Genomic DNA, 57,082 nt, shown 5'->3' with positions numbered 1-57,082 from the left:
GATCGCGGGCCAGCCAATTCCGAAGGGAAGCGAGGCGGCTGTCACCCGCTTCCGGCGCGACCGGATCGGCTTCGTCTTCCAGCAGTTCAATCTGCTGCCCACGCTGACCGCCCTAGAGAACGTCACACTACCGCTACGCCTGGCCGGCCGAAAGATCGACAAGAAGCACTGCGCAAGGCTGCTCACCCAGGTTGGCCTCGGCGACCGTATGCAGCACCGGCCGGCGCAGCTTTCCGGCGGGCAGCAGCAGCGAGTCGCGATCGCTCGAGCACTAGCCAGCTCGCCAGCGCTGATCTTCGCCGACGAGCCGACCGGCGCCCTCGACACCCGCGCCGCCCGAGACGTGCTGACGCTGCTCGCCACCGCGGTCCGCGACCAAGGCCAGACAGTCGTCATGGTCACCCACGACCCGGCCGCGGCCGCCTACGCCCACTCGGTGGTCTTCCTCGCCGACGGCCGCATCGTCGGCGAACTGACCCAGCCCACCGCAGACGCCTTCCACGGCGCGCACGGCTCCTCCGGCGCCCTGCCCCGGCCGTGACTCAACGCCGTTCACACAAACCGATGTCGGACCGGACATGATCGCCACATGCCGTGGCGGGCTCATAGACGCCGAACGCCGCCCCTGACCGGCGAAGCTGAGCCCACCTGATGCGTCCGGCGAACGGGGTCAAGCTCAAATACCGGTGGATGAGGTCCTCAATGCGACGGCTCGTTCTGTTGATAGGTCCACATCTCGGCCATGAGACCGTCGACGAGGCGGACCAGCCAGATGATGTGGCCGGGCGAGTCGGTGCGCTTTTGGGGCTGGCCGACGGAGCCCACGACGGCGACGAGGTCGTTGTCGCCGAGGATGGTGTGGACAGTGAAACGCAGGTCCGGACGGGCAGCTCGGATAGCCTGCACGGCCTGCTTGACGGCGGCGGGTCCGGTGACCTCGGGGTGGGCGTGGTCGATCCAGTCGGAGTGCAGGATCTGGTCGGCGATCGTGGTGTCGCCGGTGTTCCACATCTCGAAGTAGCGCATGACGCTGGCGCCGGCCGGTCCGTGAGTCATCGACGTGCCCCCGTATCGGATGCTGATGGCATGGAGTGCGTCGATCATGCCGCGTCGACGTGGGCCACGCCTACCGCCTCGACCCCAGCAAGATCACTGACACGAGCCACCCCGTCATCGACAACCATCATGCTAAGGCCTCGGTGGCGTGGCTCGTGAGCCCCGAACGCACGCTCGGCTTCTGGGCGATACGGCTAGTCGACGAGTCCGGCTAGGAGGGCGACGATAGCCAGCTGGACACGGTTGGTCGTGGAGAGCTTGTCGAACAGGCGCGTCACGGGGGCCTTCGCCGTCCCTTCGCTCATGTGCAGGGTGGACGCGATCTCCGCGTTGGAGTGGCCACCACCGACCTCGACGAGCACGTCCCGTTCCCGCTGGGTCAGCAGCTCGAGGCGGGTCAGCGCCTGTCGGCGGCGTCGGCCGCCGTCGTCCCCGCGCGGGAGCCGCGCGATGACCTGACGGTCACGGTCGGCACGAGCGTGGAGTCGCCAGCGGCGGCCAGCCGGACGGCGTACAGCAGGTCGGTCGGCGGCGTGTCCTGCGCAGGAAGCTGGTTGCGCCCAATCGCAGCGGCAGCCGGCGCCGAGGTGCGAGGGGAGCCAGGAGGCCCAAACCCGGCAGCCCGTCATCCGCCGCTGCATAAGAGTCCTTACGGTGTTGCCGGCGGCATAGCTCTTAGCGGGGGATGCTCCGTCCGTGATTTCGTTGGCGATCGGGCGCCATGAACGACGAGGAAGGGCTGAACCTCGCAGAAGAAGGCGTTCTGCAGACTCTGGAGGATTCGCCGCTACCGCTGTGGGAGCTGCGCTGGGCGGAGGCACCGTCATGGCAGGTCGTGGCTGACGTCTTGGGGCCGGGCCTAGCTTCGTGTGCGCCGTTTCGGCGACGGCCTGATCTTCCGGGCCGACGGCCGCGCCGGAGCCTTTTGGTAGCGGCCGTGTTCGAGGTAGAAGCGGCCGGCGTCGGTGATCTCCGCCGTCCACACGCCACCGGACCGCTGAGTCGTCACCAGCCGGCGAGACCGCACCGCATACACACTGATCGCCAGCGCCGACTCTCGCGAGGTTACCGGGTCCCCACCGACGGATATTCGCCGCAATAACTCCATACGAGGTGAACACCTCGGGCGTCGACATCGAGACCGCGAGCAGCCGAACACAGATCGACTGGTCCGGCATCACCCGGATTCGGCGGCGACGCCACACCTGGCTGCTGAAGTACAGCATGAGCCAAATTCCGGTGCCGCGGGCGGCGTTCTCGCCCGAGGATCAACAAACCGTGGACGACTTCCTCGTTAGGCGCCTCGAGTTCGCTGGGTGACCGTCCCCGACGCGACCAGCCCGAGCAGCGCGACCGCCGTGCAGCACATCAGGACCGGCTGCCTGTGCTGTCGTGCAGGTGGGCCGTGGTGGGCGCGGCGGCGTCGTGGAGTTTGACGAGAGCGTGGGCTTTGGCGGGCTGCGAGCACTCCTTCACGACGGCGACGATGGCCTCCTTCGTCTTGCCGACGCCGTCACACGCGTTAGCTGGCTAGATTTTCGCAAAGTGTCCAGATGGCGTCGCGGTTGCGTTGATCGAGGACTGCGGTGGGCCATGGGCTGCGCTGGCATTTGCTGTTGACGTAGGTGCCGTGTAGGTCGGCGGCGTGAGGGCTCGATGCCAGGTAGATGCTGGAGCGGGAGGCTTTGATTAGGGCGCGTTGTCCGTAGAGGACCGGCATCAGCAGCCGTAGCACCGGCACGATCGGGCGTGCTGCGGGTGGGTACGCGTCGACGGTGAGGCCCTGGTTCATCGGCGTGTATGCGTGTCCGGGATACGCCACGTTGAGGTTTACTCCGCTGCCGCGCAGGCGCTCGGCGAATGTGTAGCTCATCGCCATCAGCGCCAGCTTCGTCTGGTTGTAGAACGACAGCCCGACGTACGATCGCTCGCCTTGCAGGTTGTCCAGGTCGATCCGGCCGCGTGGGACGCCGCCGGTGATGTTGATGACCCGGGCCGGCGTCACGCGGGACAATGCCGGCAGCAACCGGTGGATCAAGATATACGGCGCCAGCACGTTCGCGGCGAAGGCGGTCTCGACGCCGTCCTCGGTCAGTTCCCGCCTCGCCATGGTCACGCCCGCGTTGTTGATCAGTACGTCGAGGGTCCCGTGACGGTCCTGCACCTGGTCGGCCAAGTGGCGCAGGTCCCGCTGACGCGTCACGTCCGCGGTCAGCGAGTCCACCTGGTCGTTGCCGGTGTCGCGGCGCAGCTCCTTGACGGCGTTCCGCGCCCGATCGGGGTCGCGTCCGACCACCAGGACTCGTGCGCCGAGGCGGGCCAGCCCTCGCGCGGTCTGCTTGCCGATTCCGCCGGTGCCGCCGGTCACCAGGACCGTCTTGCCACGCAGAGGCTCTGTCATGGCGGCCACTATACGACACCGGGTGACATGTTCGTCATCTGATGTTGTGAAGTAGACTTCGGTGCGTGACTGGGTTGCGGGAGCGTACGCGGCGGGCGGTGCGGGCCGAGCTCGCTGACGTAGCGCTGCGGCTGTTCGCCGAGCAGGGCTTCGACCAGACCACCGTCGAGGAGATTGCCCAAGCGGCTGGGCTGACCAAGCGGAGCTTCTTTCGCTACTTCCCGGCCAAGGAGGACGCGGTCTTCGGCGGTGTCGACGTCACCGGCGAGCAGGTCGTCGACGACATCCGCGCCCGTCCGGGCGACGAGGACCCGTGGCACTCGCTGCACCAGGTGCTGCGCCGGTGGCAGCAGCAAATCCACGCGTCCGAGCAGGCGCTGGCGAGCCTCCGGCTGATCGAATCGACACCGTCACTGCGCGCACGCCTGCACGAGAAACGCGCGCACTGGCGGCAGCAGGTCAGCGACGCGCTGCGCGACCGGCCCGACGCGGGACTCGAAGCGTTCACCGCGGACCTGCTGACCAACGCCGCCACCGCTGCCCTGGACACCGTCTCGCATGAGTGGCTGCGCTCCGGCGGCACCGCCGACCAAGCAGCGTTGCTGGACCGCGCCTTCACCCTCATACGACCGGCGCTGCCGGCCCGTTGACGCGTGGATCATTGAGAGGCTCATGATCCGCCGAGGGTCTCCTGGCTCATGGGGGAATGCAGGATCCGTACGCACACCAGCGCGAGCGTGGCGCAGGCGACCCTGGCGGCGGTGCGTGAACCGGAGATCGCCGACAAATGCCGTCGCCGCGCCGAGGGTAAGCGCGCCGCTGAACATCACGCGCACGGTCCGTTGACGCGTCCCAGCAGCCGCAGCGACGTGACGCGCTGGCGGAACGACATTGGAATCAGTCAAGATCGAATATCCGCTCATCGGCCATGAGCGGGCGTCACGCCGCGCCCTCGACGGCAGGTTCCCGCCAGCGTGGTCGGACGCCTGCGGTCGGCGCCAAGTGGTATGAGGGCGAGAGCTCAACTCGACTTGCACGGGGACGCGGCCGGACTCGTACGGACCAGGGTTGACCAGGCAATACGTCGACAGAACACGAACACCCGACACCTTCAGGAGCGTATCAGGTCCACGATGGATGATCCCGTGTGCCGTTTTGGCTGGTAAACGCGATGCGCTCGTGGACGCCCTGTGGGTTAAAGGTCCACTGCTCTGCCAGTTGAGCTAGCAGCCCTCAGTCGTTGGGCACCTGACCTGCGGGAAAACGTGGAGCCGATTCTTCGGTTCGCTCGAACTGGGCGTCTGGTGTGCACTTGAGCGCCTCTCGATGAGCCAGCTAGGTCGTTACATCGCAGATCACGGCCGGCGTGACCGCTCGCACCGACAAGCGAGCGAGGCACTAACCCGGGATGTGGGTCAAGCCATGTCCGCCCCCGTCGCCGTCATGGACGCGCTGTGTCAGCGGCCAGCCCACGCGTGGTACTCGTCGACGATCTCCCGCGGGGATCCGGCCCCGGTCGGAGAGGTCCTGTCCTTCCTTCTTGGCCCAGGCGCGAAAGACCTTGTTCTGCTCACGGTCGGCGGCAGCACCACCACCACCACGACCAGGAGCCGCGCGCCCGCCAGCCGTCGGCCATGGCAGCCGCGGCGGGCGCCCGCCCGGCTTCGACCCACAGGTGAAGGTGCACGGTCAGGCCTGTGCTGAGTTCGAGCTGCCAGCCAAGCCGCCCGACGTCAGGGCGGCCATGCCTGTCATTCCTGCGCTTTGCCCCCGGCGATCCGGGACAGCACCAGCGCCACAAGGATGATCGCGCCGTTCAGTGCTCCGATCCATTGGGCCGGAACTCCAGCCAAGGTCAGCACGTTCTGGATCAGGAACAGCGTCAGGATGCCGGTGAAGGCGCCGAACACCGTTCCTTTACCACCGTTGAGACTGACACCGCCGATGACCGCGGCGGCGAAGACGGTGAAGATCGCCCCGTTCCCCTGCGCCGCGGCCACCGAGGCGAGCCGGCCGGAGAGCATGATGCCGCCGAGCGCGGCGAGCAGGCTGGCGCTGGCCAGGACGATCCACAGCACCCGGTTGACCGGGATGCCCGCCGCCTTCGCCGCGTCGGCGTTGCCGCCGATCGCGTACAGGGAGCGGCCGAATCGGGTGTAGCCGAGCACGACGATGCCGGCGGCGAACAGGCCCAGGCAGATCCAGATGGACGCGGGCAGGCCGAGCCAGGAGGTGGTGCCGAGGTAGAGCATCGACTTCGGGAGGTTGAAGAACGTCTGGCCGCCGGAGATGCCGGTGAGCAGCCCACGCAACACGATCAACATGCCGAGGGTGACGATGAAGCCGTTGAGGCCGAAACGCACGATCAGCAGGGCGTTGGCCAAGCCGATGGCCACCCCGACGGCGAGGGTGATCGGTATCGCCCAGGCGCCGGACACCAGCCCGAGCCCATGCCCCGCACCAGCGGCCACGGTCATCCAAGCCGCGATGCCCGGAGCGAGGCCGAACGTGGACTCCAACGACAGGTCCATCTTGCCGACCACGAGCACGAGCGTCTGGGCCAGCACGAGCAGTGCGATCTCGGACATCGTCTGGAAGATGTTGATGAGGTTGTCGGTGGTCAGGAAGACCGGGCTCACGATCTGTCCGACCGCGGCGATGACGATGACCGCCGGTATGAGCGCGAGGTCACGGAGCCGGGCGAGGGCGATCCGCCCGGCCGTCCTCCGCTCGGTGGCCTCGGGCTCCTGCGCAGCGGCGGCGACCTCCGCGGCGCTTGTTGTCGTGGTGTCAGGCATCGGGGGTGAGTCCTTCCATGGCGGCGACCAGGTCTCGGTCCTGCCATCCGCTGGGCATTTCGGCGACGACGCGGCCCTGGAACATCACCATGACCCGGTCGCAGATTCGCAGGTCGTCGAGCTCGTCGGAGGCGATGACGACGCCCGCTCCGGCGCCGGCGATCTCCTCGACCTTGTCGAGGAGAAACTCCTTGGACCGCACGTCGACGCCCGCTGTGGGCGTGATCAGCACCAGCAGGCGGGGGTCGTTGGCCAGGGCTCGCGCCATGACGACCTTCTGTTGGTTGCCACCTGAGAGGTCGGACACCGGTTGCTCGGGACCGGAGCTCTTGATGGCCAGGTGGCCGATCAACCGACGGGCGATGGCGGTACGGCGGCCGGTGTTGATGAAGCCGGCCGGGCCGAGGCGGCGCGGGATGGTGAGGGTGGCGTTGTCGGCGATCGACATGTCGCCGACCAGCCCTTCGTGATGGCGGTCCTGCGGCACGAAGCCGACGCCGGCGGCCAGAGCGGCACCGACGTCACCCGGCCTGGGTGATCGACCACAGACGGCGATACTCCCGGCGCTGGCACGGCGCAGGCCCGCGACCGTCTCCGCGAGCTCCGCCTTGCCGCTGGCGGCGGCGCCCGCCAGACCGAGGACCTCTCCCCCGCGGACCTGTGCGGTGACGTTCTCGAACGCGCCGGACAGGCTCAGCTCACGCAGCTCCAAGGCCAGTGGGGCGTCGGGTGCCGCCGCGGGGCGCGCCCCGCTCTCGCGTTGGCCCGCCGCGTCTCCCGTCATGGCCGCGACGAGGTCAGCGCGGGTCAGGTCCACGACCGCCTCTGTCAGCACGTGCCGGGCGTCGCGAAAGACCGTCACGGTGTCGCAGATCTCGTAGACCTCCTGCAGGTGGTGGCTGATGAACAGGAACGTCACACCCTGCGATTGCAGGTCACGGATCCGGCCGAACAGGCGCTCGATGGCAGCGCCGTCCAGCTGAGCGGTCGGCTCGTCGAGGATGATGAACCTGGCTCCGAACGAGAGCGCGCGGGCGATCTCCACGAACTGTCGTCGTTCGATGTCGAGGTCGGCCGCCGCTCGGCGTGGGTCCACGTCGACGCCCCACGTGCGCAGGACGCGCTCCGCGTCGGCGTAGAGCGTCGACCAACGCAGGAGTCGGCCCCGCCGCGGTTGCCGATTGAGGAAGAGGTTCTCGGCCACCGAGAGCTCGGGGATGATGGTCGAGCGCTGGTAGACGCAGGCGACCTGGCGCCGCCACGCGTCACGATCGGTGAGCCGGGGGGCGGGCTCTCCGGCGAAGGTGATCGTGCCGCTGTCCGCCGGCTGCAAGCCGGTGAGGATCGACACCATCGTCGACTTGCCCGCGCCATTGCGCCCGACCAGCGCGTGCGTCTGGCCTGGGTGGACGGTGATGGACGCGTCGTGCAACGCGACGGTGGACCCGTAGCGCTTGAAAACGTGTGCCGCCTGGGCGGCGGCCGGACCCTGGTGGGTCCGACCGCTGCCAGTGCTGGCGGTCGGGGTGGGGGATCCCGGCCTGTCGGTCATCGTTGGCTGCCCTCGTTCACAGTGGCGTGGCTAGCTGATGTTGTTGCCCCACAGCGAGGTGTCGTCGGGCTTGATACTGGGCACCTCGCCGTACGTGCCGCCGTCCGAGGTGACCAACGGTGCGGACAGCTGGTCCTCGAGCACGCCCGGACGTACCTCGATGATCGTGCTGTCGTGGTCGGTCGGGCCGGGCTTGAAGGTCTTTCCGTCGATCGCGGCCTTGACGTACTGGAGCGCGTACTTGGCGTAGAGGTCGGCCGGCTGTGAGACGGTGGCGTCGATGTTCCCGGCCGCGATCTCCTTGAGCTCCTGCGGGATGCCGTCGTTCGAGACGACGAAGACGTGCTTGGGGTCGCTCGGCGGCACCAGCAGGTTGCGTTGTTTCAGCAGCTGGAGCGTCCCGGCCAACGCGAAGCTGGACTGCATGTAGACGCCCTTGATGTCCGGGTGCTCGGTGAGGCGGGTCTGCAGCTTCTGAGAGGCGATGGCCCCGTCCCAGTTGGTCGCCTCGCCGAACACCGTGATGTTCGGGTACTTCGCCTTCATGCACTCGTTAAACGCCTCGGTCCGGTCGCGCCCGTTGACCGAGGCGAGATCGCCCTGGAGCATGACAACCTTGCCGGCGCCGTTGAGCTTGGCGCCGAGAAAGTGGCAGGCCTTCTCACCGTAGGCGCGGTTGTCTGCCCGCACGACCATGAAGACGTTGCCCTGGTCCGGGCGGGTGTCGATGGTGACCACCGGGATCTTCTTGCTTTCCAGCGTGGTCAGTGTCGGCGCGATGGCCGCGGTGTCCTGCGGTGCCATGGCGATGCCCTTGACGCCTTGACTCACCAGCGTCTGCACATTGGACGCGAGCTTGGCCACATCGTTCTGTGAGTTCGTCGTCTTGATCTCGACGCCGACCTCGGCGGCCATCTTCGGGGTGTACTCGATGTAGGAGTTCCAGAAGTCGGTGTCCGACCGCGGGTAGTCCACTCCGATGACCGGCGCGCCGGCAGCGCCGGCGCCGTCACCTGAGTCGGAAGCCCGGTTGCATGCGGCGGCCAGGACGGCACACAGAGCGAGAGCCGTACCGGCCGCGATGGTTTGTGCCTTCATCGCGGTCCAATCTGGTTCGAGGGGTCGAGAGGGTCGGCTGGGTCCGTCGCCGCCCACCGTGGTCCGTCGGGGAAGCGGTACGCCTCGACGGAAGCGGGCCTCAGCTGCGCGCTCAGGCCCGGCAATCGCGGCGCGATGTATCGGCCATGGACGATGGTGGCCGGATCGACGAAGTGCTCGTGCAGATGGTCGACGTACTCGACCACCCGGTCTTGCGTGCTGGCACTGACCGCGACGTAGTCGAACATCGCGAGGTGCTGCACCATCTCGCACAACCCGACGCCGCCGGCGTGCGGGCAGACAGGGATGCCGAACTTGGCGGCCAGCAAGAGGATCGCGACGTTCTCCGTCACCCCGGCGACGCGCGTCGCGTCAAGCTGGAGAATGTCGATCGCGCCGGCCTGCAGCAGCTGCTTGAACATGACGGCGTTGTGGGTGTGCTCGCCGGTCGCCACCCGCACAGGTGCGACCGCCCGACGGATGGCGGCATGGCCAAGCACGTCGTCGGGCGAGGTCGGCTCCTCGATCCAGTAGGGGTCGTAGGGTGCGAGCACCCGCATCCAGTCGATCGCGTCCTGCACACCCCAGGCCTGGTTGGCGTCGACGGCGATGCGCACGTCGGGACCCACGGCCTCGCGAGCGATCCGCATGCGTCGCACGTCAGCGTCCCGGTCGGCGCCGACCTTGAGTTTGATGTGGCGAAAGCCGTCGGCGACCGCCTCGCGCGCCAGCGCCACGAGCTTGTCGTCGCTGTAGCCCAGCCAGCCCGGTGTGGTGGTGTAGGCCGGGTAGCCGTCGCGCAGCAGCTCGTCCCGGCGGGCCGAGCTGCCTTCCCGCGCCCGCTCCAGGATCTCCAACGCCTCGGCGGGCGTCAGCGCGTCGGAAAGATATCGGAAGTCGACGAGGTTCACGATCTGCTGTGGGGTCAGGTCGGCCAGCAGTTGCCAGACGGGCTTGCCGACGCGACGGCCGTAGAGGTCCCATGCGGCGTTGACGACCGCGCCGGCGGCCATGTGAATGACACCCTTGTGCGGCCCGAGCCAGCGCAGCTGACTGTCGCCGGTCAGCCGGCGGGAGAAGCCGCCAAGATCGTCGAGGACGTCGGCGACCGGCAGGCCGACCACCAGCGGCGCGAGGGCCTCGATCGCGGCTACCTGGACGTCGTTGCCGCGCCCGACGGTGAAAGCGAGGCCGTATCCCACGCCGCCACCGCTGGTCCGCAACATGACATAGGCAGCCGAGTAGTCCGGCTCGGGGTTCATCGCATCGGAGCCGTCGAGGTGTGCGGACGTCGGAAACCGCACGTCCGCGGTCTCCAGCGCGGAGATCACCTCCGTGTCCAGAGCAGGACCGTCGCCGGCCACGTCTGTCGATCCTGCCGGGCCCGTCGATGTTAGCGCTGACATGGGATCACTTTATAGACGTCGAAGTTACAAGTGTCTACCCCTCGTCGCGCGCAGCGCTCTGACCTGCGACTATCTTCGTCGTCGCCTGAGGAACGTTTCTCGGGGGTTACTGGACATGGGATGTACTTGTTAGTGTGGCGCCGCTACCGAAGGGACTGGCCGGTGTCATTGACCGATAGAGCGATCGCGCAGATCCGCGAGTTGATCCAGACCGGGGAGCTGGCGCCGGGCGCCAAGCTTCCGCCGGAGGCGCAGCTCGCCGCAGAGCTGGGACTGGGCCGCAATCTCCTACGCGAGGCGGTCAAGGCGCTGGAGGCCGCGCGGGTGCTCGAAGTGCGTCACGGCAGCGGCACGTATGTCACCTCGCTCGAACCGCGGCTGCTGCTGGAAGGGGTAAGCGATGCCGTGGCGCTGCTGCGCGGCGACGACATCATCGAGGTGACCGAGGTGCGGCGGGTCTTCGAGCCCGCCGCGACCGCGTTCGCGGCCACCCGCGTGACCCCGGCCGACCTGGCCGTGCTGCGCGAGCACCTCGACGCCATGCGCGCCTCGCTCGACGACGTCGAGAAGCTCAACTTCCACGACGCGGCGTTCCACCGCGCCGTGGTGGCCGCGACCGGCAACGAGACGATGACGATCCTGCTGGAGGGGATCGCCAACCTCACCGTCCGAGCTCGGGTGTGGCGAGGTCTGGTCGACGCCAACGTCGCCGAACGGACCGTGGCCGAGCACGAGGCCATCTTGCGCGCGCTCGTCGCCCGCGACGCGGTGCTCGCCCACGCCGCCGCACTGATGCATGTCACCACGACCGAGACCTGGTTGCGCGAGCACCTCCCCACCGAACCCCCCGAGCCGTCCTGACACACGAGGTGCCGAGCATGGTCGTCATCGACGCTCATCTACACATGTGGGATCCCCGCCTGCTGGCTTATCCCTGGCTCGACGCGGTGCCCGCCCTGCGGCGTCCTTTCCTACCGTCGGATCTGGTCGCCGATCAGACTCGACCGCACGGCGCCGTGTTCGTGGAGGCCGGCGCCGCGCCCCAAGCGGCGCTTAATGAAGTCGCCTGGGTCGAATCCCTCCGATCGCCGGTCGCCTTGCTCGCGATCGTGGCGCAGGCAGCCGTCGAACACGGTCAGGCGGCAGCCGCGACGCTGGCGGACCTGGCGGCTCGGCCACGGGTCACCGGCGTGCGCCGCAACATCCAGGACGAGAGCCCGGGATTCGCCTCGACGGACAGTTTCCGCACGGGCGTACGCCTGCTGGCCGCCCATGACCTGACCTTCGATCTGTGCGTGCGAAGCGAGCAACTGCCCGAGGTCACGGACCTGGCGAGACGAACGCCCGACGTGACGTTCGTGCTCGACCATCTCGGCAAGCCGCCGGTGCGGGATCGCCGCAGCGACCCGTGGCGCACTCACCTACGAGAGCTCGCGTCGTTGACGAACGTGAGATGCAAGCTGTCCGGTCTGACCACGGAGGCTCTTCCCCGCCGCTGGCAACCCGCGGACGTATTGCCCTACCTGGACCACGCGCTGCAGGTCTTCGGGCCAGCGCGATGCATGTTCGGCAGCGACTGGCCGGTGGCCACTCTCGCCACCGAATACGACCGCTGGTTCACCGTGGTGGACCGTGCGCTTGGCGGCTACACCGCCGAAGAACGCCATCGGGTCATGGCCGGTACGGCAATCGAGACGTACCGCCTCACTCTCTAGACAGGGGGATCGACCATGCGCGCCGCGCGATACATCGCAGCGGGTCAGATCGACGTCGTCGACGTCGACCCGATCGAACCCGGCCCGGCTGAGGTCAGGATCGAGGTCGCCTACAGCGGCATCTGCGGAACCGACCTGCACATCCTGCACGGCGCGATGGACCACCGGGTGCATGCCCCACAGGTGATCGGTCACGAGATGTCGGGCCGCGTCGCGGCCCTCGGCCCGGACGTCACCGGCTGGTCGGTCGGCCAGCCGGTCACCGCGGTCTTCCTCGCGAGCTTTGCTTCTGACTACGTCAACGGCAGCACCGTGACCGTCGACGGCGGGTGGCTGGAACGGTGAGGCTGAACCTGCCGACACTCGGGCTAGGCTGCGCGCCGCTGGGCAACCTGTTCCGCCAGCGCACCGACGACGAGGCCGCCGAGACGCTCGAGGCCGCATGGCAGGCCGGAGTCCGCTACTTCGACACGGCGCCGCACTACGGGCTGGGCCTGTCCGAGCGGCGACTTGGTCGGTTCCTGGCGACCAAGCCCCGCGCCGAGTTCATCGTGTCCACAAAGGTCGGCCGACTGATCCGAGACAACCCGCGATGGGACGGCGTCAGCGACGACGACGAGGGCTTCGCCGTGCCGGCCCGCCTACACCGCGTCCTCGACTACACCGAACGGGGAATCCGCGACAGCGTCGAGGAGTCGCTCACCCGGCTCGGCCTTGACCGAGTCGACATCCTGCTCGTTCACGACCCGGACCGCTCGGGCGTGGAGGACTCGACCGACAGCGGATTGCACGCGCTCGCCAGCCTGCGCGACGAAGGCCTCGTGACCGCGATCGGCACCGGTTCGCTCGGCGTGGACGTACTGCTGCGCACGGTCCTCAGCGGTCTCGCCGACCTCGTCATGGTCGCCAACCGGTTCACCCTCCTCGATCAGCGCGCGCGTCCCGAGCTGATCGCCGCCTGCGACACCCACGATGTCGAGATCGTGGCCGCCGCGGTCTTCAACAGCGGGCTGCTGGCCCAGACGCCACACCCCGACGCCCGCTACGACTACGGCAGCGTCCCGGACAGCGTCCTCGCGCGCGCCCGCGCCATCGCGGATGTCTGCACCGCCTTCGACGTCGAGCTGCCTACGGCCGCGATGCGGTATCCCCTGCTCGATCCGCGCGTCGCATCGATCGTGATCGGCGCCGACACGGCAGATCAGCTTCGGCAGAACATCGACCGTCTCAAAGAGCCTGTCCCTGCGGCGCTCTGGGACGAGCTCGACGTTCGCGGCCTCGTGCCCCGACCTCGGTCAGGTCGCGGTCGAACGCGGGACGCTTCCATTGGCGCCAATGATTGGCCCTCAGGGGTGACCACGGCGCGCGACTGAGTCGCTTCGCTCCCGCCCTCACTTCGAGACCTAGGGCGGGGGCAGCAGGCAATGGCTCACGATGGACACGTACGCCGCCGTCGGCGGCTCGGTGTAGGCGGTCGAGTCGACGGTGACGTGGAGGCCGATGCTGCGTGCGCTGTCGCCGATCCGATCGCGCGTGACCGCGGGCAGGCGATAGGCGTACACCTTGCGTTTCGGGTCATAGACCATCCGTGCCTCGCCGACATAGCTGGAACCGCCGACACCCCACGTGAGACGGACGGCGAACACATCCCGGCCTAGCGAGCCGGTCAACCAACCTGCGCGAGAGGCGAGAGCCGCAGGCATCGCAGGATTGTAGCCGGCCGGAGTCGCCTCCGGCCGGCCGTCACTCACCGTCCGGCGATGCCCTCGACCAGGGTGCCGCAGCGCACGTCGGAGCCGTTGACTCCGTTGCGCTCGCAGACCTGCATCACGACCCAGCGATCCTTCGGCACGTAGACGTTGACCGACGGCGAGCAGGTGCCGCTGCCGCCGGCGGCGTGCCGCTCGATGTAGCCCGGCCCACCCTGCCACCAGATGTAGCCGACGGCCCGGTGACCGTCCGCCTTGCCGTTGTCGCAGACGATGAAGGTCGAGTACTGCCCGCTGTTGCTCCAGTAGGCCGATCCGTAACCCTGGTCGTAGCCGTCGGCCGAGTAGGCCTGCAACTCGTTGGCCGCCATCGCGGCTCCCGGCACCCCCACCAGCCCGGTGACCGTGAGCACGGTCGCCAGCAGCACACCACCGAACCAACGCGACTTCTTCATCCACACACCTCCGTCGAGGACGACCGCAGTGGCCGTCGCCCACAATGGTCGGCCAGAGTTCATCGACGACCCAAGATGTTCGAACAACCTCGAACGATCCCGGACACCGCCGAAGGCCCGCGACGGGGCCGTGCAGTGAGAGATTCGTTCCAACCGGTTCGGGGGCCGTCGCGTGTTTACGGGTGTGACCGGCTTCGACGGCTTCCGTGAGTTCGTAGAGACCCATAACGGCGCGTGGTCGCGGCTGGCCTTCGTGCTCGCCGGCAACCACGCGGCGGCTGAGGACCTGCTGCAGACCGCCCTGTTCAAGGCCGCGAAGAGATGGCACCGGATCCGGCGGTACGAGCAACCGCAGGCCTGGGTCCGCCGGGCGATCTACCACGCCGCCATCTCGCTGTGGCGCAAGCGCGGTGAGTGGTCGCTCGGCGACGTGCCGGACCGTCCCGCGCCCGACGACCCGATCGACGACGCCACCCGCCGGCTGGCCGTCGACGCGGCCCTCGCCCGGCTCAGCCCGCGCCAGCGGGCGGTGCTGGTGCTGCGTTTCTACGACGACCGGTCGGTGGCCGACGCCGCCGAGATCCTCGGTGTCACCGAGGGCACCGTGAAGAGCCAGACCGCGTATGCCCTCGGCCGCTTGCGGGTCATCGCCCCACATCTGGCCGAGCTGACCGTTGAGGAGGCCGGCCGATGACCGGGTTGAGGGAGCACTTCACCGAGACGGCCGAGCGGGCCAAGCACTACGACGTGACCGCGGTTGCGATCCGCCGCGCCCGGCGGCACAACCTGGTCACACGGGGCGTCGCGGCCGCGGTGGCCGTGCTCGCCGCGGGAACGGGGGCGGTGGCGGTGACGAGCGACCGCGGCACGCCGGCACCGGGCTACGAGACGGTCGACGCCACCCGGCCGGCCACGGCGGGTCGGCTCGACTGGCTGCCGCCGACGCTGGTCCCGTCGGATCCCGCCCAGCAACCCGCGCTGCCGACCGGCCGGGGTGTCGGCCCGGGTGCGCTGGTCTACCGCACGTCGAGCAGCCAGGCCCAGAGTCTGCTGACCAGCGACGGCAAGAGCTACTGGATTCCGGGCGACGCCCGCGGGATGTCACCGGACGGACGTTGGCTGGCCTACGAGTCCAGCGGCGACCTGGTGCTCCACTGCCTGGTCGACGGCCGGACCCGCAAGGTGGTGGACAGCGATGTCGCCGGGTGGTCGGTCGACGGCACGCTGGCCGTGCTAGCGCGGCGTCAGCCCGACGTTCGGCCGCCGGAGGTCGCGACCGTCTACCGGCCCGAAGACGCCAGGAGCCAAACGGTGCCGGTGCCCGACCCGGCGTGGTGGTCGCCACGCGGGATGTCCGCCGACGGCGAGTTGGTGCTGATGCCCCGGCGGCTGGACACCGTCCGGCAGGACGTGCCGTTGAGCGCCATCCCCGGGCTGACGTCGGACGCGTCGGCGACCCCGCAGCCGGACCTGCCCGCGACCACCGAGTCGCCCGCTCCGCCGCCTGGGACGCTTCCACTCACGCTCAGCCATCTCGGCTTCGGCGTCGGCTTCGTCGACCCTGTCGACCGGACGAGCCGCTCGATCTCGGTGCTCGCGAACACGCTCGGCCTGACCGACCCGGTCGGCTGGCACGGTGGGGTCGACGAGGCGATCAGCGTCCGTCCGGACACCGGCGGACTGGTCTTCCAGCCAAAGGTGCCCGTCTCGGGGGGCGAGTTCACGTACTCGTACGGCGACGTCTACGAGGTCGACCCCGGCACCGGCCTGCCGCTGCGGCGATTCCAGCTGCCTACCCCGGCGACCGGGACGACAGACAACGTCCAGCACGTCTTCCAACTGATCGCGGTCGGCGCGGACGGCTTCATCCTGAGCGCCAACGACGACCGTTCACAATGGATGACCACCCGGCTGGAGACGCTGGACCCGGTGACCGGCGACCGGCGCACCGTGCTGCGGGCGACCGGCGAGGTCCAGGTCGTATTCACCCGAGGTGGCGCGTTCAAGGTCTGACGGCCACGGGCCGGTCCCGCCAGGACCGGCCCGTGGTAGTGGTGTGGTGCGCAGCGTCCAGCGGCGACCGCCTGGTGGCCGAGTTCCGCGCCCTGAGCCGCACGCTGTCGGCTTGACGCGTACGTCCGCACTGAAAGATCCGGAGGATTATTCTCAAAGGGGCCTAACCGCTAGCGGGTCCCAGGGAGATGTCCGGATGAATCCGGGACATGGGCTTTACGGACGTGCCGCCGAGTGTGCGGCGCTCGATCAGCTCCTCGACGAGGTACGCGCCGGCCGGCACGCGGTGCTGGTGTTGCGCGGAGAGGCGGGCGAGGGCAAAACGGCGCTTCTCGACTATCTGGGCGATCGGGCAACCGAGGCGCGGATCATCCGGGTTACGGGTGTGCAGTCCGAGATGGAACTCGCCTACGCGGGGCTGCACCAGTTCTGTGTGTCGATGCTCGATCGGCTGGACGCCCTGCCGGCCCCGCAGCGGGAGGCGCTGGGTGTGGCGTTCGGGCTCCAGCAAGGGACCGCCCCGGAACGGTTCCTCGTCGGTCTGGCGGTCCTGACGCTGCTCTCGGAGACGACCGGCGCCCAGCCGGTCGTCTGCGTGGTCGACGACGTCCAGTGGCTCGACCGCGCCTCGGTCCAGGCGCTGGCGTTCGTCGCGCGACGCCTGCGCGAGGACCCGATCGCGCTGGTCTTCGCCGAGCTGGAGCCGAGCGGCGAGCACGAGCTGCTCGGGTTGCCGGAGCTGGCGGTGACCGGACTAGCGGACCACGACGCACGCGCGTTGCTGGCCTCGGCGGCGCCGACGCTGCTCGACGAACGCGTGCGGGAGCGGATCCTCGCCGAGGCCCGTGGCAATCCCCTCGCCCTGCTCGAGCTGCCGGCCGAGCTCACCTCGACGGAGCTGGGCGTGTGGTTCGGCCCGCGGCGGCTGGAGAGCCGGACCGCGCGGATCGAGGACACCTACGTGCGGCGGGTGCGCGCCCTGCCGCGCCAGACCCAGCAGTTCCTGGTGCTGGCGGCGGTTGAGTCCGTCGGTGACCCGACCGTGCTGTGGCGGGCCGCGGTGGTGTGCGGCCTCGACACGGACGCCGCGACGCCCGCCGAGGCCGCCGGACTGATCATGCTGGACACCCGGGTCCGGTTCGCCCACCCGCTGGTGCGTTCGGCCGTACGCCGGGCCGTCGGGCGTCCCGAGCTCCAACTGGCGCACCACGCGCTGGCGGAGGTGTTGGACCCGCGGACCGACCCGGACCGGCGCGCGTGGCACCTGGCGGCCGCGGCGGCCGCGCCGGACGAGTCGTTGGCCGCCGAGCTGGAGCGCTCCGCCGCACGGGCCCAGGCCCGCGGCGGTGCCGCGGCCGCCGCGGCGTTCCTGCGCCGGGCCACCGAGCTGACCCCGGACGCGTCCGCGCGCGGGCGGCGCGCCGTCGCCGCGGCGCAGGCCGCACTGGCCTCCGGCGCCCCCGGCGCGGCCGACGAGCTGCTCGCCACCGCGGAGATGGCCGAGTTGGACAACCTGCAACTGGCGCGCGTCGTGCGCCTGCGCGCGCAGCTGGTGTTCGCCCGCAGCCGCGGCACCGAGGCGCCGGTGCTGCTGCTCGACGCGGCGCGTCAACTGACTCCGCTCGACGGTCCCCTGGCCCGGGAGACCTACCTGGAGGCGTTGCTGGCGGCGGTGTTCGCCGGCGCCGGGCAGCTGGAGCCCGAGCACGGGATGCGGACGGTTGCCGAGGCGGCCCGGTCGGCCCCGGCCGACCCCGGCACGCACGATCCGGTGGACCTTCTGCTCGAGGGCCTGTCGACGCAGTTCATGCACGGCTACCCGGCCGCGGCGCCGAAACTGCGGCAGGCGCTGGACGCCAACCGGGACCACGAGGACGACGCGCTGACCTGTCTGATCTCCTCCCTGGTCGCGGCGGAGCTGTGGGACGGAACCGCGGGGCTGGACCTGCTGCAACGACATGTTCGGGCCGCCCGCGAATCCGGCACCTTGAGCCTGCTCCCGATGGCGCTGGACTACCTGGCGGACTTCCATCTCCAGGCCGGGGACTTCGTCACGGCCGCCGCGCTGACCGAGGAGGGCGCGGCCCTCAACGCCGCCATCCGGATGGTGCCGCCGCCGTACACCCCGATCATCCTGGCGGCCTGGCGCGGCGACCAGCCGCGCACCGCGAAGCTCAGCGAGGACGGTGTCCAGGACGCTTTTCCCCGCGGGGAGGGCAGCGCGCTGGTCCTGACCGAGTACGCCGCGGCGGTGCTCGACAACGGGCTCGGCCGATACGCCACGGCGCTGGCGGCCGCCAGGCGCGCCACCGCCGGCGACCAGCTCGTGGCCAAGTCGTGGGCGCTGCCCGAACTCGTGGAGGCGGCCGCCCGGCTGGAGCAGTGGGAGATCGGCGAGGCGGCGCTGCGGGAGCTGACGATGCGGACGCGGGCGAGCGGCACCCTGTGGGCGCTGGGCACCGAAGCCCGGGCCAGGGCGCTGCTGAGCCGAGGTCCGGAGGCCGACGAGCTCTACCGCACGGCCATCGACCGGCTCGCGGAGTGCCACATGAACGCACATCTGGCCCGGGCGCACCTGGTCTACGGGGAATGGCTGCGCCGCAACGACCGCCGGGCCGACGCACGCGACCAACTGCGGCACGCCCACGACCTGTTCATGCACATGGGCGCGGCAGCGTTCGGCGAGCGGGCGCGCAACGAGTTGCTGGCTACGGGCGAGACGACCCGCAAGCGCACCCCGGACACCACCCTCGACCTGACGCCACAGGAGACCGTGATCGCCTCGCTGGCCCGCGACGGCCGCACCAACCAGGAGATCGGCGCCGAACTGTTCATCAGCCCCCGCACCGTCGAGTGGCACCTGCGCAAGGTCTTCGCCAAGCTCGCGATCGGCTCGCGGCGCGAACTACGGGACGCACCGCTCGACGTGGGAATGGCCACCGCGTCCCGGTAGTCCGACACCTAACGTGCGCCTGGCCCGGGAGACCGTGTTGTTCATCGGCGGCCTCGGCGTGGCCGGCCTGACTGCGGCCACCGATTGACAGCGTCGTGCGGGCCAGAAACGTCACATCGAAACGCGGATAGGTTCGCATGTTGCCAATCGATTCCCGATTGGCCCTTCTGATCGAGTCATTCGCTCAGGATGGGCCGACCGGCAGCAGCGAATCGGCGTCGATGCATTGCCGTGTGTCCCGAACGTAGGCCTTCACTCGGACAGAAAGGGCACACCCCGATGCCCCACACCCTCGATCGGCGGTGGAGACGGCGGCTACCCGTTGCCACCCTCGCCGCCGTCTCAGCCGTGCTTCTCGTCGTCGGTCCGGCGACCGCCGCGCCCGGCGCGGGTTCACCGACCGACGAAACCCCCGCTCCCGTCGTCCTCGAGCGTCTTCCCGGCGAGGAGGCGAGCGTCGTCGAGGTGAGGGTCTCCGGCACCGCGGAGATGGACCGTCTCGTCGCCACCGGCGTCGACCTCGACCACCACGTCGAACAGACCGAGAACGGCATCGTGCTGCATGCCGTCGTCACACCCAACGAGGTCTCGGGTCTCGAGGCCGGCGGGTACGCGGTCGGAAACGTCCTGTTCGACCCGGCGGACTCCGCGGACCGGGTGGGCGAGCGCGAGGCGACGATCGCCGCGCACGTCGCCGACAACAAGGCATTCACGGCCGAGCTGGTCGACGACCCGACCACCAAGGACATCAAGATCATTCGCGCCGACTACTACACGTCGGGGACCAACCAGGTCCTGTCGGTCGAGGCGAAGTGGGCCCAGGGCCAGACGTCGACCAGCGCGCTGACCGTGCAGCGAGACAGCGGGCCGGGCACGGCGATGGGCTCCGGCGGCTCGCAGAGCATCTCGCGGTTCGTGGACGCCGGGGTCTACCTCTACCACCGGGGCGCCTCGACGATCACCACCCGCCCGGACCGGATCCAGATCACCAGCCCGACCGGGGACGTAGCCGACGTCCAGGTCAAGGAGTGGCTGCCGATCCCGGAGGAGTCGCCGGAGGGTCCGGGATACCAGAAGGACTTCGTCACCAGCTACCTGACCCCGACCGAGCTCTACAACCGGATCAAGGCGCTCGCCGCCGAGTTCCCGGAGCTTGCCGAGATCGTCGAGCTGCCGAACAAGACCAACGGCTACCGTCGCAAGGCGCAGGCCGTGCTCGGCACCGCGAACGCCAGCCGGGTTGCCGTCGACTCGCGTGCCTGGGGTCACGAGGGCGGCAACGACATCACCGTCGAGCTGGCCAGCCCGGGCGCCGCTGACCAGCCGCTGTCGGTCAGCGTGACCGGCAACGACATCACGGTGAGCCTGGCGACCGACGCCGGCGGCGCCGTGACCAGCACCGCCGCGCAGGTCGTCGCGGCCCTCAACGCCAGCGCCGGCTCCCTGATCGTGGCGTACACGTATCGGGGCAACACCGGTGCCGGTGTGGTGGCCACCGCCGCCCGGACGCCGCTGACCGACGGGCTACGGGCGCCGGCCAGCGTCTCCCGGGATCCGCAGCCGGTCTACGCGATCCGGATCGGCAAGACCCGGGACGGCTCGAAGACCGGTGTGCTGGCCTACGCCCAGGAGCACGCCCGGGAGTGGGTGCCGCCGCTGGTCACCATCGAGACCGCGGAGCGGCTGCTGCGCAACTACGCGCACGACGGCAGGACCAAGCAACTGCTGAACAACCTGGACATCTGGATCGCCCCGTCGGTCAACCCGGACGGCGGTCACTACTCCTTCTACGACTTCAACTCGCAGCGGCGCAACATGACCAACCACTGCCCGCTGACCGGATCCGCGGATGCCCTCGCGCGCAACTCCTGGGGCGTGGACAACAACCGCAACTACACCGAGTACAGCCTCTTCGACGGCTACTCGGGCGCGTCCGCGAGCTGCACGAGCGACACGTTCGCCGGTCCCAGCGAGCTCTCCGAGCCGGAGAACAAGAACATCGACTGGCTGGCGTCCCGCCCGAACATCAAGTTCTCGATGAACCTGCACTCGTCCGGCAACTACTTCATGTGGTCGCCGGGCGCGTACGCCACCCCGGGCCGGATCTCGGCGCCGCGGCCGACGCTGGCCGAGGAGTCGTTCTTCTGGGGTGCCTCGTCCCGGATCCTCACGGCGATCAAGCGCCACCGCAACATGGCGGTGACGCCGGCCCGGACCGGCCCGATCTCCGACGTGCTCTACTCGGCGGCGGGCAACTCGGGCGACATGCTCTGGTACAAGTACGGCATCTACGCCTGGAACTTCGAGGTGGGCACGTCGTTCCAGCCCACGTGGGCCTCGGCGCACGAGGAGACGATGGAGTTTTCCAACGGCCTGGTCGAGCTGCTGCGGGTCGCCCGTGACTACTCCACCGATCACCAGCGTCCAGAGAGCACATTGTCGGTGACCCCGACCGCGACTGAGGGCATGGTCAACGTCCAGTTCGACGTGACCGAGCCGGCCGCCGTCTTCTACACATTGGACAATGGGACGCCGACCTACGCGTCCACGTTGTACGGTTCCGCAGGTATCCGCGAGGGCGGCGAGATCCTGAACCTGCCCGTCGGGACCAGGATCAACTGGTTCTCGGTAGACGCCGCCGGCAACGTGGAGAAGAACTACGTTCCGGACGGCAGCGGCAAGAACTTCAACAAGGGCCGGGCCGTCCTGCCCATCGGTTAGTCCTAGCGGCCGCGGCACTCATCGGGTGCCGCGGCCGCTCTTTCTGAGCATCAGCGCAGTACCCGGAGGGAGCGCGTCGGTCGGCTTGACGGGTCGGCCCGTGTGCAGGTCGAGCCCGTCGGCCCGCAAACCGTACGGACGCGAGCCGTGAATGATCGCGACGAGCCCGCGTTGGCCGTCGGTCGTGCGGCGGACCAGCACCCACTCCGTGCGGCGGTCGTGGCCCCAGCGGGTCACACCGGGCCACCTGCGCGACCGTTGCCAGCAGCGCGACGTAAGCGTCGTCGTCCAGCCGGGGCCGCGGAGCCGCGTTGTCGAGATCGCTCAGCTCGGGGCCAGCCCCAGCTGACGCTGGAAATCCAGCTCGTCGAAGTAGAGATGATGCTCCGTGATCTTCCCGTTCTTCACGGTCGCGATGTCGGCGCCACGGATTTTGACGTGCTTCCCGGTCGGTTCCACGGTCGCGCCTGTCGGCCCCCGCATCGACCCGGTGTTCGTACCGACGAAGAAGCCCTCGTCGACCGCCTTGTTGCCCGACTCGACCTTGCTGGTCGACTCCCAACTGCCGTCCGGGAAACCATCGATGAACTGACGCCAGTAATCCCCGATCTGCTGGCGTCCCTTGACCTCGCCCGCGTCCGGAGTCACGACGACCGCATCGTCCGCGTACAGGGCCGCTGTCGCGTCCACATCATGAGCTCCCATGGCCGCAACGGTCATACGGTCCAGTAGTTCGCGTGCCTCTCCCATGGTGCCACCCCCTTTTCCTGCTGGTTATCCCCCGATTCGGGCGCCAACCATCTCGGCGGCCCGAAATACCGGCCGGGCCGAGCTGGACACGGCGGTGGTGCGGTCCTCGACACCACGCTAGGTTGGGCTGAGCCCGTCGACTGCAGTACGGCAGGCGTGACGGCTCCAGACCACGAGGACACTCGTCCTCCGGTGCCGCCGAGCCAACCCGCCGGCGCCAAGGGATCGTCGCAGCCGGTGCCCGCGCAGCCCCGCCGCCTTACGTCACGACAGCTGCCGCGCCCGGCGCGGCCGTGATGGCCGCATCGCCCAGCAAGCTGACCTCACCGCTGCCGCCCATCATCGCCGGTGCCGGATTCATCGCGATGACAGTGGCGATGTTCGCGCCGTTGGCCTCGAACGGTGAGCCGGGTCTCTGCGCTGCGGACCACGGACCTTCCTTTCCTTACCCCGATGCTGGGTCTGGTGGCGCTCGTGGTGGCGACCGCGGTGCTGTGCGGTAATCCGCAGCTTCTCCGCCTCGGCCGAATCGCCGCCCCGCTGCTGGGATTGCTGCTGTCGGCCGCCTGGCGATCGGCTTGGAACTTGGGAGTGGTACGCCAATGTCGCGCGCCCGCAACCCGAAGCCGTAACCACCTCAGCTGCGTGTTGCGACCCCGGTCCACCCTGGACGGTTGCGTGTAGCCGGCGGTCCATCACGCCGGCGCGGTGCTCGACTGGCGTGCTCCGGCCCGCTCTCGCCGCACACACCGACGAGATCCGGGTCGAGGCTTGACGCCGCGCCCGTTGACCACCCACGCGAACCCCCTCGGTCAGGCTGGAAGGGTGGGACGGTTGACGTCGTGGTGCGGGCATCGCCCACTGCTTAGTGGGGCTCCATTTGTTGGACGATCTTTTCCAGCGCGCGGGTGAGGTGGCGTAGCTCGGTCGGGGTGAGGGTGGCCAGCGCGTGGTCGGCGATCCCTCGGCGGGCGTCGTCGATCGGCTGCTGGGCCGCTTGGGCCAAGGGCGTGAGGTAGAGGCGGACGAGGCGGCCGTCGCGTGGGTCGGGGCGGCGGTCGAGCAGGCCCGCTGCCTCCATCCGGGCGGCGGTGTTGACTACCGTCGGTGTGGTCACGCCCATCCGGGCCGCCAGTTCGCCCGGAGTCAGGCCGTCGTCTTGCCAGAGCACCTCGAGCACCAGGTTCTGACCGATCCGCACGCCGTGTGGGCGCATCGCGTCGTCCGTGGCCGTGCGCAACAGCTTCTGGGCGCGGGTGAGCAGCCGGATCACGTCGGTCACCGCTTCAGCTTAGCGGTTGTTTGCCGGCTAACGATCTGACGGTTATGGTATTCGTTAGCCGGCTAACGACCACCTGCGTTGGGGAGAAGATCGAGATGATTCTGGTTACCGGCGGTCTGGGTTTCATCGGCTCGCATACGGGCGCGGCGCTGCGCGACCTAGGCGCCGACGTGCTGCTCGGTCAGCGCCGGGCGGGGCCGCCGGACCCGCCCGCCCCGGTCGCCCGGGTCGACTGCACTGACTTTGACAGCCTGCGCGCGGTCGGCGAACACCATCGGATCACCGGCGTCGTCCACCTCGCCGCCGCGGGGCTCGGTGCCGGTTCAGCACTCGACAAGCTGTGGGCCGACACGCTGGCGCTGTTCACCGTGCTGCGGGCGGCGCGCGAGTGGAAAGTGGAGCGGATCCTGCTGGCAAGCACGATTGGTGTATACGCCGGTGTGCTGGGCGGTGCCTTCCGGGAGGATCTGCCGCTGCCGGTGGCGAGTCCGCACGCGATCCCCGCGGCCAAGAAGATGGCCGAGGTGATCGCCGATGTCGTGGCCGCGCAGGACGGGCTGCCGCTGGTCGGGGCTCGTATCGGCGCGATCTGGGGGCCGCTGGGCCGATCGCCATCGCCGTTCTTCGCCGCGCCGCAACTCGTGCACTCCGCGGTCCGAAGTGGGCCAGCACCGGTCGGCTTGCGCGCCGACGACGCCGTGGACATGCTCTACGCCAAGGATGCCGGCCGCGCGTTGGCGCTGCTGGCAACCGGCGCCGGGTTGCGGCACCGCACGTACAACGTGGGCAGTGGCAGGCTTACCACCAACCGCGAAGTGGCGGCGGCGATCGCGCGGGTCGTGCCCGGCGCGGCCCCGCGACTGACCGAGGGCCAACCCACGGCGCCGACGGCGGCACTCGATGTCGAACGGCTGCGCGCCGACACCGGCTTCACACCCGCCTACCCGCTCGACGCGGGCGTAGCCGACTACGCCGCCTGGCTGCGTACCCACGAACGCTAGGCTCCGCATGGCGTCGTGACCTGGATGACCTGCGACGCTGTCGAGTCGCTCGGGAAACCCGCGGCGAGGTTCGACAGCCGACTTCGAACGCACCTCTTTCGAAGTCGGCGGGCGCTCGATGGGGTGGACGGGGTCACAGCGGCGGCGAAGGCGGCGATCCGTCAACGACGGACGCCGCCTGAACCCCGCGCGACTAGCCCCCGCACTCCCAAATCCTGCTCGACGCCATTTCTATTTCGACCACTCGTTGCCGATAGAGCGGGATGTTGGACCAACCGTCACAGAAATAGTCGGTTTCCCCGGTCGAGAACGTGATGTATCCAGACCACCCGCCGGAATGAAGATAGCGGCCCTGGGAGTTGAGCGAATAGATGTCGCTGCAGTTTCTCTTCCAGGTCGCGACCGTGTTGCTGTTGCTCGGAGAGTAGTACACGTAGACCAGTTCGGCCGACGGTCCTTGACAACCGCGATTCTTCCCGCTCCCGGCCGTCGCCGGCGTCGGCGCCAGTAGCACTGCCATGGCTATGGCCATGGCAGCAGATGCCCTGCTGGCGATCTTCGTTCGGAAGTTCACATCATCCCCCGTTTCAGCGATGCGTCTCTGGATCGTCGATCGTTCGACAAGGACATCCAATCGCGATCTATTTCATGAACACAACAAGCTGTCAACAGTGCGACAGGCATTGATGTGTGGACATATATTGCAGGATATGGAGAGTCCATCGTGTACGGTTGAATGCCAGCAAAGAAACGGTATACCAGCACTCCCGCGAGGCGCCGCGAGGGAAGCCGCGTTATACGACGCAGCCAACGAGCTCATCGCTGCATCCCGAAGGTCCCAGCATCTCGCCGGGCAAGTCGCGTCCGGCCACGGGGCCACGGAGGTCGCCGAGCGCTTGGACGAAGAGCATCAACGCCTGAGGGTCGCGACCAAGCACGTTCGGATCGTCGGCAGCGGTCCGGTTCAGCTAGCAGCTCGCGAGATACTTCGCCACGCGTACGCCCTTAGGGTCGAGTCGGAGAAGGGCGAAGATCCGTACGCCGACCAATACGACGACCAGCCACCGATCGACCGGCTCCGGGACGCCCACATCGCGTTCTATCGGGAAGTGCGACGACAGCTTCGGGTCGCAGAACCCACGGACGTTCCAGTCGATAGACGTCCCGGACCGTCCATGGCCGTAGCGGAACGACTCGGGCTACGGCCGTAGCTCGACTCCGGTGTCGAAGGCGTGTTGACCGTCTCCCGCAGGCTTGGACGCGCGGAGGGAGATCACGGTGGCCAGGCCACGTCGTCGATCGCGAGCCACGGTGCCACGGCCACGGCGGCGGGAGTATCGCCGGTGAAGGCTTTGATCTCCCGGTGCAGGTGCGACTGGTCGACATAGCCGCTCGCGGCTGCGACGGCGGCCGGCGATCGACCCTCGGCCAGGAGATGGGCGGCGTGGTCGAAGCGGATCAGCTGAGCCGCTCGCTTCGGCGTGATCCCCAGCTGAGACCGAAACCGGGACCACATCCGCTGGCGGCTCCAGCCCACCTCGTGCGCCAGACCTTCGACCCGCACCCGGCCCCGGCTGACGCGGGTACGCCGCCAAGCGTGGGCCACCTCCGGATCGACGAGCACGTTGTCGGGCAACCTGCGGCCGAGGACCTCGGTCACGATCGCGAAGCGCTCGTCCCACGACGCGGCGGTGCGCAGCCGGTGCTCGATGCGGCCGGCGTCGGCACCCCACAACAAATCAAGTGAAACGAGAGCCCCGGGAGCCGGCGCGCCGAGTACGGTAGCCGCGACCAACGGGGACAGCCGGATCTGCAGGCACGCACCCACCCCGTAGCCGCCCAGACGCGGTGCGGGCGCCAGAAGCCCGATCACCATGCTCCCCCGCAGTCCGTTGTCGGCCACCAACCCCGCGCCCAAGTCGAGGAGCACGGTGACCGACGGGTGAGCGACCATGCCGATGTCCACGTTGGCCGGCACCCGCTGACGGAATCCGGCCATGCTCACGCCCGGCCGCCTCCGGGTCGGGTCCGGGACCGCGACCTCGACGGACGTCCAGTCGAGTGTGCCCGACACATCAGCCACTTTACGTGCGCCGGACCGCCTCGGCGGCGAAGGCGAGCAGCAGTTCGGTGGTCAGCGCGGGCGCTTCCAACATCGGGATATGCCCGACACCCGGCAGGCGCTCGACGCATGTGTGCGGGACCGCCTCGTACTGGGCAGCCGAGGCGGGGTTCCACCGGCGGTCCGCGGTGCCGAAGAGCACGAGCGCCGGGACCGACAAGGCCGCCAGTCGCGCCGGCACACTGCGTTCGGTGATGTAATCGGTGTTCCGGCGCAGCACCTCACGCATGGCACCGTAGGTGATTCCTCGCACCGCGGCGACCAGATCGTCCGGCACCGACACCGGACGGGCACAGGTCGCGCTGATTCCGCGACGGATCATCGCGTCCGAGCGCCGAGCCCAGAGGATCGGACCGAGCGGCGGCGCCAGCAACGCCCGGAGCACCAACGGTTGCGGCAGCAATGCGTCCGGGCTCGGGCCGGTGCTGATCAGCGCCAGCGAGCGCACCAGGTCGGGGCGTTGCTCCGCCAGCGCGGTGGCGATGTAGCCACCGCTGGAATGCCCGGCCACCGTAACTTCGCGCAGGCCCAGTCCGTCCAGGACCGCGGCCACCTGCCCGGCCGCGGTGGGCACGTCGTACGCCCCGGAGACGCCCGCCAGGTCGACCCGGACGACGTGCTGACGTGCCGCCAACCCCGGCACCACCGCCCCCCAGGACGCACCCGAGAAGCCCGACCCGTGGATCAGCAGCAACACCGGCGCCTTCCGAGGGCCGTCGCGGACGACGTTCATCGCAAGCGAGTTCATGGAACGCATGCTCCCTGGAGAGCTCCCGGCCCGTCTTGGACGAATGTCGCCCTACCGCAGTGCCTGGGCAACTCGACGGGCCTCCCGCCGACCCTGCTCCCGCGCCACCGCCACGACCGCCGGCACCACCGACCCGTCCATCGCGTTCCGGCCCTGGGTCCGGCGCGAAGCCGCGTCCCGCGGCTTCGACGACGCCCAAGCCGGCGGAAGACCTCCGGCCCGGCGAAATTCCGCCGGGCCGGAGCTTCTTCTATCCAGTGAGCCTAACGAGTCAGCTCGTCTTGACCGATCCGTTGACCTCGCTGTCCCGCACGGTGCCGCCGATGGCGTCCACCGAGCCGTTGACCGTGCTCTCCACGATCGACACCACGGAGGCGTCGGTCGCGCTGACGCCGCCGTTGAGCTTCGAGTTGAAGGCGATCAGACCGGCACCCGGCGCGACCTTGGTCTTCCCATTGACGGTTGCCCCGTCCAGGCAGGTGATGCCGGACGTGATGTCCAGCCCGCCGTTCTGCCGCGTGGTCAGGATGGTGGTGCAGGCCGGGTAGCTGGGCTGGGTCTGCACGTTCAACTCATCGAACGCCACGGCCCGCGCGTTGTTGGTACGCGGGTCGTCCAGCTTGAGGACGTCGAAGCCCTTCTGGATGTCGTTCGAGTAGATGTATCCATTGTGGTAGTACGTCGACCAGGCCCCACCGGTGACGTTGCGGGTGTCCGAGAGCGGGCCACGCTCCCAGAAGGCGATCTCAACCGGGTTCGCCGAGTCGGTGAAGTCCCAGACCGAGACGCCGCCCTGGTACCACGCCTGGACCATGATGTCGCGGCCCATCGCCGGGATCAGCGAGCCGTTGTGGGCGACGCAGTTCTCCCGAGTGGTGTTCAGTCGCGGGATTTTGAAATAGCTCCGGAAGACCAGTTCGCGGTCGGCACCAGAGCCCACGATGTCGTAAATGGCGTCGGCGCCCTGGTTGGGCCGGTGGTTGCCGGAGCAGATCGCGCCGCTGCCGCCGCCGAGCTCGTCGGTGAAGACGACCTTGGTGCCGGCGTTGTTGAAGGTCGCCGAGTGCCAGAACGCGAAGTTCGTGTCCCGGACCTGGCTGACGATCACCGGGTTCTCCCGGTCGGAGATGTCCATCAGGACGCCGTCGCCCATGCAGGCGCCGGCGGCCAGGTCCAGCTCAGGGTATGCGGTGATGTCGTGGCAGCCGCTGGTGTTGGTGTTGCCGGCCGTACCCGGAAAGAGGACCGGGGTGGCCACCACGGCGGCGCTGGTCGGGTCGTCCAAGGGCACCTTGACGATTGAGATCTTGTCGTGCGGGATCTTGCAGTAGAACGCCGTGCTCGACGGGCTGTACGACTGGATGTAGACGTAGACGCTCTTGCCGTCCTTGCTCGGCACCAGCGTCTGCGTGTGCGAACCGCAGTCGGTGCGGACCGACTTGATGTACCGCGGGTTCGCCTTGTCGCTGATGTCGAAGATGCGGATGCCCTCCCAGGAGCTCGCCTGGGATGAAGATCCGCTCGTGCTGTTGCACGAGTCGTCGCTGCGCGGCGAGTCGACCGCGAAGACCAGCAGGTCACCGAAGACCGACGGGTCGCCCTGCGAGCCGGGGCAGATCACCTGACTCACGACCTGCGGCGAGGCCGGGTTGCTGACATCGAGCGTGGTGAACCCGTTGTAGTTGCCGGAGAAGACGTAGTTCCCCTGGAACGCCAGGTCCGAGTTGAGCGCCGCCTCGGTGTTGAACGACCCGACCTTCGGTACGTTGGCGATCTGCTGGAGATTGGGGCTGCTGGCGATCTCGTCGACGGCGGGAATGGTGTTCTCGGCACCGCTCGCTGGCGACGCAGCCACGGCAGTGAGTAGAAGGGCGCCTGCGGCGGCGAGGCTGAAAGCCCGCAGCCGTCGTGACCCTCGTGGGGTGAATCCGGACATGTAGCGACACCCTTCGTCAGGGAGCTGAGCTGGGTAGCGGGACGATAACCTGGGATAGGGGTCACAAATCTCCCTGCTGGCGGTAACGGAATAGCAACTAGAGCTGTGTCTCGGCGGAACAAATCGACGCAGGTGGGGGTCAGTGGATCATTTCGCGGCGCCGGCCCCTCCCGTCACGGCTCAGGCCCGCGCTAACATCCCGGCCAGCCTCCGGGACGACGGGCGGGAGTCAGGTTGTGTTAGGTGTACGGATGCGTTCCCTTTTCGGGCGCTCGCGGGCCATTGTCCTAATAGAACTCGCGGTCCTCGCGGTGCTCGCCGCTGGCGCCGCGGTGGCCATTTGGTGGCCCGACAGCGATCCGAAAACGCCGACGAATACGGCCGCGCCGGAGTCCCTCGACCTGTCAGGGCTACCGGACTCCACCGCGCCGGTGCTGATGCCCGGACGGCCCGGCGAGCCGGCGAAGACGGCCCAGGCGAACGAGGTGTCGCCCATTCCGCGCCAGCCGCACAACGAGGCCGACGTCCACTTCGTCACGATGATGATCCCGCACCATGAGCAGGCACTTGTGATGGCCAAGCTGGTGGCGGACCGCGGCGAGAATCCGAACCTCAAGCTCATCGCCGATCGGATCCTGGCCGCCCAGGAGCCGGAGATCAAGACGATGGAGACGTGGCTTGCGGACCGCGGCCTGAACCGGAACTCCGGCGGTGGCCACCAGCACGCCATGGCCGGCATGCAGTCGGCCGAGGCGCTGAACCGGCTGACCGCCGCCGGCGGTGCCGAGTTCGACCGGATGTTCGTCGACATGATGACCGAGCATCACCAGGGCGCTATCAACATGGCCGACGAGGTTCTGGCACTCGGTGCCGACGTCATGGTCAACGAGATGGCCGGCGACGTCATCGTCGAGCAACGGGCCGAGATCAACCGGATGCGGGAGGCGCTCGCCACGAAGTAGGCCCGGCGACACGGAGCAACGAAGCGGTTAGGAGCCGTCTCCAAGGACATCGCGCACGAACCCCTCATCGACGACCGCGACCTCACCGAAGCGAGCGGCTCCTAGCAGGCATCCCTACATCTTCAAGCGCCTCGTCCACGGCGGCGTTGTGCGGTCGCAAGATGGAGGGCTTGAACGCTCAGGGTGGCTCACTCGGTCCAGCTTGCGGGTTCAAGTAACTCGCAAGGTCCGTACAAGTGTTGCGGCGGACAGTCATCGCATGGGCCGGAGCGCACGGTCAGCGCCCGGCGAACTTTCACGGAGGGAAGCACCATGCGCAGACTCATCGCGACGGTCTCGGCCACGCTGGCAATGACGGCGGCCCTGGCCATCGTCGGGACACCGGCGCAAGCCGCCAGCCCGACCGGCTCGTTTGGTAACGGGTACATGTCCATTTGGGTTGACGGCAGGGGGAGCTACCCCTACGTGCAAATCTGCGATGAAGAGGCGGATAGTCAGCGGGTCAGGGTCCAAGTCTCCGGATCATTCGGTGCATCGGCCTGGGCCGAGGACGCCAACGGGGCCAACACCACGTGCGGCTACGGCTACTTCAACCCGGCCCCAAAAGCCGGCGAGCGGCTTTACATCACAGGCTGGCGGCAGAACGGCACCAACGGCACGCCCAACAATTGGGTTCAGGGAGCGTTTACGTTCTCTGGCTGACCTGACCCCCACCACCTTGGCGTCAGCTCCCACGATCAAGGCGTCCTGCCCGTCAAATACTCTGAGGGGTGCCTTGATCGTGGGCTGACCCAGTCGCGCCGGCCGGGCCGGCGGTTCACGGCTCCGACCCGGTTGCCGATTGGCAGTTTTGCGGTAGCGGTAGTGAGCCCGTCGGTCCGCGCATCGCAGCCAGTTCGGTGCTGATCGCGTCGGCTTCGCCCGCACCGATCAATTGGAAGGTCGCCAACGCTCGGCCCAGCAGGTCGACCGCCGCGGCGCTGTCGCCGACAGCGAGGGCGCAGCGGCCCAGGCCGGCCAGACTGTGTGCCTCGTACCAGCGGCTGTGTGTGCGGCCTGCGATCAGGAGGGCCTGCTCGTGGAACTCGGCCCCGGTCTGCGGATCTCCGGTCAGCCGGTGCAGCGTGCCGAGCTGGTTCAGCGCCTCCGCCTCGCCGACCCTGTCGCCGATTCGACGCAGCATCGGCAGCGACGTGTCCAGCAGCTCTCGGGCGGCGGCGAGGTTACCCCTGTCGCATTGCACGCTGGCCAGATAGTTCAGGGCGTTCCCCTGTCCGCGCTCGTCCCCGAGCTCCCGGTGCATCTGCACACAGCGGGAGAGCACCGCGGCAGCGCCGGCCAGGTCGCCCTGCCGCTGCAGGATGGGACCGAGATTGTGGAGTACGCCCGCTTCGCCCAGCCTGCTGCCGGTCCGTTGGGTGATGGCGAGGGCTCGGTGCAGCGCTGCGGCGGCACCGGGCAGGTCACCGGCCTGCTCCAGTACCGGGCCGAGGTTGACGAGTGCGGACGTTTCGCCGAGCTGGTTCCCCAGTTCCCGGTAGCCCCACAGGGCCTGCTTGAGCGCGTCGGCCGCGCGCGCGTAGTCGCCCAGCGTGTTGCGCAGGCCGCCTAGGGTGCACAGGGCCGCCGCAACCCCTAGGCCGTCGCCGAGCTTCCGGTAGCGGGAACAGGCCTGCTCCAGCAATTCCAGGGCCAGAGAATGATCGGCGGTTAGATCCGCCACCTCGCCGAGATGGAGGTAGGCGTTGGTCTCGCCGAGCCGGTCGCCGATGCGGCGGTAGTGGGTCAGCGCCTCTTTCAGGGATTTCGTCGAGGCGGGATAGTCGTCGCGGAGCTGTTCGGCAAATCCCCGGTCCAGGAGGGCATTGGCTAACGCCTGCGGCTCATCCAACCGGCGGGCGGCCACGACGGCCGCCGAGCTCACGAACTGGGCCGTCCGCCACGGCCCGTCGATGCGCAACACGGAGGCCAGCCCGACGGCCAGCGGGATAACTCGTTCGGACTGTGCGCGGCGGTCCGCATGACGTAGCAGCGCCAGGAGACTGGCTCGTTCGGTCCGTAGCCATGCCAGGGCCTCGTCCGTACTGGCCAGTGCCGGGTCCGAGGACAGAGGGGCACAACCGGTCGGGCCGGTCAAACGAACAGTCGGCCGAGGATACCGGCTGATTCGCCGGTCGGCCCGGGTCGCGACCCGGGCCAGATAGCCGTAGACGCGGTCAAGCGCCACCTCCGTGTCAGCATCGCCGTCAGCGAGCGTGTGCGCGTACTCGCGGATCATGTCGTGCATCTGGAACCGTCGGTACGACGATTCGGTCAGTAGGTGGTCGTGGCAGAGCGCGTCGAGCTGTTCGGTGGCCTGGTCGACAGTGGTGTCGTCGAGCGCCGCGGCGGTGTACGGGGCGATGTCGACGCCCGGATACGCGCCCAACCGGCGAAAGAACCGTCGCAGACGCGCGGGTAGGTGTTGATAGGAGAGGTCGAACGCGGCAGCGACGGTTCGCATCTCAGCCCGTACGGAGATCATCCTGGTCCGGGTCTCCTCGATCAGCTGATCGACGCGCCAGGACGAATGCTTGATGAACACCGAAGCCAGTAGAGAGATTGCCAGCGGCAGGTGCCCACACATATCGACCAGCCGCGCCACGGCGTCGGGTTCGTTGCGGCCACGCGGGGCAAGCCGGTTGAACATCTCCGCCGCGTCAGCAGCCGGCAGCGTGTCCAACTGGATCGGCGTCGCGTCGAGGTCGGCCAGCCGGCGCCGGCTGGTGACCAGCACCAGGCTCCCCGCGCTGCCGGGCAACAGGTGGCGGACCTGGTCGGTGTCCAAGGCATTGTCCAGGACGAGCAACGTCCTCCGCCCGGCCATCCGGGCTCTCCAGAGGGCCGCCCGTTCGTCCAGTCCGGGCGGCAGGTTTTGCGCGGCTACACCGTCCGCGGCCAGCAACGCGGCCAACGCCTCCATCGGGGTGACCGGTTCCTGGCCGGCGGTGTGCGCGTGCAGGTCGATGAACAATTGCCCGTCGGGAAATTGACCGGCCATCTGGTGACCGATTCGGACCGCCAGAGCTGTCTTGCCCACACCAGGCATGCCGTCGATCGCGTAGACGGCGACCGCGCTCCCCGCGGGTGAGCCTGCCTCGGCCACAAGTCCGATCTCCCGCTGTCGGCCAAGGAAGGTTGCCGAGTCTCGCGGCAGCGTGCACCAGCCGATTTGCGGGCTCGCAGGGCTGGCCGAGGACAGCGTCGATGAACGTGACACGGTGACGTGTGGGTGATTCGCCGCAACCTGCTCTTGAGGCTCCCCTCCGTGGTGCACCTCGTCCAGTGGCGACAGGACCGGCTCCAGGCTGGGATCGGCGATCAGAATGCGCTGGAACCGCTCTTGGAGCGCCGCGCCCGGATCGACACCGAACTCTCGCGCGAGTCGCTGCCGAAACTGGTGATAGTGCTGCAACGCCTCCGCCTGCCGGCCGCCGCGGTGCAGCGCGAGCAGGTACTGCCCGGCGAGGCGTTCATCGAGAGGATGTGCCGTCGTCGCGGCGGCGAGCTCGGGCAGCATCTCGTTGTGCCGACCGAAGCTTAATGCAAGATCGTTCCGTTGCAGCTCGACCGTCCGACGCTGCCGATGCAGGTTCTCCCGGATGGTGGTCGCCCACGGTGCGTCGAGGCCGGCGAGTGCTTCTCCCCGCCACAAGGCGAGTGCCTGCCCGCACAACGCGAGCGCCCGCTCGTCGTCGCGCATCGCGGCCACCGCGGCCGCAAGGTGCTCGAAGCGCCGCATGTCGATTGATTCGTCGTCGACGGCGAGGACGTAACCGTCAGTGTCATGCCGGATGTCGACATCGGTCGCGGCGCTCAGAGCCTTCCGCAGACGGGACACGTACCCATAGAGGGTGCCGAGCGCCCGCTGCGGAGGATGTTCCCCCCACACCCGGTCGACGAGCTGGTCGGTGGAGACCGGTCGGTTCGCGTCGACCAGGAGTGCCACAAGGACCGTCCGTCGTCGTGAATGACCCACCTCGGTCAGCTGATCGTTGAGGCGTACCTCGATCTGACCGAGCAGGGAAAACCTCGTTCCCGCTGCCGCCCGCTCGGGCACCTCGTCACCGTCCTCCCGTCAGCCAGGTCCGGCCCTGGCGCAAGGCACATTTAGGTGTCGGTCGTGGACAGTATCGCCCACACGCCCGGCTGCCGATGCGCTGTCATGGTCGGAGACGACCGTCCTGTCCGCAGCGGCAACCTCCGCCGAGGGAGCGATCAGGCGGCGCTGGAACCCGGGGCCGCCCACGACCGGCCGCTGCACAGAGATGGTCTGGGTCTGCCGCAGCCGCAGCCGCAGCCGCAGCAAAGAGTCGTAGATCTGGTAGGTGGGGATGTAGTTCCCGGAGCGGTTGAGTATCTCGGTCAGCACGCATGGGTATTGCGACCGGTTCTCGGAGAAGGTTTACGTGTAGCGGATGTTGGGCTGCTGCCCGTGCTCCGTGCGTTTCCAGGTGGGTTCCCACAGCTGGGAGATCCGCCCGAGTGGGTCGTAGGTCGTTTCGGTGACCCGGGAGTTCGCGTCAGTGATCTTGGTGGTGGATCCGGTTCCCCCAGCAGGGGGCGATCTCGGTGTTGGTGACTCAGCCCAAAGACGTGGTTTGGGTGGTCGCCCCCGCGACGCGCACGGGCGCGGCCTCCGTAGTCACCGTGACGATGGACGACGGGCGTAGCGGCCTGATTCGAGCCGATCACCGGACGCGGTGACGATCCACAACGGCCATCTGGAGCCCGGTGGTGATACAGGTTGAGCGTGTCGACGACGCCGTCAGGGCCGCCACCGACGAGGTCGACGGCGCCCCTGTGGAAAGCCGTCAAGGGGCCTGAGATGGGCCGCTCGTGCCGACGCCAGGGCGCGCACCCCGCCGCTCAGCTGGTCGCACGCGGCGAGCGCCACGGCCCGCGGCTGTCAGTGTCCAACGCGGTTTCCAAGCTGACAGTGAGGTTTCGGTCGCCGTCAGCCGCTCCATACAAGACGCGCGCTGGGCGGGGACTCCGTCCGAGCCAGGCTGCCCTCCTTTCGAGGCGTTAGCACAGGCTTAACCCGGTCTTATCCCACCGCACGCGAGGCTTGGCCCCTGCCCAGGCTGGGGACGGCCGGGTCCGGGTCTACACGGAAGGATCACGTATGCGAATTCGTACCCTCGGCGTGCCGGCTCTGGCCGTCGCCCTGCTGACGGTGGTCACCCCGAGCGCCGCCACCGCCGGGCCTGCCAACTTCGGCCCGCCGCTCGACGTCGCGACGGGCGCTGTCCCGGGCGCCATGGCCACCGGTGACCTCGACGGCGACGCGCGGTCCGATCTGGCGGTCGCGCACCCGGACGCGGACCGGGTCTCGATCCTGTTCAGTCAAGGGGCGACCGGGTTCCGGACCAGGACCGTGGTGGCCCTCGGCGGCGCGCCCCGGTCGGTCGCGCTCGCCGACGTTAACGGTGACGGCCGGCGGGACCTGGTCGCCACGATCGTCGACATCGGGCTCGATCAGGTGGTGGTCGCTCTCGGTCGAGGCGACGGCCGGTTCCGGGTGCCCCGGGTGATCGACCTGGCCCCGAACAGCATCCCCCGAAACCTGGTCCCGGCCGACCTCGACCGTGACCGGGACGTCGACCTGGCGCTGACCCTCGCCGGGCGAGAACAGGTCCAGGTGCTGCGCAATGACGGACGGGGCCGGTTCACATCGGGGGTGACCCTAGCGGCCGAGCCGACCGCCAACGACGGGCTGGCCGGGACCGATCTCAACGGGGACGGCCACACCGACCTGGTGGCGACCGGCGGCGGCTATGGCCGGGTGGTGTCCTGGTTAAACGCGGGCGACGGCACCTTCGCGCCCGGGGTGTGGCACGAACTACCGACTCCCCGCAGCCCAGCCGTGTTGGCCGATTTCAACACCGACGGTCGGGTCGACGCACTCGTACCAGGATCCGAGTGGGGCGACGCCCTTTACCTAGCAGGCAACGGCGACGGCACCTTCACCGAGGAGCGCACCCTCGCGTTCGGGCAAGGTGAGCGGACCGCCGCCGCCGGCGACTTCGATGGCGACGGTCGCGCGGATCTCGCGTTCGGCGGCGGCTACTACGGCGTGCTGGTGATCCTCGGCAACGAGGATGGCCCCTTCCAAACCCCGGCCACCCTGGCCACGCCCGGTGTTCCCGGCGTGCCCGTAGTGGATGACTTCACTGGGGACGGGCGGGACGACATCGTCGTGCCGAACGCCAACGGCCTGAGCGACATCCTCTGGTTCTTCCCGGCCACCTGAGCGCCGGACCGGGCAGGCGACCCAGATGCGCCTGTCCGGCCCGTCAACTTCCTGGGTGGCGGGCCGGGTCCGGTCCGGCGATGGCGCCGGCCAACGCGCTCACATAGATAGGAATAATGAGATTCGGATTGCTCGGACCGGTGGTCGCCTGGTGCGGCGGACGCGTGGTGCCGGTCGGCGGCGCCCGGGAGCGCTACGTGCTGGCCACGCTGCTGCTCAACGCCGACCGGCTGACACCGGCCGACCGGCTCGTCAACACGCTGTGGCCGCATCCGCCGAGCTCCGCGCGGGCCCAGTTGCACAACCTGGTGAGCCGGTTGCGTGGGCGGGTCGGCGGCAGGTTCATCGTGACGAGGCCGACGGGCTACGAGTTCAGCACCGCGGGGGCGGAGGTTGATCTGATCGACTTCCGCGAGCTGGTCGAGCAGGGTCGGCGGGCAGCGGCTACCGCCTCCTTCGCGCTCGCCGAGGCGTCGTACACCGAGGCATTGGCGCTGTGGCGCGGGTCGGCCCTGGCCGACGTCGCCGAAGAGCTGGCAGGTCCGGCCCGGGCGGCGCTGCACGAGGAACGGCTGGCGGCGCACGAGGCTCGGCTGGTCTCCCGGCTCGCGTTGGGCCGCCACGACGAGGTGCTGGCGGACGTGACACCCCTGATCGCGGAGTATCCGTACCGCGAGCGGCTGTACGAGACCCAGATGCGGGCGCTGGCCTCGGTCGGGCGGCGGGTGGACGCGCTGCAGCTGTATCGCGACGCGTACCGGACCTTCGACGAGGAGTTGGGCGTCACCCCCGGTCCAACACTTCGCGCATTGCAGCAGCGGATCCTGTCCGGCGAGGTGCCCGAGCTCGACGATCCGGCGCCGGTGGTCTTCCCCCGCGAGCTGCCGCCGGAGGTCTCCGTGCTGACGGGCCGCGACAAGCTACGCGCGGAGATCGCGGCGACGTTGCGCCACCCCGCCGGCGGCGGTCCCGCGGTCGCCGTCCTCGTCGGCGCGGGCGGCGTCGGAAAGACCGCGCTCGCGGTGGTGGCCGGCGGTGCGGTGCGCGACGCCTTCCCGGACGGTCAGCTATTCGCGAACCTGCGCGGGTCGCACCGCGCCCGAACCGATCCGCACAGTTTGCTCGGCCGGTTCCTGCGCCGGCTCGGCGTCCGGGACTCGGTGGTGCCGGACGACCCGGACGAGCGGACCGGGTTGTATCGCAGCACTCTCGCCGAGCGCCGGCTGTTGGTGGTTCTGGACGATGCCGGCTCCGAGGCCCAAGTGCGCCCGCTGCTGCCCGGCAGCCCGTCCTGCGCGGTCCTGATCACCTCGCGTTTCCAGCTGGGAGCGCTGCTGGGCGCGCAGCGTTGGACGGTGCCGGCGCTGGACCCCCAGGATTCACTGGAGCTGTTGGCCCGGCTCGTGGGTGCGGACCGGGTCGAGGCCGAACCCGAGGCCGCGCACGCGGTGGTGACGCTCTGCGGCAACCTGCCGCTAGCCACCTGCGTGGCCGCCGGTCGGCTCGCCGGACGCCGGCACTGGCGTCTCGAGGACTTCCGGGACCGGCTGGCCCGCGAGCGTGGGCGGCTCGACGAGCTGGCCCTCGGAGACCTGGACGTCCGCGCCAGCATCGCGACGAGTTACGACCTGCTGGATCCGCCGGCCCGCCTGCTGCTGCGCCGGCTCGGGCTCGTCGCCGCGCCCGACTGGCCGGCCTGGGTGGCGTCCGCGCTGCTCGGCGACGACGGGGACGCGCTGTCCGGTCGGCTGCTCGAGACGCTGGCCGACGTCCACCTGATCGAGGTCCTCGGCCCGGACGCCGTCGGGCAGGACCGGTTCCGGTTGCACGACCTGATCGCCGACTTCGCGGCCGAACGCGCCGCCGCGCAGGAGCATCCGGCCGACCGGGACGCAGCCCTGACCCGAGTGTTGTCCGGGTGGGCGGCGTTGGCCGCCGTCGCGGACGAGCGCCTCGGCCACGGCTTGCAGGGTGCCGTCGGGCTGCCGGTCCCGCCGGTGCCGCGCGGCGCCGAAGGCGCGGCTCGAGATGCGCCGCAGCAATGGTTCGAGACGGAGCTGACGGCGTTGCTGGCCACCGTCGAGCAGGCGGCCACGTCGGATGCCGCTGAGATCCTCGGTGGACTCGCGATGCGCATGGTGGGTTTTCTGGTCCTGCGGAGCTACGACGTCGAGCGGGAACGGGTGCTGCGCACAGCCGTCACGTGTGCCCGCGCGCGCGGCGCTGATCGTTATCTGGGCCGGCTGCTGCTCAGCCTGTTCGGGGTGACCGCACAGCGGTCCCGCTTCACCGAGCTGCCCGAGCTGGCCGCGGAAGGGCTCGCGCTCGCCCGCAGGCTGGGCGACCGGCTGGGCGAGGTCGCCGCGCTGGGCAACGCCGGCTTCGCCGCTCAGAGCGTCGGCCGACTCACCGAGGCCGAGGAGTGGTTCCGTGCCGGCCTCGCCGCGTGCGGCGAGGACACTCCGCCCGATCTCACGCGCTGGTTGTCGTTGTCGCTTGCCCGTGCGCGACACGAGGCCGGTCGGTCCGCGCAGGCCATTCCGCTGGTCGAGCGGCTGCTGAACGAGGGACGGCCGGAGGACTCCCCACGCGCCACGGCGGTGCTCCTCAGCATGAGCGCTGACGTGCTGCTCGGCGTCGGGCGGACCGACGAAGCGGAACGCGGGCTGGTCGAGGCGGCGCGGATCGTCGAGGGCCTCAACGACGAGCTTGGGCTCTCCCACGTCGATCTCGCCCTGGCCGAGGTGCACCTGTCCCGCGGTGACTGGGCCGCGGCCGAGGAGCGACTGGCCCGTGTCCTGCCGGTGCAGGAGCGGCTGGGCGTTCGGGCCGATCTGGCCGGCACGTTGCGTGCCTACGGCGACCTCGAAGCCGGTCGCGGCCGACCCGCCGTCGCGGCCGGGCTGCTGCGCCGGTCGCTGACGATCTGGGAGGAGATCGGCGCGCGGTTGGAGGCGGTCCGGACGCTCGCCCGCCTGGCGCTGTGTGATCCGGGCTTTGCGGCCACCGCCCACGGTGAATGCCGAAGGGTCCTGCTCGACCTGGGCCTGACGGACGAGGCGCTGCGGCTGCCCACGTATTAGCGACTTGTTAGAGCGCCTTCCTAGCCTCCGGAAATGCCGATGGCGCCCCATCACCCGGTGGGTGCCGACAAAGCGTTCTGGAGGATTGCATGAGAACCAGAGTTCGAAAGGGCTTGCGACAACTCGCCGTTGTCGCCGCCTTGGCGGCGGGACTTCTCGGCGCGGGAGTCGCCGCCGCCGCGCCGGCTCAGGCGGCCGTGACGGTGCGGGTCGAATCGACGATCACCGCACACGACCTCCCATACCTCAACAGCCCCTACATCACCGGCTCCACACTCAACCCCGGACAATCAGTCTCCGTCGAATGCTACGTCCGCGGCCGCGAATACGTCGGCGACACATTCTTCTGGTACCGAATCAACACCAGATACTATCCCGCGTACGCCATCGCCACCGCGACCGGAATCCCCCAATGCGGCGGACCCTCCACAGTCCCCTCAGCCGCCAACGGATACAGCACACCAACATTCGACGCACCCGCCGCCACCGGATGGTTCGCCTCCAACGAAACCGTCCAAGTCCTCTGCGTCGCCGCCGGCCAAACCTACGAAGGCAGCAACACCTGGTACTTCGTCAAGGGCTACTTCCTCCACGCCAGCCGACTCGCCACCCGACCCACCCTCTACACCTGCAAAGGCTTCGCCACACCGGGCGACGAGGTGGCGGCGACGATCGCCGCGGCGTCCAGCATGATCGGCCGGTACCCCTATTCCTGGGGCGGCGGCAACCAGAACGGGCCGACCTATGGCATCTGCTGTAGCCCCAGTGGCCACGACGACCGTGACGTCTACGGCTTCGACTGCTCCGGGCTGACGCAGTACGCCTTTTACAAGGGCGCCGGGGTCAACATCGGCGGCGACTCGCGGTCGCAGTACAGCAACGGCTATCGTGTGCCGTTCTCCCAGCGCAAGTCGGGCGATCTGATCTTCTGGTCAGACAGCAGCCTGTCACCGAGCGCGATTCACCACGTGGCGATCTTCATCGGTGGCAGCTCCATCATCGAGGCCACCCGGGCAAGCAGCGGCCCCCAGGTCCGCAGCCGCACCTTCAGCGCGAGCGAGACCGGTGTGATGCCCGCCGTGGTGCGGCCGATCCGGTGATCCCAGCGACCCGAGAAAGGCGCAGAATGTCGAAACACATCGCCGCCCGGGTGTTCGCTGCCATGGGCCTGGTGGTTGTGGCCGTCCTCGGGCAGGTGGCGATCGCGGCGCCGGCTCAGGCGGCCGTGACAGTGCGGGTCGAATCGACGATCACCGCACACGACCTCCCATACCTCAACAGCCCCTACATCACCGGCTCCACACTCAACCCCGGACAATCAGTCTCCGTCGAATGCTACGTCCGCGGCCGCGAATACGTCGGCGACACATTCTTCTGGTACCGAATCAACACCAGATACTATCCCGCGTACGCCATCGCCACCGCGACCGGAATCCCCCAATGCGGCGGACCCTCCACAGTCCCCTCAGCCGCCAACGGATACAGCACACCAACATTCGACGCACCCGCCGCCACCGGATGGTTCGCCTCCAACGAAACCGTCCAAGTCCTCTGCGTCGCCGCCGGCCAAACCTACGAAGGCAGCAACACCTGGTACTTCGTCAAGGGCTACTTCCTCCACGCCAGCCGACTCGCCACCCGACCCACCCTCTACACCTGCAAAGGCTTCGCCACACCGGGGAGCTTGCGCAATGACTACCCATACAGCGGCCAGACGTCCGGGGTCGATCCGTGGAATTTCTACAAGGGACAGTGCACGTCCTTCGTCGCGTGGCGGCTCAACGATCGCGGCAACATCGCTTTCCACAACTATTATCGGTCCGTCCATTGGGGCAATGCCTATAACTGGGACAATGCCGCGCGCGACGCGGGCATCACGGTCAACAGCACGCCGCAGGTCGGCGCGGTGGCCCAGACCGACAGCGGATCCGGACACGTCGCCTGGGTGGCGGCGGTGCATTCCGACGGGACCGTGACGGTCGAGGAATACAACTACGCGACGCCCAGCGCGTACGGCACCCGCCGGGTGCTCAGCAGCAGATTCGTCTACCTGCACTTCCGTTAGGTCCGGTCGACCCCGGTGGACAGGCGCCAGGAGGCGGCTGTCCACCGGGCTTCTACTAGGAGATCTCCTGCCGCTCGCGGCCGTTCGAGAGGCGAAAGAGGCCCTTGACCCTGACCTGCGGGCGCCGAGGCGGTTCATCTTCTCCGGGTCTGCAAAAACGAACATTTGCGCTGTAGTGGTCGCAGCCGGGCGTGGCGCGCTGTGCCTGGCGACACCACCGGCGCACCGATAGGGCGACGATGAGGTAGCCGCGGCCGTCGACGCGGCTGCGACCGTCGTCCGCAGCCCGGAGAGTGATCGTCCCAGCGTGTTCCCTGGTGTCCAGGCGGGTCCCCGGTGGCCAACGAACTCGGCGAGAAGCCCGCTCCTGTCCACCGCGCTCAACGCGTAGACGGTGTCGCCAAGAAATGTGTCGTCCAGTCGGTCACGTTGCGGGACGTTCTCGGCCTGCGCTGTCGCGAGATCGCCGAGCTGCAAGCGGTGCCGGAGGGAACAGTGAAGGAACGAATCCACGAGGCGAGGCGCCGGCTGCGGGAGAGGCTCACCATCGCGGGCGCGCCGGTCGGCGGCAAGGCCGCGTGATGCGCCAGCACGGAAGGCACGCGACGGGGCGTCGGCGCGCGGCCGTGCTCCTCGCGTCGGGCGTGCTGGGAGCGGCCACCGCATGCGGTGGCGGCCGGACAGCGGTGGAACCGCTACCCATCGAGCTCGTGACCGTCGACCCCGAGTCGCTGGTCTCTTCGTCGTACGAAGCAGGGGGCGTCGACGTCGTCTTCCCCCAGACCGGGAACCGTCGAGGTCCATCCCGCACGCGGACCGGATCGACAGCATCACGGTGATGGTGATCAGGTAGCCCGCACCCGTACCCCGGCCAACAGCGCCTCGACGAACTCCGGCCCGCTGCCGGCCGGCGGCATGATCTGCACATAGACCAGCCCGACATCGCCTGGGCCGTGGCCGGCCGCCTCGACGATCATCGGCTTGGGACCCGGGCACGCCGCGTAGCCCGCCAGTGTCCAGTCGACGCCCACACCGTGGATCGTGCGGACCGGCGTGGCGGTGCACCGCGTCCGTGGATGCTGGGCCACGTACGCGGCGGGCGTGGCCCCGGCACTCGACAGCCCGATGAACGCGCCTGGGACCTGGGCATCGGTCAGCCAGCGCCCCGGGGACGGCGACACCACCAAGGCCGGTTCGCGGGCACCGGCCGTGCCGAGCGGATCCGACCAATCCGACGCCACGGCCTCCCAGCCGGGTGGGAGCATGACCGCGATCCGCCCGGTCCGATCGGACGCCACGCCCGCCGGCCACCTCGACCGGTCGTCGGCCGACAAGCCCCCGAGGACCGCGGCGGCCGTTAGCACCGCAGCGGCGACAACGGCTGCGCGGCGCCGCCGTACCGCCGAGGGGCTTCGCACGCGCATGATGTCGTCCAAGGCGGCGCCGAAGGCGGACGCATTCCGGTAACGGTCGGCGGGTCGCACGGCGGTGGCCCGCCGAAGCACGTCGGCCACACTTGGCGGAACCCCCGGACGCAACCGGACCCGCCGATCGGTGGAAACGGTCAGCAGCCGCTGGCCGAGTCGGCCGAGACCGTAGACGTCGGTGCGGGCGTCGACGACGGCGAGCGGGTCGTCCTGCTCCGGGGCCATGTATCCGGGTGTGCCGGCGCGCGCCGTGAGACCCGACGCCGCGGCAAGTGCCTTGGCGAGGCCGAGGTCCGCGATGACGACCTGCTCCGACGGGCCCGGCACGCCGTCGACGGACCGGAACAACACGTTGCCCGGCGTGAGGTCACGGTGCACGATGCCCCGCTCGTGCAGGACCGCGACACCCGCGGCGATCTCCCGTAGCAGCCACAGCGCGGCGCCGACCCGGATGGTCCCCGAGGCCAAGCGGTCCCGCAGGCTGCCGCCGTCGGCCCAGGACATCACCATGAAGGGCCGGCCGTCGGGCAGCTCCCCGAGTGCGTAGACCCGGATCACGCGTTCGTGGTCCAGCTGCCACAGCATGCGTGCCTCGTCGAGAAACCGCTCGCGAACTCGCAGATCATGACTCCAGTTCTCGGCGAGGACCTTGATCGCGACCCGCGCGCCGAGCGAGGCGTCGTGCCCTAACCACACCATGGCGAACGAGCCGGCACCGAGCGGCCGCTCGATGGTGTAGGACCCGATCCGCTCGGGGGTGGTCACGCTGTCAACCGTCGCACATGCGGACGGCCGCCGCCGCGTCCGCGTGCGTCAGTATTTCGCCAGCGGTGGTGTGGGGTTCGCGGTCTGGGGTCAACGGGCGCGCCTGAGACCGTGCGCGAAGTAGTCTCGGGCGCTCGGCGATCATGCGTGGCCCCTCAGGTGCCCCAGCGGCGACGTAGTCATCCACCGCTGGATAGAACTGGCGACGGACGGCGAGTCCGATGATCGGGTTGGCGAGGGCGATGGCGATTTGCAGGGCCCGAGCTCCCCGGACAGATGCGGGTAGAGCCACAGCGGTTTGCCGGCACTACCACCGGCATTCGTGCTATCGACTGCCGTCGTCGTCCAGCCGACGTGACCACGTGTGCCAATTCAGACGGCAGCTCCAGTGCCTTCTCGTGCGGACATCTGGCGTGTCATGATCCTAGCTTCGCCGGCTTGTCGGCGATGAGCACCTCGGTGGTGAGGAACAGCGCGGCGATCGAGGCCGCGTTCTGCAGCGCGGATCGGGTGACCTTAGCCGGTTCGACGATGCCTGCCTCGACCATGTCGACGTACTCACCGGTGACGGCGTTGAGGCCGTACCCCGCCGGGAGTGACCTGATCTTCTCGACGGCGACGCCGCCTTCGAGGCCGGCGTTGACGGCGATCTGTCGCAGCGGCGCTGTCAGCGCTACCCGCACGATGTTCGCGCCGGTGGCTTCGTCGCCGGTCAGGTCGAGCTTGTCGAACACGGTGTCGGCGGCGTTGGCCAGGGCCACCCCGCCCCCCGGCAGCAAGCCTTCCTCGATGGCCGCCTTGGCGTTGCGCACGGCGTCCTCGATGCGGTGCTTTCGCTCCTTGAGCTCGACCTCGGTTGCCGCGCCGACTTTGATCACCGCGACGCCGCCGGCCAGCTTTGCCAGCCGCTCCTGCAACTTCTCCCGGTCGTAGTCGGAGTCGCTCTTGTCGATCTCGAAACGCAGTTGGGCGACCCGACCAGCGATCTGCTCGGCGTCACCGCCGCCGTCCACGATGGTCGTCTCGCCCTCGGCGGCGACGATCGTGCGAGCCCGGCCCAGGCTTTCCAGCCCGACGGTGTGCAGGGTGATCCCGAGCGTCTGGCTGACGACCTGGCCGCCGGTCAAAACGGCGAGGTCGGCCAGCATGGCCTTGCGCCGGTCCCCGAATCCAGGCGCCTTGACGGCCACCGATGTGAAGCTGCCCTGGATCTTGTTGACCAGCAGGGTCGCCAAGGCCTCGCCCTCGACGTCCTCGGCGATGATCGCCAGCGGCTTACCCGTCCGCATGACCTTCTCCAGGATCGGTAGCAGGTCGGTCAGGTTCGCGATCCTGCCGTCGACGATCAGGAGGTACGGATCGTCGAGTACGGTCTCCATCCGCTCGAGGTCGGTGACGAAGTAGGGCGAGAGGTAGCCGTGGTCGAGGCGCATGCCTTCGGTGAGCTCGAGCTCGAGGCCGAAGGTGTTGCTCTCCTCGACGGTGATGACGCCGTCCTTGCCGACCTTGTCCATCGCCTCGGCGATCAGGTCACCGACCGTCGCGTCGCCCGAGGAGATGGTCGCCGTGGCGGCGATCTGTTCCCTGGTCTGGACGTCTCGCGCCTGGTGGCCCAGTGCCTCGGTCACCGCGGCGACGGCTTCCTCGATGCCACGTTTGAGCGCGATCGGGTTGGCCCCGGCGGCGACGTTGCGCAGCCCTTCGCGTACCAACGCCTGCGCCAACACGGTGGCCGTCGTCGTGCCGTCCCCGGCCACGTCGTCGGTCTTCTTCGCGACCTCCTTGACCAGCTGGGCGCCCAACTTCTCGTGCGGGTCGTCGAGCTCGATCTCCTTGGCGATGCTCACCCCGTCGTTGGTGATCACCGGCGCGCCCCACTTGCCGCCGAGCACGACATTGCGGCCCCTCGGGCCCAGCGTCACCTTCACCGTGTCGGCGAGGACGTTCATGCCGCGCTCCAGGCCACGACGGGCCTCTTCACCGAAAGCGATCAACTTGGTCATCTGCGTGAATCCCTCAACGTCGTCGTGCCCACGTGCAGCACCCTGCTCGGGCCGACCTGCGATGACCGCTGCTACGGTCCCCCTCCCGGGGGTCCCATCCCATTTCGGTTGGCACTCGCGTCAGGCGAGTGCTAAGGACAGTGCAGCACCGAACACCCCGGAATGCAAACGACGGTCCGGCCAAACCCGTCCATCCGGTCAGCGCCATCGCGGCATGGCCCAGATCCCGATGCGACTGCCGCCCGGCGTGGCGACGCAGATCCCGAGCCAGGCGGCCCCGGTTCGGGTACGCGGCACGCGACCCGTGGGCGACCTCGCCGGCGGGGTGGCCGGGGGCTGTGGCGGCCCGCTGGTGTTCGGGTCAGCCGGTGCGTTTCCGGTGTGGCGTAGGTCGTTGGACATGACGAACCCTTGGGGGTGAGGCCGGTATGGCGGGCACCTCAGGGTCGGGGCGTCGATTCCGGAATGTCTTCATCGTACACATGTCCGACCCTGGTGCGGTGCATGTGCCAGCCGCGATCTGGCGTACCGGGATTGCGGTGTCCCGGCGATCGAGCCCTCGGCTGGCCGGCATCGGCTCAGCGAACGCATCGGTGTTTGCCGTCGTTTCGTGACGCGACTGGCGTTTAGAGATCGGTCGATGCGGAGACCCGGCAGAAGGGCCGCCCTGCTTTGGGACATCGGCCCGCCATCAAGGAGAGCGTCATGGGCGTTGTCGCCTGGATCGTGCTCGGTGCCGTCGCCGGCCTCATCGCCGAATACCTCACCGGAAAGAAGACCGGCCTACTGCTGGCCGCCGTAATCGGGATCGCCGGTGCCCTGCTCGGCGGGTTCCTGGCGAAGGAACTGCTCGGTTTACAGACGCTGGACAGCTTCTTCAACCTGAGCACCTGGATCACCGCGATCATCGGAGCCGTGGTTTTGTTCCTGCTGGTCGGGGCCGTTCGGGGACGCGGTGGACGGACCCGGCGCTCCGGCAGCCGTTGGCGCAGCCGCAGTAGAGCAAGCCGGCGGTAGGGGCAGGACCGGCTTCAGAGGTTGCGCGATGCCTCGCCGGCGTCCAAAGTAGACAGTTGTTGCCGCCGCGTCGAGGGCAATCAGCGGGGCGGGCTGCCGGCCGTCGCTGGTGGGATCTGTTCGGTTCCGTCGACGACGGCTTGGGCGAGGTCGGACAGGCGCTGGTTGTGGCTACGGGCGTTGCCGCGCAGCAGGGTGAACGCCTCGGCCATGTCCAGGTGGAGCCGTTCGGCCAGCACGCCCTTGGCCTGCTCGATCAGGATCCGACTGCGCAGCGCGGTCTCCAACTGCTCGGTCAGGACCTCGCGGCGGTGGATGGCACGTTGCTGCAGGAGTCCAATGGTGGCCACGTCGGCCAGGGCTTGACCGATACGGAGCTTTCCCTCATCCAGCGCACCCGGTGTGGTGTCGAACAGGTTCAACGCGCCGATCACCTCCGCGCGCAGCCGCATCGGCACCGCGTGTACGGCGGCGAACCCGACTTCAGCGGCGGCGGCGGTAAACCGCGGCCACCGGCCGGCCGAGGGCAGGTCGGCGACCGACACGGGCTGGCCCGTGCGGAAACAGTCCACGCACGGGCCCTCGTCGGTCTGCAGTTGGAACAGCTCCAGCAGCCGGGTCCGTTCGGAGGAGGCGGCCACCACCTGCAACGCGTCTCGCTGGTCGGTCAACAGCAGCCCGGCCGCCGAGACGCCCAACAGTTGTACGCACCGCTCGGTCAAGACGTGCAGGAAATCGATCACGTCGAAGTCGTCGACGAGAGTGTCGGCCATCTCCACGAACACGTCGGCTAGCTGGGCCTCGGCCATTCTCAATCACCCTCGCTACACAGGTGGGCGTCCTCGTCCGGACAGTAGACCTGTCCTGCCGGCGGCCTGCCGCCGCCCTTTGTCATCCGAGCACGCCGAGTCGGAGGCCTCAACGGTCGCCGCGGTCTTCGTCAGGGTCAGGGTCGAATCGTAGCCGTCGGGCTACCACGTCCGCGGCGACGTGATGCAGCCGCCTGTCGTGGGCGTACGCGTAGGCGCGCAGCCGGATCAGCGCCACCGCCGCGCTCACCCCCAACTGTACGGTGATCATGCCGGTCGCCTGATGCACCTCGGGGTGCGCCAAGCCGTCCGGATCGGGGCGGCGTCCGTCCGGGTGTGGCCGGTCGTGCTGTTCCGCGTCGAGCAGCAGAGCGCACGCGGTGTCGGCCAGCAGCAGCGCGTCGGCGAGCTGGTCGCCGTTCAGGCTGCCGGGCCGGGCACGGTAGAGGTCCAGGACACCGACCCGGATCCCGCCGACGTGCAGCGGCAGCGCGAACACCGCACCCGCCCCGGCAGATATTGCCGCGGGCGCGAACATCGGCCAGCGGAACAGGCTGTCCGGGCCGGTCAGGTCGACGGCCAGCGCCGGGCCGCCGTCGACGGCATCCACCCCGGGCCCCTCGCCCAGGGTCAGGGCCAGCTCGGCCAGCTCCGCAGCGACCTCGTCGGTGGCGTACACCGTTTCGCGGGGAGAAGCGCTGAGCACCACCGTGACGGCGGCGCCGTCCACACCAGCCGACGCCGTGACTACGTGGCAGACATGGTCGACCGCGATCGGTCCACCGTGGGCCTGTTCCGCGAGCAGGCCCCACAGCCGCATCCGTCGATCGGTATTCACCGCACCGCCCCCACCAGACGCCGCGACACCGAACCTGATTGCATGCGAGCGCCTCCGATACCAAACGGTTCGTGAGGCCGCGGACGGGCAGGTGACGTTGGACAAGGACCGGGTCGAACGCGACGGGCTCCTCGGGCGGCTTGTCACCACCCACCCTACGCCCGAAGCGGCAGGCTCCGCCTGGTCGGCCGCGGCCTGGGGCTTCGGGTGAGCACACCCTCGCCCGCCAGGCCCTGGTGTCTATTGGGCATCGGCGTAGAGTGATCCCCAGGATTGGCCTTCTCCGCAACCATGCGCTCGGCAGCGTTCACGCTGGCGCATCCACGCCGCCCGGACCCAGCGGTCACCATCCAGCGACTTCTCGGCACCGTCTAAACAGGTGCGCCGTCAGCCGCCACACCGCATGCGACTCCATAGGGCGTTGATCATCGTGACCATCCGTGCCGAGCCAGCCCTGATCACCGCGGCGCTCACCCATCCCGCCAAGCCGCCGACGCCCGTCGTCGGCTCTCACCGGCTCGTGGCCACGACCATCGATGCTGATCCCCCAACACGCCGCTGGCAACCGGGCGGCACGTCCGCCAGCACCGAATTGCTGCTGTGCCGACGCGACAACCTGCCGGCGGGGCATCCCGACCGGGCCCGACTCCGCGCCCGGGTCATCGAGGACAATCTGTCGCTGGCCGGCCGACTGGCCCGCCGCTACGCCGGTCGTGGTGAGCTCCTCGACGACCTGGCCCAGGTCGCCGCCCTCGCCCTGATCACCGCCGTCGACCGCTACGACAGCAGCCGCCAGGTCCCGTTCACCGCCTACGCCGTCCCGACCATTCTCGGTGCCCTCAAACGGCATTTCCGCGACACCGCCTGGGCCATTCGCGTTCCGCGCTCGACCCAGGAGCTAAACCAGGAGATAGCGAGTGCCACCGGTGAGCTCAGCCACCGGCGGGGCCGCCACCCGACCGCCGCCGAACTTGCCGACCACCTGCACGTGACCATCGATGCCCTGCGGGCCGCGCTCCGCGCCTCACACGCCTACAACCTGGTATCGCTGAACGCTCCACACACCGCGGGAACCGGCATCGACCGCATCGACCTGCTCGGCGCGATCGACCCGCGCTACGTCGAGGTTGACGACCACCTGACACTGCGGCTGCTCATCACGGCCCTGCCCGACCGGGAACAACGCATCCTCGCCCTCCGATTCTTCGACCACATGACCCAATCCCAGATCGCCGCCGAGATCGGCCTGTCTCAAATGCACGTATCCCGACTACTACAGCGGAGCCTTGCCCGGCTCCGGGCCGCAATGATCGCCACCGACGCGCCGCCGCACACAACCACGACAGGTGTACCTCAATGACGGCCGGTCGCGATGCGGACCAGAGTTGATCACTCAAGTTCCACAGCCCGATCGGGCGACGAACAATGCGGGCCACAACACCCGGCGTAGCGGCACTCGCAGTCGTGGCAGCGCGGTGAGCACGGCCACCGACAGCAGTGTGTTGACGCCGCCGAAACAAACGGGCGCGGTCGCGTCCGAACAAAAGGGCTCGGCGGGAGGACTAACAGGGTGAATGTCCTCGAAGAAGGAGTCATCATCATGCGATCCCCTCATCTTCCGCGGTTGGCGGCGCTCGCCGTGTTCGCGCTGGCTTCGGTGGCCGCGGCGGCCGCCTGCACGTCGGCGCCCGGGCCAAGCAAAGCCGTGCCCGGTCCGGCCGGCAGCACCACGGCAAGCACCGCGCCGGCGACCGCCGGACCCACCCCTGCGGTGCGGACGCCGCAGGCCGCGGCGCCTGTCGCCGTGCCACGACACACCCGTTCGTCGTCCGGTTCGCGCTGTCTCGGCGCGGTCGTCCATCGGCTCAACGCGGCCGACACCGGACCGCCCTGGCGCCCGCTGTGCATGGGGGTCGGTGGCATCCTGCGCGTCGAAAACCTCGGTCCGGACGGATTCACGGTGAGTCCATCGGACAAGATGGACTGTTGGTATGAGGCCGGCGTGCGCGAGTGCCGTCTGGTCCACCCCGGGAAGGTCCGTCTCACGATCGATCCCGGTGACGCGGGGATCCGGACCCTGAGCTTGACGATCGCCTCGGCGTCGAAGCCGGCGCCGGCGTGCCGGGCGACCGCTCCCTACGGGATCGACGCCGCCGAAGGCGGCCCGCCGTGGCCCGCGCTGTGCCTGAAGGTCGGTGCCGTGCTGCGGGTGTCCAACCTCGGTCCCGAGGGCTTCGTGGTGAGCCCGGCCGACGCGGTCCGTTGCTCGTACGAGGCAGCGGTGCGCGACTGCCGTTTCCTGCGCCCTGGAACCGTGACGTTCGCCATCACCCACGGCGACTCGGCGACGCGGACGCTGACCGTCGTGGTCGTCAGATAGCCAGATGATCCACTCAAGTTGGCACCGGCTGGACGCCTCCGCGTCCGGCCGGCGCGCGCATGCTCAGTGCATGAATGAAACCTCGGCCCGGAACGAGCTGGAGATCCTGGCGCGGACGGCCGCCACCGGTGACCCGGTCGCGCTGGACTCGCTGCTGGTCGCCGTCGGCCCCGAGGTCCTGCGGTTGTGTGCCCGGTTCCTGCCTTACCGGGAAGACGCGGAGGAGGCGTGCCAGGACACGCTGCTCGCGCTCGCACAGGGCATCACCCGGTTCGAAGGTCGTTCGTCGTTCCGTACCTGGCTGCACCGGCTCGCCGCAAACCGGGCCCGGTCGACCTACCAGCGGCTGCGCCGGCGCTTCGACACCGAGGCGTCCGGGACGCCACTGCCCGACGCGCCGGATCCGCGCCGCACCAGCGTCATCGCCGGAACCCGGCTGGACCTGCTCGACGCTCTCGACAGCCTGAGTCGCGATCTTGCCGAATCCGTGACCCTGCGCGACGTCCTCGGCCTCAGCTATCGCGAGATCGCCGGACTGCAGAGCGTGCCGGAGGGGACGGTGAAGTCACGGATCCACGAAGCGAGGCGCCAGTTGCGGCAGAAACTCACCGTCGTCCCCGCACCGACCGGCACCGGGGTCAGCTGATGCGCCGGCGACTCGTCGCCGTCCTCCTCACATTGACCCTGCCCGGAACGGCCGCCGCCTGCGGTGGCGGCAAGATCGCGGTGGCGCCGCTACCCGTCGAGTCGGCGGCAGCGACGACCACCACCGCCTCCGGGCCAGCACCCTCGTCGATCGCGCCACCCACGGCGGCCTCCCTGCCATCGCCCCGCCCGCCGCGCAGCCGACCCCTGGTGCCGCCGAAGCCCTCGCCGACGCCGACCTTGGACGCCAGCTGCTTCGGACCCGTCCGCTACGAATTGAAGATCGCGGAGACCGAGTTCGACCTCCTGAAGTCGCTCTGCTTCACGGCAGGCGGAATTCTGCGCCTGCAAGGCATCGGACCGGGGCTCGTCACCGTCGATCCTGATGAGCTGGTCTCGTCGTCGTACGAAGCGGGGGTTGTCGACATCGTCTTCCTCAGGCCCGGAACCGTCGAGGTCACCATTCCGCACGCGGACCGGATCGACACCCTCACGGTGGTGGTGATCAGGTAGGTCGCACCCGTATCCCGGCATGATCTGCGGTAGACCAGGCCGCCGCTGCCCGCACTTCGGCCGGCCGCCGCGACGATCGCCGGCTTGGAACCCGGGCACGCGACCATTCCGCAACCGTCCAGTCGATGCCCACCCCGCCGAGGGTCCGCGTCGGCGCGGCGGTGCAGCGCGCGCCTGGACTACCGTGCGACCGGAGACTACGGCGCGGACCGGTTCATGGACTGGGCGGCCACCTTCCATCGACCCGGCGGGATCGAGCGATGAGGCACCGACGAACGGTTCGACGACTTCGAGCGCCTGAACGGTGCCCGGTCAACTAGCGACGACGCGTTCGCGTGAACCATCCGGTCGGGCTCTGTCCACAGTGGCTGCTGTGTGGTCAGCGGCCGGTCGGTGGTATCAAGGAGGCCGGCTTCCCCGCGTCGCTCTTGGCCTTTTTCTTTGCCCGTTTTTCCTTCAGCGTGCTCGCCTGCTTCTTCCGATCTTCCTTGTGAGCGGACTTGTTCGCCATGAAGGCAGTGGAGCACTCATCCCCTCGAAGCGCAAGCGAGCGGTCCTGGTTGCCGAGCAACGGATGGGCGTTGTTGGAGTAACAGACACTGCCCGAGGTCTCATCTCCGCCGCCACCACACGCCGCGGTGGCGATCAGCGGCAGAGTGAGGACCGCGGCGAGCAGGGAGTCCTGAGCGACGCTCGCACCCTACGTCTGTTCGGCCCAGTCGGCGCGGCGCGTGGCAGAGAGAGGAGACAATAAATGTTGTACGTAATAGGTGCCTATACTTTGCTATATACGGGAACTTTTTACCGAGTTAGAAGATTGTTTTATTTATATACCTAATTGTCCTTGAGTAATCCTGCCCGAGGGACCATCGTTCGACTCATGACACAGGCAGTACAGCGCACCGACAAGGACCTCCAAACCGTCATCAGCGATGAGCTCCTCTTCACGCCCGACCTCGACGCCGCGCGCATCGAAGTAAGTGTGAAGGAGGGTGTCGTCAACCTTGCCGGCGACGTCGGCACTCTGCCCGAGCGGCACGCCGCGAAGCGGGCAGCCATGCGCCTGTGGGGCGTCAAGTCCGTCGTCGACGGCATAGTCGTCCGCATCCCGCGGTCGTCCGGCACCGAAGACGGCGAGATCGCCAAGAAGGCCGCGCAGCTGCTCGACTGGGCGGTCGATGTGCCTTCCGCCACCGTCAAGGCAGACATCGACAACCACGTGATCACGTTGTCCGGCACCGTCACCTGGGCATGCCAGCGGGACGCCGCCGAGCGCGCCGTCACGTACCTCAACGGTCTCGCCGGGATCAGGAACGACATCTCGCTGAGCCAAGGCGCCGGGGTCACCGTCATGAAGCCCGCGGTCGAGAAGGCCATCGCGCGCAACGCCCAACTGCGCAGCCAGGCCATCACCGTCGATCTCAAGGACCACGAGCTGACCCTGCACGGAACTGTGCGGTCCTTCGCGGATCGCCGCGGTGCCGAGCATGCCGCCTGGTCCGCCGCCGGCGTGACCAGCGTGCGGAACGACCTGCGCGTCACCTCCTGACCCAACCGACGCCGGCACACGCACGGCCGCTCAACGCCCCATGGGATCGTCCAACGCCGCACGAACTGCCGCGCTGGCCGGTCCTATGGGGCTGTCCCGGCAGATTTGTCGCCGGACAGAGGTGCTCCGACGGAGGTGGAGAAGGTCGGATGGCCTCTCCGTCCCGGTGTGCGAGTAGTCTGCCTAGTAGCTGCGCCGCACTGACGTGCGCGGCTCGTCGAGACCGCAGCACCCCGATCAGGTGCCGCCTCCCCGGCCCGGGCCTGGTCCTCGCCCGCTCTGACGCATTCCATGCAGTTAGGTCGGAGGAAACATGTTCACCTCTGTCTCGCCTCTGCCCCCGGTCCCACAGATGCACATCGATGAAACATATCCGTCGCAGGACACGGCCCGGGCTGCCGTCGTCGGTGAGGTCGACCTGGCAACCGCTCAGGATCTCCGCGACCACTTGCTCGACGTGCTTCGCGGGCATCCGCCGGTCGCCCTCACCGTCGACCTTTCCGGCGTCACCTTTATGGACTGCACCGGAATCAGTGCGCTGGTTGCCGTACGCAACGCCGCCGTTCAGGTCGACTGCCACCTGCGGGTCACCGGCGCCCGGCCCATCGTGCGTCGAATACTCGACCTGACCGGCTTGCTCAGCGTCCTCACCGTCGCGCCCGACCAGGCGCAGCGGCCGGTGACGAACCCCGAAACCCTTACCGGGTCGGGCTCATCCGCAACCGGCAGCGCAGACCCCGAGCGGCTGGTCGCTGCATGACCTGGGACCGAACGCCGAAGGACGACGAGATCCAGCCCTGCCGGATCACGATTCCCGATGACGAGCCGGTGGATCTGTGGGACCGGCTCGCGCGAGTTCGCTGGGCCCGCCCCCTCGGCCCCACCACGGTGCCAGTCGGCGTCGCGCAGTTCCCGGACGATCTCGCCTCTGTCCGGACCTTCGCCGAACACCAACACACGAACATCATCTCCTGGAACCACTGCGACCGCGGCGGGCACTACGCCGCCCGCGACGCACCTGACCTGCTGGTCGCCGACATCCGCCAACTCTTCGCAACGCTCCGCTCCTGAACCTGACGGGACGACGCCGCCATCAGGTCGTGGTCGATCGAGATGCGCTGGTCAGCCGTTGCCCTTCGGGCGTCTGCCCTGCAGCGCGCGCTGAATGAGTGGACATTGTTGGCGATATACCTGCAGGCGGGTCGCGGCCCCGGTGCCCATGGCGACCACCCCGGGGACGTCCCGCGCGGCCACGGCCGCGATCTTCTTCACTACGCCGTCGGCGACCGTGATCCGGCCTCCGTCGTGCCCACCACCGCGGATGCGGCGCTCGTGGTCAGGGTCCCGCCCCGCGCCGGTTCGTTGGTCGGTCATACGCGCGGTCTGCATCGTTACGTCATGTCCGTTGCGGTGGGGAGCGCGGGTGTCCGCCCGATGGTGTCGAGGTGGCGAAGTGCCTGGGTGTATGACGCGACCAACCCGGTTTCGAGGTACGAGACCCGGTGGGCAGCGCAGAACTCCTTGACGATGCGTTGGGCGTGCCGCAGGTTGGCTCGCGGCATCGAGGGGAACAGATGATGTTCGATCTGGTAGTTGAGGCCGCCGAGCGCGAAGTCGGTCAGCCAGTGGCCGCGCACGTTGCGCGAGGTCAGCACCTGACGACGGAGGTAGTCGCCGGCGTCGGCGGGGCTCAGTTGCGGCATGCCTTTGTGGTTGGGTGCGAAGGAGCATCCGAGATAGAGCCCGAACAAGCCTTGGTGTACGGCGATGAACAGCAACGCCTTTCCCGGGGACAGAACCCAGAACACGACCCCCAGGTACCCGGCCGTGTGCAGGCCGAGCATGGCCAGCTCGATGAACCGGGGCCGGGTGCGGTCGCTGATCAGGTAGCGGACGCTGGAGACCCGCAGGTTGACCGCCTCCAGCAGCAGCAGCGGGAAGAATCCCCACGCCTGGAAGCGGTAGAAGAACCGGGCGGCGCGCCCGCTGGCCTGTGCCTGCCTCGCGGTGAAGACGAGCGCTCCGGCGCCTACGTCCGGGTCTTTGTCCTCGTCGTTGGGGTGGGCGTGGTGGCGGCTGTGCTTGTCCACCCACCAGCCGTAGCTGAACCCGACCCAGACGTTGGCGAGCACGACGCCGGCGACGTAGTTGGCTCGGCCGGACCGGTAGATCTGACGATGGCCGGCATCGTGGCCCAGAAAACCCAGCTGCGTGGAGATCACTGCGACGTAGGCGGCGGTGGCGAGCTGCCACCACGAGTTGCCGATGAGGATGAAGGCGGCGACGCCGACGGCGCACATCGCGGCCATGACAGCGATCATCGCGAGGTAGTACCGGGGGCGCCGGTCAAGCAGGCCGGCACGCTTGATCTCGCGAGACAGTTCGGCGTACGCGCTTCCCCGAGCTCTTTGATCTGACAACGCGCTGCGTTCCGTTGACACGACGGGGGGCGGTTGGATCGACGGCATTCAGTCTCCTGGCACGGGTCGGAACGAGGATCCGACGCCGGGGTCCAGGGCGAGCCGGTCAGTGGGAGTTACCCAGATCGACGCACTCGTACACGCACGTACTCGTCGACGTGGAGAGCGGTGAGCAGGATGACCTCGGGAGGGTCGGGGCTTCCGCGCAGCAGTTCGGTCGCGGCGAGTCCGTCCAGTCCGGGCATCCGGACGTCCATCAGGACCACGTCGGGCTTGTGCTCGGCGACCGCGGCCGGCACCGCAGAGCCGTCGGCCGCCTCGGCGGGTCTCGCTGCCCAGGTGTACCTCCACGCCGGTGATCTGGTCGCCGAACCGCGACAGCGCGGCCTCGACATCGGCCTCGAGCCGCCGCACCATCCCATCGCCTGACCCGCCGGGGGCTGGAGCTGCTAGCGAAGCTGGGCTGACGCCAAGAGAAATGGTAGGAGCGGTCCGTTCCAATCGGATACGACCAAGACGCGGGTGCGCGGGCGGGGCGACCGGCAGGTGCTCGCCGGCCTGGTGGTCAACGAACGGCCGCTGGCACCGCGCACGG

The 57,082-nt window shown here is 68.9% G+C and carries 49 protein-coding genes and 4 pseudogenes (1 of these 53 cut by a window edge); 27 read left to right on the top strand and 26 right to left on the bottom strand.

Annotated features, from left to right (window positions below):
- Nucleotides 1-541: pseudogene (locus tag AB0J88_RS20220) on the top strand (ABC transporter ATP-binding protein); its annotated part reaches 29 nt to the left of the window's first position; the annotation flags it as partial.
- A gap of 158 nt (nt 542-699) precedes the next feature.
- Here the strand turns inward: AB0J88_RS20220 and AB0J88_RS20215 are convergent.
- Nucleotides 700-1,056 (bottom strand): nuclear transport factor 2 family protein, encoded by a 357-nt coding sequence (locus AB0J88_RS20215; protein ID WP_364353155.1) that lies wholly within the window; start codon nt 1,054-1,056, stop codon nt 700-702.
- Nucleotides 1,057-1,250: 194 nt separating this feature from the next.
- Complete coding sequence (locus AB0J88_RS20210) at nt 1,251-1,685, bottom strand: LuxR C-terminal-related transcriptional regulator (protein WP_364353905.1); 435 nt, start codon at nt 1,683-1,685, stop codon at nt 1,251-1,253.
- 484 nt (nt 1,686-2,169) lie between these two features.
- Between AB0J88_RS20210 and AB0J88_RS20205 the strand changes: the two genes are divergently transcribed.
- Nucleotides 2,170-2,376 (top strand): YcxB family protein, encoded by a 207-nt coding sequence (locus AB0J88_RS20205; protein ID WP_364353152.1) that lies wholly within the window; start codon nt 2,170-2,172, stop codon nt 2,374-2,376.
- Between the two features lie 202 nt (nt 2,377-2,578).
- On the opposite strand, the gene AB0J88_RS20200 is transcribed toward AB0J88_RS20205, so the two are convergent.
- On the bottom strand, nt 2,579-3,424 hold the full coding sequence (locus AB0J88_RS20200; protein ID WP_364353149.1) for an SDR family NAD(P)-dependent oxidoreductase: 846 nt from the start codon (nt 3,422-3,424) through the stop codon (nt 2,579-2,581).
- Nucleotides 3,425-3,522: 98 nt separating this feature from the next.
- On the opposite strand from AB0J88_RS20200, the gene AB0J88_RS20195 reads away from it, so the two are divergent.
- Nucleotides 3,523-4,107, top strand: coding sequence for a TetR family transcriptional regulator (locus tag AB0J88_RS20195; protein ID WP_364353147.1), 585 nt, complete (start codon nt 3,523-3,525; stop codon nt 4,105-4,107).
- A gap of 807 nt (nt 4,108-4,914) precedes the next feature.
- Here the strand turns inward: AB0J88_RS20195 and AB0J88_RS20190 are convergent.
- The 5 genes and pseudogenes from AB0J88_RS20190 to AB0J88_RS20170 form a co-directional block, all read right to left on the bottom strand.
- Nucleotides 4,915-5,080: pseudogene (locus tag AB0J88_RS20190) on the bottom strand (histone-like nucleoid-structuring protein Lsr2); the annotation flags it as partial.
- A gap of 128 nt (nt 5,081-5,208) precedes the next feature.
- On the bottom strand, nt 5,209-6,255 hold the full coding sequence (locus AB0J88_RS20185; RefSeq protein WP_364353144.1) for an ABC transporter permease: 1,047 nt from the start codon (nt 6,253-6,255) through the stop codon (nt 5,209-5,211).
- Nucleotides 6,248-7,807, bottom strand: coding sequence for a sugar ABC transporter ATP-binding protein (locus AB0J88_RS20180; RefSeq protein WP_364353141.1), 1,560 nt, complete (start codon nt 7,805-7,807; stop codon nt 6,248-6,250). The genes AB0J88_RS20185 and AB0J88_RS20180 overlap by 8 nt, the downstream gene beginning before the upstream one ends.
- 30 nt (nt 7,808-7,837) lie before the next feature.
- Nucleotides 7,838-8,905, bottom strand: coding sequence for a sugar ABC transporter substrate-binding protein (locus tag AB0J88_RS20175; protein WP_364353138.1), 1,068 nt, complete (start codon nt 8,903-8,905; stop codon nt 7,838-7,840).
- Nucleotides 8,902-10,311: an enolase C-terminal domain-like protein gene (locus AB0J88_RS20170; protein ID WP_364353135.1), complete on the bottom strand. Its 1,410-nt coding sequence runs from the start codon at nt 10,309-10,311 to the stop codon at nt 8,902-8,904. The genes AB0J88_RS20175 and AB0J88_RS20170 overlap by 4 nt, the downstream gene beginning before the upstream one ends.
- A gap of 162 nt (nt 10,312-10,473) precedes the next feature.
- On the opposite strand from AB0J88_RS20170, the gene AB0J88_RS20165 reads away from it, so the two are divergent.
- The 4 genes from AB0J88_RS20165 to AB0J88_RS20150 are packed head-to-tail and all read left to right on the top strand — an operon-like array spanning nt 10,474 to nt 13,399.
- Nucleotides 10,474-11,172, top strand: coding sequence for a FadR/GntR family transcriptional regulator (locus AB0J88_RS20165; protein WP_364353132.1), 699 nt, complete (start codon nt 10,474-10,476; stop codon nt 11,170-11,172).
- 17 nt (nt 11,173-11,189) lie between these two features.
- Nucleotides 11,190-12,026: an amidohydrolase family protein gene (locus tag AB0J88_RS20160; RefSeq protein WP_364353129.1), complete on the top strand. Its 837-nt coding sequence runs from the start codon at nt 11,190-11,192 to the stop codon at nt 12,024-12,026.
- Nucleotides 12,027-12,041: 15 nt separating this feature from the next.
- On the top strand, nt 12,042-12,371 hold the full coding sequence (locus AB0J88_RS20155; RefSeq protein WP_364353126.1) for an alcohol dehydrogenase catalytic domain-containing protein: 330 nt from the start codon (nt 12,042-12,044) through the stop codon (nt 12,369-12,371).
- Complete coding sequence (locus tag AB0J88_RS20150) at nt 12,368-13,399, top strand: aldo/keto reductase (RefSeq protein WP_364353123.1); 1,032 nt, start codon at nt 12,368-12,370, stop codon at nt 13,397-13,399. The genes AB0J88_RS20155 and AB0J88_RS20150 overlap by 4 nt, the downstream gene beginning before the upstream one ends.
- Nucleotides 13,400-13,429: 30 nt before the next feature.
- Here the strand turns inward: AB0J88_RS20150 and AB0J88_RS20145 are convergent, their stop codons facing one another.
- Complete coding sequence (locus AB0J88_RS20145; protein ID WP_364353120.1) at nt 13,430-13,729, bottom strand: hypothetical protein; 300 nt, start codon at nt 13,727-13,729, stop codon at nt 13,430-13,432.
- Between the two features lie 44 nt (nt 13,730-13,773).
- Nucleotides 13,774-14,190 carry a hypothetical protein gene (locus tag AB0J88_RS20140; protein WP_364353117.1) on the bottom strand — a complete coding sequence of 139 codons (417 nt, stop codon included), beginning with the start codon at nt 14,188-14,190 and terminating at the stop codon, nt 13,774-13,776.
- Between the two features lie 172 nt (nt 14,191-14,362).
- On the opposite strand from AB0J88_RS20140, the gene AB0J88_RS20135 reads away from it, so the two are divergent.
- From AB0J88_RS20135 to AB0J88_RS20120, 4 genes are all read left to right on the top strand, one after another.
- Nucleotides 14,363-14,884 carry a SigE family RNA polymerase sigma factor gene (locus AB0J88_RS20135; RefSeq protein WP_364353114.1) on the top strand — a complete coding sequence of 174 codons (522 nt, stop codon included), beginning with the start codon at nt 14,363-14,365 and terminating at the stop codon, nt 14,882-14,884.
- Nucleotides 14,881-16,203, top strand: coding sequence for a hypothetical protein (locus tag AB0J88_RS20130; RefSeq protein WP_364353111.1), 1,323 nt, complete (start codon nt 14,881-14,883; stop codon nt 16,201-16,203). Before AB0J88_RS20135 ends, AB0J88_RS20130 begins: the two co-directional genes overlap by 4 nt.
- Before the next feature lie 196 nt (nt 16,204-16,399).
- Entirely contained in the window at nt 16,400-19,156 is a 2,757-nt protein-coding gene (locus AB0J88_RS20125) for an AAA family ATPase (RefSeq protein WP_364353108.1), read from the top strand.
- A gap of 348 nt (nt 19,157-19,504) precedes the next feature.
- Nucleotides 19,505-21,877, top strand: coding sequence for a M14 family metallopeptidase (locus AB0J88_RS20120; protein ID WP_364353105.1), 2,373 nt, complete (start codon nt 19,505-19,507; stop codon nt 21,875-21,877).
- An 18-nt stretch (nt 21,878-21,895) separates the two neighbouring features.
- Here AB0J88_RS20120 and AB0J88_RS20115 read toward each other — a convergent pair whose 3' ends face one another.
- The 3 genes from AB0J88_RS20115 to AB0J88_RS20105 all read right to left on the bottom strand — a co-directional run bounded on the left by AB0J88_RS20115 (nt 21,896) and on the right by AB0J88_RS20105 (nt 23,909).
- Entirely contained in the window at nt 21,896-22,114 is a 219-nt protein-coding gene (locus AB0J88_RS20115; protein WP_364353102.1) for a hypothetical protein, read from the bottom strand.
- Nucleotides 22,115-22,201: 87 nt separating this feature from the next.
- Entirely contained in the window at nt 22,202-22,627 is a 426-nt protein-coding gene (locus tag AB0J88_RS20110; protein WP_364353099.1) for a nuclear transport factor 2 family protein, read from the bottom strand.
- A gap of 865 nt (nt 22,628-23,492) precedes the next feature.
- Complete coding sequence (locus tag AB0J88_RS20105; RefSeq protein ID WP_364353096.1) at nt 23,493-23,909, bottom strand: MarR family transcriptional regulator; 417 nt, start codon at nt 23,907-23,909, stop codon at nt 23,493-23,495.
- 95 nt (nt 23,910-24,004) lie between these two features.
- On the opposite strand from AB0J88_RS20105, the gene AB0J88_RS20100 reads away from it, so the two are divergent.
- Nucleotides 24,005-24,910 carry an NAD(P)-dependent oxidoreductase gene (locus AB0J88_RS20100; RefSeq protein WP_364353093.1) on the top strand — a complete coding sequence of 302 codons (906 nt, stop codon included), beginning with the start codon at nt 24,005-24,007 and terminating at the stop codon, nt 24,908-24,910.
- 193 nt (nt 24,911-25,103) lie between these two features.
- Here the strand turns inward: AB0J88_RS20100 and AB0J88_RS20095 are convergent, their stop codons facing one another.
- From AB0J88_RS20095 to AB0J88_RS20080, 4 genes and pseudogenes are all read right to left on the bottom strand, one after another.
- Entirely contained in the window at nt 25,104-25,544 is a 441-nt protein-coding gene (locus AB0J88_RS20095) for a hypothetical protein (RefSeq protein WP_364353090.1), read from the bottom strand.
- A 639-nt stretch (nt 25,545-26,183) separates the two neighbouring features.
- Nucleotides 26,184-26,984 carry a helix-turn-helix domain-containing protein gene (locus AB0J88_RS20090; RefSeq protein ID WP_364353087.1) on the bottom strand — a complete coding sequence of 267 codons (801 nt, stop codon included), beginning with the start codon at nt 26,982-26,984 and terminating at the stop codon, nt 26,184-26,186.
- 10 nt (nt 26,985-26,994) lie between these two features.
- The gene (locus tag AB0J88_RS20085) at nt 26,995-27,780 is read right to left on the bottom strand and encodes an alpha/beta hydrolase (protein ID WP_364353084.1); all 786 of its coding nucleotides are present in this window, start codon (nt 27,778-27,780) and stop codon (nt 26,995-26,997) included.
- 553 nt (nt 27,781-28,333) lie between these two features.
- Nucleotides 28,334-29,716, bottom strand: a pseudogene (locus tag AB0J88_RS20080) (hypothetical protein); the annotation flags it as partial.
- A 311-nt stretch (nt 29,717-30,027) separates the two neighbouring features.
- Here AB0J88_RS20080 and AB0J88_RS20075 point away from each other — a divergent pair.
- Together AB0J88_RS20075 and AB0J88_RS20070 are read left to right on the top strand one after the other, a co-directional pair.
- Nucleotides 30,028-30,678, top strand: coding sequence for a DUF305 domain-containing protein (locus AB0J88_RS20075; protein WP_364353081.1), 651 nt, complete (start codon nt 30,028-30,030; stop codon nt 30,676-30,678).
- A 312-nt stretch (nt 30,679-30,990) separates the two neighbouring features.
- Entirely contained in the window at nt 30,991-31,380 is a 390-nt protein-coding gene (locus tag AB0J88_RS20070) for a hypothetical protein (protein ID WP_364353078.1), read from the top strand.
- A 115-nt stretch (nt 31,381-31,495) separates the two neighbouring features.
- On the opposite strand, the gene AB0J88_RS20065 is transcribed toward AB0J88_RS20070, so the two are convergent.
- Nucleotides 31,496-34,777 carry a BTAD domain-containing putative transcriptional regulator gene (locus AB0J88_RS20065; protein ID WP_364353075.1) on the bottom strand — a complete coding sequence of 1,094 codons (3,282 nt, stop codon included), beginning with the start codon at nt 34,775-34,777 and terminating at the stop codon, nt 31,496-31,498.
- 1,068 nt (nt 34,778-35,845) lie between these two features.
- On the opposite strand from AB0J88_RS20065, the gene AB0J88_RS20060 reads away from it, so the two are divergent.
- The 5 genes from AB0J88_RS20060 to AB0J88_RS20040 all read left to right on the top strand — a co-directional run bounded on the left by AB0J88_RS20060 (nt 35,846) and on the right by AB0J88_RS20040 (nt 42,703).
- Entirely contained in the window at nt 35,846-36,973 is a 1,128-nt protein-coding gene (locus tag AB0J88_RS20060; RefSeq protein ID WP_364353072.1) for a VCBS repeat-containing protein, read from the top strand.
- 116 nt (nt 36,974-37,089) lie between these two features.
- Nucleotides 37,090-40,056 carry a BTAD domain-containing putative transcriptional regulator gene (locus AB0J88_RS20055; RefSeq protein WP_364353069.1) on the top strand — a complete coding sequence of 989 codons (2,967 nt, stop codon included), beginning with the start codon at nt 37,090-37,092 and terminating at the stop codon, nt 40,054-40,056.
- A 113-nt stretch (nt 40,057-40,169) separates the two neighbouring features.
- Nucleotides 40,170-41,156: an NlpC/P60 family protein gene (locus AB0J88_RS20050; RefSeq protein WP_364353066.1), complete on the top strand. Its 987-nt coding sequence runs from the start codon at nt 40,170-40,172 to the stop codon at nt 41,154-41,156.
- A gap of 26 nt (nt 41,157-41,182) precedes the next feature.
- Nucleotides 41,183-42,121, top strand: coding sequence for a CHAP domain-containing protein (locus AB0J88_RS20045; protein WP_364353063.1), 939 nt, complete (start codon nt 41,183-41,185; stop codon nt 42,119-42,121).
- Nucleotides 42,122-42,457: 336 nt separating this feature from the next.
- On the top strand, nt 42,458-42,703 hold the full coding sequence (locus AB0J88_RS20040) for a sigma factor-like helix-turn-helix DNA-binding protein (protein WP_364353060.1): 246 nt from the start codon (nt 42,458-42,460) through the stop codon (nt 42,701-42,703).
- A gap of 263 nt (nt 42,704-42,966) precedes the next feature.
- Here AB0J88_RS20040 and AB0J88_RS20035 read toward each other — a convergent pair whose 3' ends face one another.
- Complete coding sequence (locus tag AB0J88_RS20035; RefSeq protein WP_364353057.1) at nt 42,967-44,313, bottom strand: serine/threonine-protein kinase; 1,347 nt, start codon at nt 44,311-44,313, stop codon at nt 42,967-42,969.
- 416 nt (nt 44,314-44,729) lie between these two features.
- Nucleotides 44,730-46,316: a chaperonin GroEL gene (gene groL, locus AB0J88_RS20030; protein WP_364353054.1), complete on the bottom strand. Its 1,587-nt coding sequence runs from the start codon at nt 46,314-46,316 to the stop codon at nt 44,730-44,732.
- 705 nt (nt 46,317-47,021) lie between these two features.
- Here groL and AB0J88_RS20025 point away from each other — a divergent pair.
- Nucleotides 47,022-47,333, top strand: coding sequence for a GlsB/YeaQ/YmgE family stress response membrane protein (locus tag AB0J88_RS20025; protein WP_364353051.1), 312 nt, complete (start codon nt 47,022-47,024; stop codon nt 47,331-47,333).
- 80 nt (nt 47,334-47,413) lie between these two features.
- On the opposite strand, the gene AB0J88_RS20020 is transcribed toward AB0J88_RS20025, so the two are convergent.
- Both AB0J88_RS20020 and AB0J88_RS20015 read right to left on the bottom strand, forming a co-directional pair.
- Entirely contained in the window at nt 47,414-48,142 is a 729-nt protein-coding gene (locus AB0J88_RS20020) for a GAF and ANTAR domain-containing protein (RefSeq protein WP_364353048.1), read from the bottom strand.
- Nucleotides 48,143-48,251: 109 nt separating this feature from the next.
- On the bottom strand, nt 48,252-48,962 hold the full coding sequence (locus AB0J88_RS20015; protein WP_364353045.1) for an ANTAR domain-containing protein: 711 nt from the start codon (nt 48,960-48,962) through the stop codon (nt 48,252-48,254).
- 448 nt (nt 48,963-49,410) lie between these two features.
- Between AB0J88_RS20015 and AB0J88_RS20010 the strand changes: the two genes are divergently transcribed.
- From AB0J88_RS20010 to AB0J88_RS19995, 4 genes are all read left to right on the top strand, one after another.
- On the top strand, nt 49,411-50,340 hold the full coding sequence (locus AB0J88_RS20010) for a SigB/SigF/SigG family RNA polymerase sigma factor (RefSeq protein WP_364353902.1): 930 nt from the start codon (nt 49,411-49,413) through the stop codon (nt 50,338-50,340).
- Nucleotides 50,341-50,580: 240 nt separating this feature from the next.
- Nucleotides 50,581-51,360, top strand: a complete 780-nt coding sequence (locus AB0J88_RS20005; RefSeq protein ID WP_364353042.1) for a hypothetical protein — start codon at nt 50,581-50,583, stop codon at nt 51,358-51,360.
- A 70-nt stretch (nt 51,361-51,430) separates the two neighbouring features.
- The gene (locus tag AB0J88_RS20000; RefSeq protein WP_364353039.1) at nt 51,431-52,006 is read left to right on the top strand and encodes an RNA polymerase sigma factor; all 576 of its coding nucleotides are present in this window, start codon (nt 51,431-51,433) and stop codon (nt 52,004-52,006) included.
- 209 nt (nt 52,007-52,215) lie between these two features.
- A complete protein-coding gene (locus tag AB0J88_RS19995) occupies nt 52,216-52,518 on the top strand; it encodes a hypothetical protein (RefSeq protein ID WP_364353036.1) in 303 nt (100 codons plus the stop codon).
- 379 nt (nt 52,519-52,897) lie between these two features.
- Here AB0J88_RS19995 and AB0J88_RS19990 read toward each other — a convergent pair whose 3' ends face one another.
- Nucleotides 52,898-53,029 carry a hypothetical protein gene (locus tag AB0J88_RS19990; RefSeq protein WP_364353033.1) on the bottom strand — a complete coding sequence of 44 codons (132 nt, stop codon included), beginning with the start codon at nt 53,027-53,029 and terminating at the stop codon, nt 52,898-52,900.
- 369 nt (nt 53,030-53,398) lie between these two features.
- Between AB0J88_RS19990 and AB0J88_RS19985 the strand changes: the two genes are divergently transcribed.
- From AB0J88_RS19985 to AB0J88_RS19975, 3 genes are all read left to right on the top strand, one after another.
- On the top strand, nt 53,399-54,067 hold the full coding sequence (locus AB0J88_RS19985; protein ID WP_364353030.1) for a BON domain-containing protein: 669 nt from the start codon (nt 53,399-53,401) through the stop codon (nt 54,065-54,067).
- Between the two features lie 352 nt (nt 54,068-54,419).
- Nucleotides 54,420-54,827, top strand: a complete 408-nt coding sequence (locus AB0J88_RS19980; protein WP_364353027.1) for an STAS domain-containing protein — start codon at nt 54,420-54,422, stop codon at nt 54,825-54,827.
- The gene (locus AB0J88_RS19975) at nt 54,824-55,138 is read left to right on the top strand and encodes a hypothetical protein (protein WP_364353024.1); all 315 of its coding nucleotides are present in this window, start codon (nt 54,824-54,826) and stop codon (nt 55,136-55,138) included. The genes AB0J88_RS19980 and AB0J88_RS19975 overlap by 4 nt, the downstream gene beginning before the upstream one ends.
- A gap of 51 nt (nt 55,139-55,189) precedes the next feature.
- On the opposite strand, the gene AB0J88_RS19970 is transcribed toward AB0J88_RS19975, so the two are convergent.
- The 3 genes and pseudogenes from AB0J88_RS19970 to AB0J88_RS19960 form a co-directional block, all read right to left on the bottom strand.
- Nucleotides 55,190-55,441, bottom strand: a complete 252-nt coding sequence (locus AB0J88_RS19970) for a hypothetical protein (RefSeq protein ID WP_364353021.1) — start codon at nt 55,439-55,441, stop codon at nt 55,190-55,192.
- Nucleotides 55,442-55,458: 17 nt separating this feature from the next.
- A complete protein-coding gene (locus AB0J88_RS19965) occupies nt 55,459-56,535 on the bottom strand; it encodes an acyl-CoA desaturase (protein ID WP_364353018.1) in 1,077 nt (358 codons plus the stop codon).
- 74 nt (nt 56,536-56,609) lie between these two features.
- A pseudogene (locus tag AB0J88_RS19960) lies at nt 56,610-56,807 on the bottom strand (response regulator); the annotation flags it as partial.
- Nucleotides 56,808-57,082: the final 275 nt, after the last annotated feature.

It is taken from the genome of Asanoa sp. NPDC049475 (assembly GCF_040676915.1).
GTDB lineage: Bacteria > Actinomycetota > Actinomycetes > Mycobacteriales > Micromonosporaceae > Asanoa.
The sequence above is the reverse complement of the archived record's forward strand: the minus strand, read 5'-3'. Positions and strand labels throughout refer to the sequence as shown.

Coding starts and splice junctions, on each gene's coding strand:
- AB0J88_RS20185 (WP_364353144.1), bottom strand. CDS start 6,255: ATGCCTGACACCACGACAACAAGCGCCGCGGAGGTCGCCGCCGCTGCG.
- AB0J88_RS20140 (WP_364353117.1), bottom strand. CDS start 14,190: ATGAAGAAGTCGCGTTGGTTCGGTGGTGTGCTGCTGGCGACCGTGCTC.
- AB0J88_RS20060 (WP_364353072.1), top strand. CDS start 35,846: ATGCGAATTCGTACCCTCGGCGTGCCGGCTCTGGCCGTCGCCCTGCTG.
- AB0J88_RS20015 (WP_364353045.1), bottom strand. CDS start 48,962: ATGCGGCTGTGGGGCCTGCTCGCGGAACAGGCCCACGGTGGACCGATC.
- AB0J88_RS19990 (WP_364353033.1), bottom strand. CDS start 53,029: ATGGCGAACAAGTCCGCTCACAAGGAAGATCGGAAGAAGCAGGCGAGC.
- AB0J88_RS19985 (WP_364353030.1), top strand. CDS start 53,399: ATGACACAGGCAGTACAGCGCACCGACAAGGACCTCCAAACCGTCATC.
- AB0J88_RS20045 (WP_364353063.1), top strand. CDS start 41,183: ATGTCGAAACACATCGCCGCCCGGGTGTTCGCTGCCATGGGCCTGGTG.
- AB0J88_RS19980 (WP_364353027.1), top strand. CDS start 54,420: ATGCACATCGATGAAACATATCCGTCGCAGGACACGGCCCGGGCTGCC.
- AB0J88_RS20025 (WP_364353051.1), top strand. CDS start 47,022: ATGGGCGTTGTCGCCTGGATCGTGCTCGGTGCCGTCGCCGGCCTCATC.
- AB0J88_RS20130 (WP_364353111.1), top strand. CDS start 14,881: ATGACCGGGTTGAGGGAGCACTTCACCGAGACGGCCGAGCGGGCCAAG.
- AB0J88_RS20155 (WP_364353126.1), top strand. CDS start 12,042: ATGCGCGCCGCGCGATACATCGCAGCGGGTCAGATCGACGTCGTCGAC.
- AB0J88_RS20125 (WP_364353108.1), top strand. CDS start 16,400: ATGAATCCGGGACATGGGCTTTACGGACGTGCCGCCGAGTGTGCGGCG.
- AB0J88_RS20100 (WP_364353093.1), top strand. CDS start 24,005: ATGATTCTGGTTACCGGCGGTCTGGGTTTCATCGGCTCGCATACGGGC.
- AB0J88_RS20170 (WP_364353135.1), bottom strand. CDS start 10,311: ATGTCAGCGCTAACATCGACGGGCCCGGCAGGATCGACAGACGTGGCC.
- AB0J88_RS20180 (WP_364353141.1), bottom strand. CDS start 7,807: ATGACCGACAGGCCGGGATCCCCCACCCCGACCGCCAGCACTGGCAGC.
- AB0J88_RS20215 (WP_364353155.1), bottom strand. CDS start 1,056: ATGACTCACGGACCGGCCGGCGCCAGCGTCATGCGCTACTTCGAGATG.
- AB0J88_RS19965 (WP_364353018.1), bottom strand. CDS start 56,535: ATGCCGTCGATCCAACCGCCCCCCGTCGTGTCAACGGAACGCAGCGCG.
- AB0J88_RS19975 (WP_364353024.1), top strand. CDS start 54,824: ATGACCTGGGACCGAACGCCGAAGGACGACGAGATCCAGCCCTGCCGG.
- AB0J88_RS20000 (WP_364353039.1), top strand. CDS start 51,431: ATGAATGAAACCTCGGCCCGGAACGAGCTGGAGATCCTGGCGCGGACG.
- AB0J88_RS20210 (WP_364353905.1), bottom strand. CDS start 1,685: ATGACGGGCTGCCGGGTTTGGGCCTCCTGGCTCCCCTCGCACCTCGGC.
- AB0J88_RS20175 (WP_364353138.1), bottom strand. CDS start 8,905: ATGAAGGCACAAACCATCGCGGCCGGTACGGCTCTCGCTCTGTGTGCC.
- AB0J88_RS20005 (WP_364353042.1), top strand. CDS start 50,581: ATGCGATCCCCTCATCTTCCGCGGTTGGCGGCGCTCGCCGTGTTCGCG.
- AB0J88_RS20160 (WP_364353129.1), top strand. CDS start 11,190: ATGGTCGTCATCGACGCTCATCTACACATGTGGGATCCCCGCCTGCTG.
- AB0J88_RS20145 (WP_364353120.1), bottom strand. CDS start 13,729: ATGCCTGCGGCTCTCGCCTCTCGCGCAGGTTGGTTGACCGGCTCGCTA.
- AB0J88_RS20070 (WP_364353078.1), top strand. CDS start 30,991: ATGCGCAGACTCATCGCGACGGTCTCGGCCACGCTGGCAATGACGGCG.
- AB0J88_RS20020 (WP_364353048.1), bottom strand. CDS start 48,142: ATGGCCGAGGCCCAGCTAGCCGACGTGTTCGTGGAGATGGCCGACACT.
- AB0J88_RS20085 (WP_364353084.1), bottom strand. CDS start 27,780: ATGAACTCGCTTGCGATGAACGTCGTCCGCGACGGCCCTCGGAAGGCG.
- groL (WP_364353054.1), bottom strand. CDS start 46,316: ATGACCAAGTTGATCGCTTTCGGTGAAGAGGCCCGTCGTGGCCTGGAG.
- AB0J88_RS19970 (WP_364353021.1), bottom strand. CDS start 55,441: ATGACCGACCAACGAACCGGCGCGGGGCGGGACCCTGACCACGAGCGC.
- AB0J88_RS20055 (WP_364353069.1), top strand. CDS start 37,090: ATGAGATTCGGATTGCTCGGACCGGTGGTCGCCTGGTGCGGCGGACGC.
- AB0J88_RS20110 (WP_364353099.1), bottom strand. CDS start 22,627: ATGGGAGAGGCACGCGAACTACTGGACCGTATGACCGTTGCGGCCATG.